At 72.5% G+C, this 56519-nt stretch carries 51 protein-coding genes, 1 pseudogene and 1 CRISPR repeat array (2 of these 53 only partly in view); of the genes and pseudogenes, 23 read left to right on the top strand and 29 right to left on the bottom strand.

Annotated features, from left to right (window positions below):
- Both OG245_RS21855 and OG245_RS21850 read right to left on the bottom strand, forming a co-directional pair.
- On the bottom strand, positions 1–673 hold the 5' portion of the coding sequence (locus tag OG245_RS21855) for an MFS transporter (protein ID WP_371625176.1). 650 nt of this gene lie to the left of the window's left edge; only the first 673 of its 1323 coding nucleotides appear in the window; it begins with the start codon at positions 671–673; the stop codon falls past the left edge of the window.
- Positions 674–970: 297 nt separating this feature from the next.
- Positions 971–2350, bottom strand: coding sequence for an MFS transporter (locus OG245_RS21850; protein ID WP_371625175.1), 1380 nt, complete (start codon positions 2348–2350; stop codon positions 971–973).
- Positions 2351–2423: 73 nt separating this feature from the next.
- On the opposite strand from OG245_RS21850, the gene OG245_RS21845 reads away from it, so the two are divergent.
- Positions 2424–3449, top strand: coding sequence for a GlxA family transcriptional regulator (locus OG245_RS21845; protein ID WP_371627946.1), 1026 nt, complete (start codon positions 2424–2426; stop codon positions 3447–3449).
- A gap of 10 nt (positions 3450–3459) precedes the next feature.
- Here OG245_RS21845 and OG245_RS21840 read toward each other — a convergent pair whose 3' ends face one another.
- From OG245_RS21840 to OG245_RS21830, 3 genes are all read right to left on the bottom strand, one after another.
- Entirely contained in the window at positions 3460–4509 is a 1050-nt protein-coding gene (locus tag OG245_RS21840; protein ID WP_371625174.1) for a Zn-dependent alcohol dehydrogenase, read from the bottom strand.
- Positions 4506–5630: an acyl-CoA dehydrogenase family protein gene (locus OG245_RS21835; RefSeq protein ID WP_371625173.1), complete on the bottom strand. Its 1125-nt coding sequence runs from the start codon at positions 5628–5630 to the stop codon at positions 4506–4508. Before OG245_RS21835 ends, OG245_RS21840 begins: the two co-directional genes overlap by 4 nt.
- Before the next feature lie 73 nt (positions 5631–5703).
- Positions 5704–6636 (bottom strand): SDR family oxidoreductase, encoded by a 933-nt coding sequence (locus tag OG245_RS21830; protein ID WP_371625172.1) that lies wholly within the window; start codon positions 6634–6636, stop codon positions 5704–5706.
- Positions 6637–6720: 84 nt separating this feature from the next.
- Between OG245_RS21830 and OG245_RS21825 the strand changes: the two genes are divergently transcribed.
- Positions 6721–7647: a cyclase family protein gene (locus OG245_RS21825; RefSeq protein WP_371625171.1), complete on the top strand. Its 927-nt coding sequence runs from the start codon at positions 6721–6723 to the stop codon at positions 7645–7647.
- Between the two features lie 102 nt (positions 7648–7749).
- Here OG245_RS21825 and OG245_RS21820 read toward each other — a convergent pair whose 3' ends face one another.
- The 4 genes from OG245_RS21820 to OG245_RS21805 all read right to left on the bottom strand — a co-directional run bounded on the left by OG245_RS21820 (position 7750) and on the right by OG245_RS21805 (position 12021).
- Entirely contained in the window at positions 7750–8247 is a 498-nt protein-coding gene (locus tag OG245_RS21820; protein WP_371625170.1) for an ATP-binding protein, read from the bottom strand.
- A gap of 407 nt (positions 8248–8654) precedes the next feature.
- Positions 8655–9653, bottom strand: a complete 999-nt coding sequence (locus OG245_RS21815; protein WP_371625169.1) for an acyl-CoA dehydrogenase family protein — start codon at positions 9651–9653, stop codon at positions 8655–8657.
- A gap of 7 nt (positions 9654–9660) precedes the next feature.
- Positions 9661–10815 (bottom strand): acyl-CoA dehydrogenase family protein, encoded by a 1155-nt coding sequence (locus OG245_RS21810; protein ID WP_371625168.1) that lies wholly within the window; start codon positions 10813–10815, stop codon positions 9661–9663.
- Between the two features lie 12 nt (positions 10816–10827).
- Positions 10828–12021 carry an amidohydrolase family protein gene (locus OG245_RS21805; RefSeq protein WP_371625167.1) on the bottom strand — a complete coding sequence of 398 codons (1194 nt, stop codon included), beginning with the start codon at positions 12019–12021 and terminating at the stop codon, positions 10828–10830.
- A 224-nt stretch (positions 12022–12245) separates the two neighbouring features.
- On the opposite strand from OG245_RS21805, the gene OG245_RS21800 reads away from it, so the two are divergent.
- A complete protein-coding gene (locus OG245_RS21800; protein ID WP_371625166.1) occupies positions 12246–13817 on the top strand; it encodes a class I adenylate-forming enzyme family protein in 1572 nt (523 codons plus the stop codon).
- Positions 13818–13911: 94 nt separating this feature from the next.
- Here OG245_RS21800 and OG245_RS21795 read toward each other — a convergent pair whose 3' ends face one another.
- Both OG245_RS21795 and OG245_RS21790 read right to left on the bottom strand, forming a co-directional pair.
- Positions 13912–14433, bottom strand: a complete 522-nt coding sequence (locus tag OG245_RS21795; protein ID WP_371625165.1) for an EF-hand domain-containing protein — start codon at positions 14431–14433, stop codon at positions 13912–13914.
- An 84-nt stretch (positions 14434–14517) separates the two neighbouring features.
- Positions 14518–14892, bottom strand: coding sequence for an STAS domain-containing protein (locus OG245_RS21790; RefSeq protein WP_097932294.1), 375 nt, complete (start codon positions 14890–14892; stop codon positions 14518–14520).
- A gap of 341 nt (positions 14893–15233) precedes the next feature.
- Between OG245_RS21790 and OG245_RS21785 the strand changes: the two genes are divergently transcribed.
- Positions 15234–15827, top strand: coding sequence for an RNA polymerase sigma factor (locus tag OG245_RS21785; protein ID WP_371625164.1), 594 nt, complete (start codon positions 15234–15236; stop codon positions 15825–15827).
- Positions 15824–17179: a maleylpyruvate isomerase N-terminal domain-containing protein gene (locus OG245_RS21780; RefSeq protein WP_371625163.1), complete on the top strand. Its 1356-nt coding sequence runs from the start codon at positions 15824–15826 to the stop codon at positions 17177–17179. Before OG245_RS21785 ends, OG245_RS21780 begins: the two co-directional genes overlap by 4 nt.
- A gap of 41 nt (positions 17180–17220) precedes the next feature.
- Here OG245_RS21780 and purU read toward each other — a convergent pair whose 3' ends face one another.
- Positions 17221–18117 (bottom strand): formyltetrahydrofolate deformylase, encoded by an 897-nt coding sequence (purU, locus tag OG245_RS21775; RefSeq protein ID WP_371625162.1) that lies wholly within the window; start codon positions 18115–18117, stop codon positions 17221–17223.
- A gap of 28 nt (positions 18118–18145) precedes the next feature.
- Positions 18146–18592, bottom strand: a complete 447-nt coding sequence (locus OG245_RS21770) for a hypothetical protein (protein WP_073740564.1) — start codon at positions 18590–18592, stop codon at positions 18146–18148.
- A 174-nt stretch (positions 18593–18766) separates the two neighbouring features.
- On the opposite strand from OG245_RS21770, the gene OG245_RS21765 reads away from it, so the two are divergent.
- Positions 18767–20038 carry an ABC transporter substrate-binding protein gene (locus OG245_RS21765; RefSeq protein WP_371625161.1) on the top strand — a complete coding sequence of 424 codons (1272 nt, stop codon included), beginning with the start codon at positions 18767–18769 and terminating at the stop codon, positions 20036–20038.
- Positions 20039–20317: 279 nt separating this feature from the next.
- On the opposite strand, the gene OG245_RS21760 is transcribed toward OG245_RS21765, so the two are convergent.
- Positions 20318–21973 (bottom strand): hypothetical protein, encoded by a 1656-nt coding sequence (locus OG245_RS21760; RefSeq protein ID WP_371625160.1) that lies wholly within the window; start codon positions 21971–21973, stop codon positions 20318–20320.
- Between the two features lie 188 nt (positions 21974–22161).
- On the bottom strand, positions 22162–23544 hold the full coding sequence (locus OG245_RS21755; protein WP_215109750.1) for a transcriptional regulator: 1383 nt from the start codon (positions 23542–23544) through the stop codon (positions 22162–22164).
- 290 nt (positions 23545–23834) lie between these two features.
- On the opposite strand from OG245_RS21755, the gene OG245_RS21750 reads away from it, so the two are divergent.
- The 3 genes from OG245_RS21750 (at position 23835) to OG245_RS21740 (ending at position 27079) form a co-directional block, all read left to right on the top strand.
- Positions 23835–24521, top strand: coding sequence for a bifunctional DNA primase/polymerase (locus OG245_RS21750; protein ID WP_371627945.1), 687 nt, complete (start codon positions 23835–23837; stop codon positions 24519–24521).
- A gap of 84 nt (positions 24522–24605) precedes the next feature.
- Positions 24606–25445, top strand: a complete 840-nt coding sequence (locus OG245_RS21745) for an ABC transporter ATP-binding protein (RefSeq protein WP_371625159.1) — start codon at positions 24606–24608, stop codon at positions 25443–25445.
- Positions 25442–27079, top strand: a complete 1638-nt coding sequence (locus tag OG245_RS21740; RefSeq protein ID WP_371625158.1) for a transporter — start codon at positions 25442–25444, stop codon at positions 27077–27079. The genes OG245_RS21745 and OG245_RS21740 overlap by 4 nt, the downstream gene beginning before the upstream one ends.
- A gap of 43 nt (positions 27080–27122) precedes the next feature.
- Here the strand turns inward: OG245_RS21740 and OG245_RS21735 are convergent, their stop codons facing one another.
- A complete protein-coding gene (locus tag OG245_RS21735; RefSeq protein ID WP_371625157.1) occupies positions 27123–28016 on the bottom strand; it encodes an alpha/beta fold hydrolase in 894 nt (297 codons plus the stop codon).
- 708 nt (positions 28017–28724) lie between these two features.
- Positions 28725–29417 (bottom strand): metal-dependent transcriptional regulator, encoded by a 693-nt coding sequence (locus tag OG245_RS21730; RefSeq protein WP_371625156.1) that lies wholly within the window; start codon positions 29415–29417, stop codon positions 28725–28727.
- A gap of 245 nt (positions 29418–29662) precedes the next feature.
- On the opposite strand from OG245_RS21730, the gene OG245_RS21725 reads away from it, so the two are divergent.
- Entirely contained in the window at positions 29663–30418 is a 756-nt protein-coding gene (locus OG245_RS21725) for an SIS domain-containing protein (protein WP_371625155.1), read from the top strand.
- Between the two features lie 166 nt (positions 30419–30584).
- Here OG245_RS21725 and OG245_RS21720 read toward each other — a convergent pair whose 3' ends face one another.
- Positions 30585–32003 (bottom strand): PAS domain-containing protein, encoded by a 1419-nt coding sequence (locus OG245_RS21720; protein ID WP_371625154.1) that lies wholly within the window; start codon positions 32001–32003, stop codon positions 30585–30587.
- Positions 32004–32395: 392 nt separating this feature from the next.
- On the opposite strand from OG245_RS21720, the gene OG245_RS21715 reads away from it, so the two are divergent.
- A complete protein-coding gene (locus OG245_RS21715) occupies positions 32396–33811 on the top strand; it encodes a phytase (protein WP_371625153.1) in 1416 nt (471 codons plus the stop codon).
- A 355-nt stretch (positions 33812–34166) separates the two neighbouring features.
- Here OG245_RS21715 and pdxH read toward each other — a convergent pair whose 3' ends face one another.
- The gene (gene pdxH, locus OG245_RS21710) at positions 34167–34808 is read right to left on the bottom strand and encodes a pyridoxamine 5'-phosphate oxidase (RefSeq protein WP_371625152.1); all 642 of its coding nucleotides are present in this window, start codon (positions 34806–34808) and stop codon (positions 34167–34169) included.
- Between the two features lie 418 nt (positions 34809–35226).
- On the opposite strand from pdxH, the gene OG245_RS21705 reads away from it, so the two are divergent.
- A complete protein-coding gene (locus OG245_RS21705) occupies positions 35227–36327 on the top strand; it encodes a citrate synthase 2 (protein WP_371625151.1) in 1101 nt (366 codons plus the stop codon).
- An 89-nt stretch (positions 36328–36416) separates the two neighbouring features.
- Entirely contained in the window at positions 36417–36953 is a 537-nt protein-coding gene (locus OG245_RS21700; RefSeq protein WP_371625150.1) for a VOC family protein, read from the top strand.
- 34 nt (positions 36954–36987) lie between these two features.
- Here the strand turns inward: OG245_RS21700 and OG245_RS21695 are convergent, their stop codons facing one another.
- Positions 36988–37656: a class I SAM-dependent methyltransferase gene (locus tag OG245_RS21695; RefSeq protein ID WP_371625149.1), complete on the bottom strand. Its 669-nt coding sequence runs from the start codon at positions 37654–37656 to the stop codon at positions 36988–36990.
- A gap of 118 nt (positions 37657–37774) precedes the next feature.
- Here OG245_RS21695 and OG245_RS21690 point away from each other — a divergent pair, with 118 nt between their 5' ends.
- Positions 37775–38467, top strand: a complete 693-nt coding sequence (locus OG245_RS21690) for a helix-turn-helix domain-containing protein (protein WP_371625148.1) — start codon at positions 37775–37777, stop codon at positions 38465–38467.
- 128 nt (positions 38468–38595) lie between these two features.
- Here OG245_RS21690 and OG245_RS21685 read toward each other — a convergent pair whose 3' ends face one another.
- Both OG245_RS21685 and OG245_RS21680 read right to left on the bottom strand, forming a co-directional pair.
- Complete coding sequence (locus OG245_RS21685) at positions 38596–39699, bottom strand: methyltransferase domain-containing protein (protein WP_371625147.1); 1104 nt, start codon at positions 39697–39699, stop codon at positions 38596–38598.
- Positions 39696–39827, bottom strand: coding sequence for a hypothetical protein (locus OG245_RS21680; RefSeq protein ID WP_371625146.1), 132 nt, complete (start codon positions 39825–39827; stop codon positions 39696–39698). Before OG245_RS21680 ends, OG245_RS21685 begins: the two co-directional genes overlap by 4 nt.
- A gap of 1060 nt (positions 39828–40887) precedes the next feature.
- On the opposite strand from OG245_RS21680, the gene OG245_RS21675 reads away from it, so the two are divergent.
- Entirely contained in the window at positions 40888–42009 is a 1122-nt protein-coding gene (locus OG245_RS21675; protein ID WP_371625145.1) for a transcriptional regulator, read from the top strand.
- Here the strand turns inward: OG245_RS21675 and OG245_RS21670 are convergent.
- The gene (locus OG245_RS21670; RefSeq protein WP_371625144.1) at positions 41990–42652 is read right to left on the bottom strand and encodes an HAD family hydrolase; all 663 of its coding nucleotides are present in this window, start codon (positions 42650–42652) and stop codon (positions 41990–41992) included. The two genes, OG245_RS21675 and OG245_RS21670, sit on opposite strands and share 20 nt — an antisense overlap.
- A 647-nt stretch (positions 42653–43299) precedes the next feature.
- Positions 43300–44791: direct repeats of the CRISPR family, unit length 29 nt; unit sequence GTGGTCCCCGCGCGTGCGGGGGTGGTCCC.
- A gap of 382 nt (positions 44792–45173) precedes the next feature.
- On the opposite strand from OG245_RS21670, the gene OG245_RS21665 reads away from it, so the two are divergent.
- The 4 genes and pseudogenes from OG245_RS21665 to OG245_RS21650 all read left to right on the top strand — a co-directional run bounded on the left by OG245_RS21665 (position 45174) and on the right by OG245_RS21650 (position 49753).
- Positions 45174–46340 (top strand): alanine--tRNA ligase-related protein, encoded by a 1167-nt coding sequence (locus OG245_RS21665; protein ID WP_371625143.1) that lies wholly within the window; start codon positions 45174–45176, stop codon positions 46338–46340.
- 133 nt (positions 46341–46473) lie between these two features.
- Positions 46474–47136 (top strand): DUF6461 domain-containing protein, encoded by a 663-nt coding sequence (locus OG245_RS21660; RefSeq protein ID WP_371625142.1) that lies wholly within the window; start codon positions 46474–46476, stop codon positions 47134–47136.
- A 730-nt stretch (positions 47137–47866) separates the two neighbouring features.
- A pseudogene (locus OG245_RS21655) lies at positions 47867–49015 on the top strand (MarR family transcriptional regulator).
- Between the two features lie 261 nt (positions 49016–49276).
- Positions 49277–49753, top strand: coding sequence for a hypothetical protein (locus OG245_RS21650; protein WP_371625141.1), 477 nt, complete (start codon positions 49277–49279; stop codon positions 49751–49753).
- A 14-nt stretch (positions 49754–49767) separates the two neighbouring features.
- On the opposite strand, the gene OG245_RS21645 is transcribed toward OG245_RS21650, so the two are convergent.
- From OG245_RS21645 to OG245_RS21635, 3 genes are all read right to left on the bottom strand, one after another.
- The gene (locus OG245_RS21645; RefSeq protein ID WP_371625140.1) at positions 49768–50355 is read right to left on the bottom strand and encodes a DinB family protein; all 588 of its coding nucleotides are present in this window, start codon (positions 50353–50355) and stop codon (positions 49768–49770) included.
- Positions 50356–50648: 293 nt separating this feature from the next.
- Positions 50649–51071 carry a hypothetical protein gene (locus tag OG245_RS21640; protein ID WP_371625139.1) on the bottom strand — a complete coding sequence of 141 codons (423 nt, stop codon included), beginning with the start codon at positions 51069–51071 and terminating at the stop codon, positions 50649–50651.
- A 266-nt stretch (positions 51072–51337) separates the two neighbouring features.
- On the bottom strand, positions 51338–51574 hold the full coding sequence (locus OG245_RS21635; protein WP_371625138.1) for a DUF6243 family protein: 237 nt from the start codon (positions 51572–51574) through the stop codon (positions 51338–51340).
- A gap of 205 nt (positions 51575–51779) precedes the next feature.
- Between OG245_RS21635 and OG245_RS21630 the strand changes: the two genes are divergently transcribed.
- The 4 genes from OG245_RS21630 to OG245_RS21615 all read left to right on the top strand — a co-directional run bounded on the left by OG245_RS21630 (position 51780) and on the right by OG245_RS21615 (position 54851).
- On the top strand, positions 51780–52199 hold the full coding sequence (locus tag OG245_RS21630) for a GNAT family N-acetyltransferase (protein WP_371625137.1): 420 nt from the start codon (positions 51780–51782) through the stop codon (positions 52197–52199).
- 119 nt (positions 52200–52318) lie between these two features.
- Positions 52319–52906: a dihydrofolate reductase family protein gene (locus OG245_RS21625; protein WP_371625136.1), complete on the top strand. Its 588-nt coding sequence runs from the start codon at positions 52319–52321 to the stop codon at positions 52904–52906.
- A 47-nt stretch (positions 52907–52953) separates the two neighbouring features.
- Entirely contained in the window at positions 52954–53337 is a 384-nt protein-coding gene (locus OG245_RS21620; protein ID WP_371625135.1) for a VOC family protein, read from the top strand.
- A 221-nt stretch (positions 53338–53558) separates the two neighbouring features.
- Complete coding sequence (locus OG245_RS21615) at positions 53559–54851, top strand: serine hydrolase domain-containing protein (RefSeq protein ID WP_371625134.1); 1293 nt, start codon at positions 53559–53561, stop codon at positions 54849–54851.
- Between the two features lie 51 nt (positions 54852–54902).
- On the opposite strand, the gene OG245_RS21610 is transcribed toward OG245_RS21615, so the two are convergent.
- The 3 genes in view from OG245_RS21610 to OG245_RS21600 are tightly spaced (each overlapping or abutting the next) and all read right to left on the bottom strand, a layout consistent with a single transcriptional unit that may run on beyond the window.
- Positions 54903–55511: a TetR/AcrR family transcriptional regulator gene (locus tag OG245_RS21610; RefSeq protein ID WP_371625133.1), complete on the bottom strand. Its 609-nt coding sequence runs from the start codon at positions 55509–55511 to the stop codon at positions 54903–54905.
- Positions 55499–56233 carry an enoyl-CoA hydratase family protein gene (locus OG245_RS21605; protein ID WP_371625132.1) on the bottom strand — a complete coding sequence of 245 codons (735 nt, stop codon included), beginning with the start codon at positions 56231–56233 and terminating at the stop codon, positions 55499–55501. Before OG245_RS21605 ends, OG245_RS21610 begins: the two co-directional genes overlap by 13 nt.
- Positions 56230–56519: the final stretch of a 4-coumarate--CoA ligase family protein gene (locus tag OG245_RS21600; RefSeq protein WP_371625131.1), read on the bottom strand. 1312 nt of this gene lie beyond the right edge of the window; 290 of the gene's 1602 nt are visible here — the last part of the coding sequence; its start codon lies beyond the right edge, outside the window; the stop codon is at positions 56230–56232. The genes OG245_RS21605 and OG245_RS21600 overlap by 4 nt, the downstream gene beginning before the upstream one ends.

The raw sequence follows: 56519 nt of genomic DNA, 5'->3' as shown, positions 1-56519 counted from the left end.
AGTCCCCGCCGTACGGGGCGAGCCCCACATCGGCCGGGTGGTCGCGCATCAGGAGCCAGACGAACGGGACGACGACGAGGGCGGCCAGGGCGACGGTGACCGAGGCGGGCCGCCAGCCGTGTTTGTCGACGATCCAGGCGCAGAGCGGGAGGAAGACGAGCTGCCCGGAGGCCCCCGCCGCGGTGAGGACGCCGGTGACCAGGCCCCGGCGGGTCACGAACCAGCGGTGGGTGACGGTCGCGGCGAACGCCATCGCCATGGACCCGGTGCCGAGGCCGACGAGGAGTCCCCAGTAGATCATCAGCTGCCAGGAGGCGGTCATCCAGACACTGGCGACCGCCCCGGCCGCCACCATGGTGAGCGCGATCGCCACGACCCGCCGGATGCCGAAGCGGTCCATGAGCGCGGCGGCGAACGGCGCGGTCAGCCCGTACAGCGCCATGTCGATGGAGACCGCGAGCCCGATCTCGCCCCGGGTCCAGCCGAACTCGGCGTGGAGCGGGTTGATGAGCAGTCCGGGCAGGGAGTTGAACGCCGCACCGCCGATGATCGTCACGAAGGTGACGGCGGCGACGAGCCACGCCCGGTGGACGCGGGGGACGCGGGGTCCCCGACGCGCCTTACGGGGCGGCCGCCGGTCGTCCAGGGCTGCGCTGTCGAGGGTCTCGGTCACGTGGACCAGCTTCTTGGTCCGCGCCCTTCGTCACGAGTGGCCTGAGGGACACGGTTCGCAGGAATCGGGCCATGGCCCGGCGCGCGGAGGGCCGGAGCCCCGCCCGTGGCATCGCCGTCGTCGGTCGGCGGGGCCGGGGGGAGGGGGCTGCCGGGCCCCGGCGTGGACGGACCTGACGACGGCCGCCACCGCCGCGACCGCGCGACCCCCAGCGCCGCGACCGCGCGGCCCCCACCGACGCGACGGCGCGGCCCCCGGCGGCGCGAACCGTGTGCGCCGGGGGCCGCGCCGATGGCTTCATCCGAGCCCGATCCTCCTGAGCTGCCGGATCGGCCGGGCCACCAGCAGCACCGCCACCACCCCCATGTTGATCACGGCCGCCGCCACCAGCAGTTCGGGCGCCCCGACCGCCTCGGCCACCGGGCCCGCCAGCGCGCGGCCCGCCGCGACCATCAGGAGCGAGCCCGCCACGTCGTAGGCGTGCAGCCGGTTCAGGGCCTCCGGCGGGACGTGCGTCTGGACCGTCGTGGACCACATCACCAGCCAGAACGCGGCCGACCCGCCCGCCAGCAACTGCCCCGCCGCCAGCACCGGCAGCGGCATTCCGAGCGCCAGCACCAGCAGGCTCACCGCCACCAGCGGCAGCGCCACCGCCCCGGCCGCCAGCGGATGCGAGGGGCGCAGCCGCAGGGCGAGGAGGCCGCCGACGACGCTGCCCGCCCCGTTGACCGCCATCAGCATCCCGTACGCCCCCGAGCCGTGCGCCTCGGTGACCAGGACGGCGGTCAGCGGGAGCATCGGGCCGAGGACCGCGAAGCCGTACACCGTCCAGACCGCGATCACTCCCCACAGCCAGGACCGGGCCCGGAACTCCCGCCACCCGTCGACCAGTTCCGCGGCGAACGTGCCGCGCGCCGCGTCGTCGTGCGGGGCCGGGGCCAGTCGCATCAGGAAGAGGCAGGCCCCGGAGACCGCGAAGGTCGCCGCGTTCGCCGCGTAGACGGCCCCGGCGCTGGCGAGTCCGACGAGCGCCCCGGCGAAGGCGGGCCCGGCCATGGTCATCAGCGCCTCGGCCACCCGCAGGACGGCGTTGGCCCGCTGGACGTCGGTGGAGACGCGCGGCACGGTCGAGGCGACGCCGGGCTGGAAGAGCGCCGCGCCGACGCCGGCCACCGAGCTGAGGACGTACACCGCCCACAGCGGCGGGTTGCCCGTCGCGAAGGTCACGGCCAGCACGGAGGCGCCGATCAGCCGCAGGACGTCGGCGATGATCATCATGCGGCGCGGGGTGAACCGGTCGGCGAGCACCCCGCCGAACAGCACGAACACCGCCAGCGGCCCCATCCAGGCGGCGAGCGCGAAGCCGACCGAGGAGGCGGGCCGCCCCGCGCCCAGCAACCCGGCGGTCAGGGCCACCGGGATCATGCCGTCGCCGAAGAGCGCGACCGTACGGGCCACGAAGAAGTAGCGGAAGTTGCGGTTCCAGAGCCGCGCGGGGCCGGAGCCGGAACCGAAGGAGGACCCTGCGCCCAGGCCCGTCCCGGTGGGGCCGCCCGGTCCGCCGGGATCGAGCGGGGGCAGCGTCGGGAGCGGGTTCGGGTCCGGGAGCGGGTTCGGGGTCGTTCGGGTGTCGCGCGCGGCGTCGGGAAGGGACGCGCGCTCTGTCGGCTTCTCCATCACGTCGCTAACCTGTACCAGCTTGTGGTCTATACCACTACAGCAATTTCCTGTGATCTTCGAGGAGGCCGTCGTGCAGCACCGCGTCGTCGTTCTGGCCCTCGACGGGCTGCTCCCCTTCGAGCTGGGCATTCCGCAGCGGATCTTCGGCCGCAGCCTCGGCACGGAGGCGGGAGGGAAGAGCGGGAAGCTGTACGACGTGGTGACCTGCTCGGTCCGTCCGCCGGGCCCGGTCCGGACCGACGCGGACTTCTCCATCCTCGTGGAGCACGGCCCGGAGGCGCTCGCCACCGCCGACACGGTGGTCATCCCCGCCTCCTACGAGCTGGGACCGGTCTTCGAGGAGGGCCGGCTGACCGAGGAGCTGGCCGCCGCGCTCGCCCTGGTCCGGCCCGGCACCCGGATGGTCTCCATCTGCACCGGCGGTTACGTCCTGGCGGCGGCCGGCTACCTCGACGGCCGCCCCGCCACCACGCACTGGTCGTCCGCCGAGCACTTCCAGCGGACCTTCCCGCAGGTCCGCGTCGACCCGGACGTCCTGTTCATCGACGACGGCGACGTCCTCACCTCCGCCGGGGTCGCCGCCGGGATCGACCTCTGCCTGCACCTGGTGCGCCGCGACCACGGGACGGCCGTCGCGAACGAGATCGCGCGCCGCACCGTCGTGCCCCCGCACCGGGACGGCGGGCAGGCCCAGTACATCCACCGCCCCGTCCCCGAGCCGCAGTTCGCGACCACCACCGGCGCCCGGGCCTGGGCGCTGGCCCGTCTCGACCGGCCGATCCTGCTGCGGGACATGGCGGAGCAGGACGCGATGAGCGTACGGACGTTCACGCGCCGCTTCCGCGAGGAGGTCGGGATCAGCCCCGGCCAGTGGCTCACCCAGCAGCGGGTGGAGCGGGCCCGGCACCTGCTGGAGTCGACGGACCTGTCCATCGACCAGGTGGCCCGCGACGCGGGCTTCGGCACGGCGACCTCGCTGCGCCAGCACCTCCAGGCGGCGCTGGGCGTGCCGCCGACGGTCTACCGGCGTACGTTCCGTTCCTCGGCGGACCCCGCGCCCCGGGGCCCGCGCACCCCGGTCCGGGGGCGCCCGTAGGAGGCGCGGGTCAGAAGACCAGGACCCCCCGGGCCACCCGCCCGTGGTGCGCGTCGTCGGCCGCCTTGGCGAAGTCCTCCACCGGGTACGTCTCGGTGACCAGTTCGTCCAGCAGCAGCCGGCCCTCCCGGTAGAGGTCCGCGTACAGGGCGATGTCGCGCTGCGGCCGTGAGGAGCCGTAGCGGCAGCCGAGGATCGACTTGTCCAGGTACATCGAGGAGACCAGGAACGACGCCTCGGCGCTCGCCGCTGGTACGCCCAGCAGCACGGCCTGTCCGTGCCGGTCGAGGAGGTCGATCGCCTGGCGGATCAGCTCCGTGCGGCCGACGCACTCGAAGGCGTGGTCGGCCCCGTCGGGCAGGATGTCGCGCACGCCCTCCGCGCCGGTCAGGAAGTGCGTGGCGCCGAACCGCCGGGCCACCGCCTCCTTCGCCGGGTTGCTGTCGACGGCGACGACGGTGAGCGCGCCGGCCAGCCGGGCCCCCTGGAGCACGTTGAGTCCGATGCCGCCGGTGCCGATGACGACGACGGTGTCGCCCAGGCCGACCTTCGCCCGGTTCAGGACGGCCCCGACGCCGGTCAGGACCCCGCAGCCGATCAGGGCCGCCGAGGTGAGGGGCAGGTCGTCCGGGATCTTCACCGCCTGGACGGCCCGCACCACCGTGCGTTCCGCGAAGGCGGAGTTGGAGGCGAACTGGAACAGCGGCTCTCCGCCCCGCGAGAACGGCCGCCCCGGCCGCCCGATGGCCTTCCGGCACATGGTCGGCCTCCCCCGGTCGCACTGGGCGCAGGCCCCGCAGTTGGCGAGGGTGGAGAGCGCCACGTGATCACCGGGCCGCACGTGGCCGACGCCGGGCCCGACCGCTTCGACGACGCCCGCGCCCTCGTGGCCGAGCACGACGGGGACCGGGAAGGGGATCGTGCCGTCGATCACCGACAGATCGCTGTGGCAGAGTCCGGCGGCGGCGACCGCCACCAGCACCTCCCCGGGGCCCGGGTCCCGTATCTCCAGGTCGTCCACGACCTCGGTCCGTGTGCCGTCGAAGACGACGCCTCTCATCTGGGCTCCCTCGGTAGGCCGAGCACCCGCTCGGCGATGATGTTCCGCTGGATCTCGTCGGAGCCGCCGTAGACGGTGTCGGCCCGGCTGAAGAGGAACAGGTGCTGTGCGTCGTCCAGTTCGTACGGCCGGTGCTCCGACCAGGGCTCGGGTCCGACGGCCCCCGCCTCGCCCGCGACCCGCACGGCCAGTTCGCCGAGCCGCTGGTGCCAGCCGCCCCACAGCAGCTTCGCCACGCTGGGCGCGCCCGGGTCGCCGGTGGAGCCGAGGGTGCGCAGGGCGTGCCGGCGCATGGTGTCCAGCTCCGCCCACTGCCTGACCAGCAGGGCCCTGATGACCGGGTCCTCGGCGGCCCCGCTCGCCACGGCGGCGGCGACCACCCGGTCCAGCTCCTCGGCGAACCCGATCTGCTGGGCGAGGGTGGAGACCCCGCGCTCCAGGGCGAGGAGGCCCATGGCGACCTGCCAGCCGTTGCCCTCGCCCCCGACGACCTCGGCGGCCCGCGCCCCGTCGAGGAACACCTCGTTGAACTCGCTGGTCCCGGTCAGCTGCCGGATCGGCCGCACCTCGATCCGGCCCGGCTGGTCCATCTCCACCAGCAGGAACGACAGCCCGTGGTGGCGGGTGGAGCCGGGGTCGGTGCGGGCGAGGACGAAGCACCAGTCGGCGTCCAGGGCGAGCGAGGTCCAGATCTTCTGCCCGGTCACGGCGTAACCGCCCGCCCCGTCCGGCACGGCGGCGGTCCGCACCCCGGCGAGGTCGGAGCCCGCACCCGGTTCGCTGTACCCCTGGCACCACAGCGTCTCGCCCCGGGCCACGGACGGCAGATGGCGCCGCTTCTGCTCCTCGGTGCCGTACGTGATCAGCGTCGGGGCGAGGAGGTTCTCCCCGATGTGGCCGATCCGGGCGGGGGCCGCGGAGCGGGCGTACTCCTCGGCCCAGACGACCTGCTGGGCGAGGGTCGCACGGCGGTTGCCGTAGCTCTCGCCGTCCTCACCGGGCCAGCCGATCCCGATCCACCCGGCGCGCCCGAGCTCGCGTTCCCAGGCGCGGGGGTCGGGGGCGGGGGTGTCGGCGAGGCGGCTGTGCAGCCAGGTGCGCACCTCGGTACGGAAGTCCATGCTGCCTCCTGTCGTCCCGGGGGCTCCGCCCCCGGACCCCTGCTCCTCGATCACCGGAGGGGCTTGGATGCGATCAATCGCCGGAGGGGCCGGGGGCGTTCGGGCGGTCGCCCGACTTGGCCGCCGCCGCCATCTCCTCCAGCCGCGCCAGCATCGGCATCGGGTCCGCGCCCACCGTCCCCGGCAGGAAGTCCGCGATCCGTTCCGGGGTCCAGGGCCCCTCCCCGTACGCCGCCCGCAGTTCCCTCGGCTGGGCCCAGACCGCGATCTTCGGGCCCGCGATCGTGTACACCTGCCCGGTGATCCGCTCCGCCCGCGCCCGCTCGCTGAGCAGGTAGACCACCAGGGCCGCCACGTCCTCCGGCTCCCCGATCTCCTTCAGCTCCATCGGCACCCCGGCCGACATCCGGGTCCGGGCGACCGGCGCGACCGCGTTCGCCGTGACGCCGTACCTGTGCAGGCCCAGCGCCGCGCTGCGCACCAGCGAGATGATCCCGCCCTTCGCCGCGCTGTAGTTGGCCTGGGCGACGCTGCCCTGGTGGTTGCCGCTGGTGAAGCCGATCAGCGTGCCCCCGCCCTCCTGCTTCCGCATCACCGCCGAGGCGGCCCGGAAGACCGTGAACGTGCCCTTGAGGTGGGTGGCGAGGACCGGGTCCCACTCCTCCTCGGACATGTTGAACAGCATCCGCTCACGGAGGATCCCGGCCACGCAGACCACCCCGTCGAGCCGGCCGTACTCCGCCAGCGCGGTGTCCACGATCCGCTGCCCGCCCGCCATCGTGGAGATGTCGTCGGCGACCGCGACCGCCTCGCCGCCCGCCGCCCCGATCTCCTTGACGACGGACCGGGCGATCTCGCTGGTCGGTTCGGAGCCCTCGACGGAGACGCCGTAGTCGTTGACGACGACCCGCGCCCCCTCCGCCGCGGCGGCGAGCGCGACGGCCCGCCCGATGCCCCGGCCGGCCCCCGTCACGGCGACCACCCTGCCTGCCAAGAAGTTCCCCATGCCCGGCCCCTTCCCGCGGTTTCTGACGGACCGTTAGATTTTACGGGCAGTCGGATGCCCCGGCACAAGACCCAGGAGGTCCCCATGTCCCTGCCGGCCGAGTTCCACGAGATCGCGAAGCGCGTGAACAACTGGGGCCGCTGGGGCGGGGCCGACGAGATCGGGACGCTCAACCTGATCACCGACGCCGTCGTGCGCGAGGCCGTCGCCACCGTCCGCACCGGCCGCCGAATACCGCTCGCGCTGCCGCTCCACCGGGACGGGGTGCAGAGCGGGCTCATCCCGGGCCGGATCAATCCGCTGCACACGATGGTCCAGATCAACCAGGAGATCTTCGGCCCCGACACGGTCGCCACCAGCGACGACGCCGTCACGATGGGGCTCCAGGCCTCGACCCACTGGGACGCCCTGACCCATGTCTCGCACAGCGGGAAGGTCTACAACGGCCGCCCGGCGGACACGATCACCGCCCACGGCGGGGCGCGGTTCTCCTCGATCGCCGCCGTGGAGCACCTCGTCTCGCGCGGGGTGCTGCTGGACGTGGCCCGCGCCCGGGGGGTGGACCGGCTGCCCGGCGACCACGCCGTGACGCCGGACGACCTGGCCGCGGCGGAGGACTTCGGCGGCGTACGCGTACGGGCCGGGGACATCGTGCTCGTACGGACCGGGCAGGTGCGCCTCGCGCTGGCCGGGGACCGGCAGGCCTACGGCTATCCGTCGCCGGGGCTCTCGGTGCGCACGCCCGAGTGGTTCCACGCGCGGGACGTCGCGGCGGTAGCCAACGACACCCTGACCTTCGAGGTCTTCCCGCCGGAGATCGAGGACCTGTGGATGCCGGTGCACGCGCTGCACCTGGTCGAGATGGGCATGCTCCAGGGCCAGAACTGGAACCTGGAGGCGCTGTCCGCGGCCTGCGCGGAAGAGGGCCGGCACGCCTTCCTGCTCACGGCGTCGCCGGAGCCGTTCGCCGGGGCCACCGGCTCGCCGGTCGCCCCGGTGGCGATCCTGTGAACGGCCTCCGCGCAAGGGAGGAGGAGCAAGCCGTGGGAGAAGGAGAAGAAGAGGAAGCAGGGGAAGCAGGAGTGGAAAGGGTGGAAGGGGAGGGAGCCGGGCTCAGGCCAGGTTGGTGAAGACGCAGGAGGGCGGTTCGCACACCTCGCCTCCCTGTCCGACGACCGGGTGCGGCTCCGACAGCCGCACCGGGCCGCCCCGGTCGACCTCGCACCAGATCTGCTTCCCGGCGCCCTCCGGCAGCCAGCCCCAGCGGTCCGCGAGGCCGTCCACCAGCTCCAGCCCCCGGCCGCCCGTCTCGTCGCCCTCCGCGTGCCGCTGGAGCGGCGGGCGGTCGCTGGCGTCCGCGACCTCGACCCGGACGGTCCCGGCCGCGCCGGGCGCCCCGGTCCCGCCGAAGAGCATCCGCAGCACCGCGGGACAGCCCGTGTGGACGACGGCGTTGGTGACCAGCTCCGAGATCAGCAGGATGAGCGTCTCGGCGAGCGGCTCGTCATCCCCTATCCCGGAACCGACCAGGCGCGACCGCGCCCATCTACGGGCCCGCCCCACCTCCGCGGGATCCGGACCGACCTCCAGCTGAACCTGAAGCACCTGCACCGCTCACACCATCCGAACCGGCGGACACATCGCCTCGCGCCTCCTCAGGGTCACGGAACGTGATTCCCTTACGCGACAGCATGGTTGACGTACAGTCACCGCAACAAGCGCTTCGGGCATATTCCAGCGCGAAGGAGTACGCGTGGTGCATACTGTGCGACGCACGCTGCGGGGAGTCGAACAGGAGCGCGCAGAGACCGCGAGAAACGCTCTTCGGGCAGGCCCGGCACATCTCCGGCGAGAGCCCTCGCACCGGACCGGAGCCGCCGCACAGGCCGCCCCCGGATCGCCCGGTTCCAGAACCACTCGCATCCCACGGAGCGTACCCGAGCCGGACACCGACTCCACCCGGTGACGAATCACGCAAAGGACACAAGCCGGTATCGGCGCCCCACGGCTGCGCTGCGTCACCCTCCGGCCCCGGCTTCCGGGCCTCCTCCGCCGGGCCCCGCCGAGCTGCCGGAACGCGGCCGCGCGGCCCCCAGACCGGCGGCCAGGAGCTCCTCCGCACCGGCCGCGGTGAGGCGGGCCGCCGCCCGGAGCCAGGCCCGTTTCAGGTGGAGGTGAACATCTGCCTCCCAGGTGAAGCCCATCCCGCCGTGGATCTGGAGGCAGTCGCGCGCGTTGCGTACGGCCGCCTCGTCGGCGAGCAGTTTCGCCGCCGCGATCTCCACCGGGTCGCCGGTCACGGCGGCCGCGTACACGGCGGCGCGGGCCGGCTCGGTGCGGGCGAGCATGTCGGCGCAGAGATGTTTGACCGCCTGGAACGATCCGATGGGCGATCCGAACTGCTGTCGGTCCCCGGCGTGTTGAACGGCGGTCTCGGTGGTGCGCGCAGCGCTGCCGAGTTGTTCGGCAGCAGTGAGAAGCGCCCCCTCGTAGGGGAATGCGCCGGAGTACGCCTCCGTGGCCGCCGTACGCCCCGCCACCACCCGGTGCAGCGGAGTGAGCGGGTCCACCGACCGGACGGGCTCGGCGGCGGCGGCGAAGGCGCGCAGCGGCTCCCCGGCGAGGACTTCCGCGCCCACCAGCACCGCGTCCGCCTCCGCCAGATGCGCCACCGGCAGGTCCCCGTCCACGGCGGTCACCACCGCCTCGCCCTCGGCGGCGCCCTCCACCAGGCCCGCCGCGAGGTGCGTGGCGACGAGCGGGCCCGGGAGCAGCGCCCGGCCCGCCTCCTCGAAGAGCAGCACCGCCTCGGGCAGCCCGAGGCCCACGCCGCCCGCCTCCTCCGGCAGCCGGAGCGCGAAGAAGCCGGCCGCGCCCAGCTCCCGCCAGAGCGAGCGGTCCAGGGTCCCGCCGCGCTCGACCGCCGCCCGCATCCGGTCCCGGTCGAACACCGCGTCGAGCAGGTCGCGCATACCGGACCGCAGGGCCCGCTGGTCGTCCGAGAGCTGGAAGTCCACGGTGGCCTCAGCGCCCCTTCGGCAGGCCGAGGATGCGCTCGGCGACGATGTTCCGCTGGATCTGGGAGGTGCCCGCGGCGATCGTGTACGAGAGGGACGAGAGCCGGTCCAGGACCCACTCCCGGTCGACGTCGAACGCGTCGGCCCCCAGCACCTCCGCCGCCGCCTCGTACAGCTCCTGGCGGGCCCCGGAGTAGCGCAGCTTGAAGACGGAGCCGCCGGTGCCGGGGACCCCGCCCGTACGCTCCGACTCCGCGACGTTCCACTGGGTGAGCCGCCACAGGGCCCGGAACTCGGCGTTGAGCCTGCCGAGCCGCCGGCGCAGCACCGGGTCGTCCCAGCGCCCGTTGCGCCGGGCCTCGTCGGCGAGGGCGTCCAGGGTGCGGCGGCAGGCGACGACCTCGCCGACGAAGGCCGTGCCGCGCTCGAAGGAGAGGGTGACCATGGTGACCCGCCAGCCGTCGTTCTCCGCGCCCACACGACAGGAGACCGGCACCCTGACCTCGTCGAGGAACATCTCGGCGAACTCCGTGGACCCGGCCAGGGTCCGCAGCGGCCGGACCGTGACGCCGGGGGCGTCCATCGGCATCGCGAGCCAGCTGATCCCCCGGTGCTTCGGCGCGTCCGGATCGGTGCGCACCAGCAGCTCGCACCAGTCGGCGACCTCGGCGTGCGAGGTCCAGATCTTGGCTCCGCTGACCACGTAGGCGTCGCCGTCGCGCACGGCCCGGGTGCGCAGGGCGGCCAGGTCGGAGCCCGCGTCCGGCTCGCTGAAGCCCTGGCACCAGACCTCGTCGCCGCGCAGCACCGGGGGCAGCCAGCGGGCCCGCTGCCCGGCCGTGCCCTCGGCGGCGATCGTCGGCCCGGCGTGCAGCAGCCCGACGAAGTTCGCCCCGACGTAGGGCGCGCCGGCCCGCTCCGTCTCCTCCAGGTAGATCAGGTGCTGGGTCGGGGTGGCGCCCCGCCCGCCCGCGTCCACCGGCCAGTGCAGGCCCGCGTACCCGGCGTCGTACAGCATCCGCTGCCAGGTGGTGTCGTACGCCCGGCGCGCGGGCCAGTCGTCGGGCGAGGGCTTCGGGGGCAGGCCGGGGAGGGCGCCGGCCAGCCACTCCCGCAGCCGCCGCCGGAACTCCTCCTCCGCCTCCGTGTACGCGAGATCCACCGCCGTCCCCGCCTACTTGTCCAGGTCCAGGCCGAGCATCCGGATCGCGTTTCCGCGCATCAGTTTGTAGACGGTCTCCTCGTCCAGTCCCTTGACGTGGTCGAGGGCGACCTCCTTGGTGTGCGGGAAGGTCGAGTCCACGTGCGGGTAGTCGGTCTCGAAGGTGGCGTTGTCGCGGCCGACGACGTCGAGGGCGGAGATGCCGTGCTTGTCGCGGAAGAAGCAGCAGAACATCTGCCGGTAGTAGTACGTGGACGGCGGCTCGGGGATCAGATCGCGCACCCCGCCCCAGGCCCGGTGCTCCTCCCAGACGTCGTCGGCGCGCTCCAGGGCGTACGGGATCCACCCCATCTGCCCCTCGCTGTACGCCAGTTTCAGCGTCGGGAACTTCACCAGGACCCCGCTGAAGAGGAAGTCCATCATCGAGGCCATCGCGTTGTTGAAGGAGAGCGAGGCCTGCACGGCGGGCGGCGCGTCCGGGGAGGCGGCGGGCATCTGGGAGCTGGAGCCGATGTGCATGTTGACGACCGTGCCGGTCTCCTGGCAGACGGCGAAGAACGGGTCCCAGTACCCGGAGTGGATGGAGGGGAGCCCCAGGTAGGTGGGGATCTCGGAGAAGGTGACCGCGCGGACGCCGCGGGCCGCGTTCCGCCGGATCTCCGCGACGGCGAGGCCGACGTCCCAGAGCGGGATGATGCAGAGCGGGATCAGCCGGCCGCCGCTGTCGCCGCACCACTCCTCGACCATCCAGTCGTTGTAGGCGCGCACGCAGGCGAGGGCGACCTCCTTGTCGTGCGCCTCGGCGAAGGTCTGTCCGCAGAAGCGCGGGAAGGTCGGGAAGCAGAGGGAGGCCTCGACGTGGTTGAGGTCCATGTCCTTGAGGCGTTCGGCCGGGTCCCAGCAGCCGGGCCGCATCTCGGCCCGGGTGATGCCCTCCAGGGTCATGTCGTCGCGGTCGAAGCCGACGGCGGCGATGTTCCGCTTGTACGGGAACTTCAGGTCCTCGTAGATCCACCAGTCCGTCGGCGGCCCGTCCGGGTCCATCGTGATGACGTACTTCCCTCCCGTGTACGCCAGTTCCCCGATGCCCGCGGTGAGCGGCTGCGGCCCGCGCTCGCGGTACTTCGCGGGCAGCCAGGTGGAGAAGAGGTGCGCGGGCTCGATCACATGGTCGTCGACGCTGACGATCCGAGGCAGTTCCGTCATGGTGTCGTCCCCTCCGGCGCCCCCGGCGAGGTCCCGGGTGCGGGCATGTTCCGATGACTTTCCGATTGCTTTCCGATGACTTGCGATGACCCTCCGACGGTTTTCTGATGACCCGTCAGATGCGTCTGCGGCACTCAGGCTAGCCCCGCACCCCTGGACCGACAAGGCACGGAGCCCTACGCTCTCCGCATTATCTGACTGGCCGTCAGTTCGGAGGGACCGCTGTGACCGCCGTGAACGACGTGACCGCATCCGCCCACGCCCTGGGCGCCTCCCGCACCTTCTGGGAGCTGATCGAGCGCCGCGCCGCCCGCACCCCCGACCGCCCGGTCCTGCTCCAGGAGGACCGGAGCCTGACCTTCGGCGAGCTGCGGGACCGCGCCGAGCGGGTCGCCGCGGGACTGTACGGGATGGGCGTGCGGGCGGGCAGCGTGGTGGCCTGGCAGCTGCCGACCCGGCTGGAGACGGCCGTGCTCTCCTTCGCCCTGACCCGGCTCGGGGCCGTACAGACGCCGGTCATCCCGTTCTACCGGGACCGCGAGGTGCGGTTCGCGCTGCGGGAGTCGGGGGCCGCGTTCTTCGCCGTGCCGGGCGTGTGGCGCGGCTTCGACCACACGGCGATGGCCGAGCGGATCGCCGGGGAACTCCCCGACCCGCCCCAGGTCTTCGAGGCGTACGACGCCCTCCCCGACGGCGACCCGGCGGTCCTGCCGCCCCCGCCGGAACCGGCCTCGGGCGAGGAGGTCCGCTGGATCTACTGGACCTCCGGCACCACCTCCGACCCCAAGGGCGTCCTGCACACCGACCGTTCCCTGATCGCGGGCGGCTCCTGTCTCGCCCACGCGCTGAAGCTCTCCGCACGGGACGTGGGCTCGATGGCGTTCCCGTACGCCCATGTCGCCGGGCCCGACTACACGGTGATGCTGCTGCTGTACGGGTTCCCCGCGGTGATGTTCGAGCAGTTCGCGCTGCCGGACGCGCTGGCGGAGTACCGGCGGCACGGGGTGACCGTGGCGGGCGGGTCGACGGCGTTCTACGCGATGTTCCTGGCCGAGCAGCGCAAGGACCCCGGCCGGCCCGTCGTCCCCACGCTCCGCCTCCTCGCGGGCGGCGGGGCGCCGAAGCCCCCGGAGCTCTACCACGCGGTGGTGGGGGAGATGAAGGTCCGGCTCACCCACGGCTACGGCATGACCGAGGTCCCGATGATCACCATGGGCGCCCCGGACGACACGGCGGAGAACCTGGCCCTGACCGAGGGGCGGCCGCCCGAGGGCATGGAGATCCGGATCGCCGACGAACACGGCGAGCCGCTCCCGTACGGCGCCGAGGGCGAGGTGCGGCTGCGCGGGGAGGCGGTCTGCCGGGGCTATCTGGACGCCGGGGCCTCCGCCGCGGCCTTCGACGCCGAGGGGTTCCTGATCACCGGGGACCTGGGGCGGCTCCAGGAGAGCGGGCACCTCACGCTCACCGGCCGGCTGAAGGACATCATCATCCGCAAGGGCGAGAACATCTCCGCCAAGGAGATCGAGGACCTGCTCCACACGCACCCCGCCGTCGCCGACGCGGCGGTCATCGGACTGCCCGACCCGGAGCGCGGCGAACGTGTCTGCGCGGTGGTGGAACAGCCGCCCGGCGCCCCGCCCCTGACCCTGGCCGGGCTCTCCGCCCACCTGCGGGAGGCGGGCCTGTCGGTCCACAAGGTGCCCGAGCAGTTGGAGGTGCTCGACGCGCTGCCCCGCAACGAGACGCTGCGCAAGGTGCTCAAGTACCGGCTGCGGGAACGGTTCGGCGGGTGAGCCGGGCGGTGACCGGGCGTCGCGGCTGCCACAGACGACACGGGGCGGGAGGCGTTACGGGGACGGCGCGCCGTCCCCGTAACGCCCGGGGTTCCTACGCGTCGGGCTCGATCACCGTGAAGTACACGGCGAACGCCGCCACCACATCGCTCTCCGCCACCAGTCCGTCCCGGTCCGTGTCCAGGCTCTGGGCGGCGATGCTCGCGATCTCTTCACTGGCCCCGAGGACCCGGAGCGCCCGCTCCACGTCCCCGACCGCCGCCCTGCCGTCGTTCCCGCTGTCCGCGACCGCGATGGTCGCCCGCAGGAACGGCCGGGCGATCTCGGCGAACCGTCCTGGATTGTCCCGGAGCCGCTTCACCGCCCCGCCCACGAACTCCTCACGGGTGACCCGCTGGTCCCCGTCCACATCGGCGATCCCCGCCATGCCCTGCCAGAAGGCCTCGGCACCGGTGTAGAGCGCCTGGCCCTTGTCGCAGCGGGCCGTCGTACCGAACTCGGTGAGCAGACGGGCCGCTGCGGCGTTGAAATCGGCACGATCGATATAGCCGTTGCCGTCCTGGTCGAAGGCGGCGAATCGGTGCGCGATCTTTCGCTCGTACTCTGCGCTGTCCATGCGGGGAGCGTACGACGCCCGGAGCGCCCACGTGTCACCGAGCAGCGCTTCCTCTGTGACAACCTCGCATCGGGAACCGCCGTTTCAGGCGCTCAGCGGCCTGCACTCCTCGTCGGTGGCGGACCGCGCGTCGGCGTAGACGTCGAACAGCCGGCGCACCCCGAGCGCCCCGAGCACCTTGTTGACGTGCGAACCGTCCTCCGCGCCCCGGGCCGGGAGAATCAGCCGCAGGCGGCCTCCGCAGGACTTCATCAGCCGGCGCGAGGCGATCAGCACACCGACGCCGCTGGAGTCGCAGAAGAACACCTCGGACAGGTCGAGCACCACGTCGTGCTGCCCCTCGGCCACCGCCTCGTGGACGGACTGGCGCACGACGGGTGAGGTCACCAGATCGAGTTCGCCGCTCATGCGCAGCACGGTCCAGGAGCCCTGCTCCGCCTCGTCCACCTTCAGCGTCACGCGACTGGACCTCTCGTTCCGGGGCTCCCGGCAATCCGGAAGTTTCCGTTCCTCCTCGCGGCTGCCCAACCGCACTCCCATGAAACACCGACGCGCCGGGCGGCGCCCGGAGATTTCCGGTGGAAAGGAGTACTTCGGGTCGTTTCCGCTGCTCAGAGCGGACGGGGAGGCATTCGGGCCGAAAATCGACTACCGTCGTCGGCCACGCACGGCGGGAAGGACGCGGGAAGAGAGTTGCCGCAAAGGTGCGTGCGCCGCACGCCCGGCGGACTACATTCGGTCCTCACGGGCACAGGGTGGATCACGGAGCTGGGTGGACAGGGCCGGGGGCTGGGGGGTTCATGGCGAAGGAGACAGCACCCCGCTGGGACCGCAGGATGCAGCAGAGGCTGGCCCGCGGCGAGGCGGCGGCGCTCGGCGAGCTCTACGACCGGTTCGCGGCACTCGTCCACAGCCAGGCGTACCGGATGCTCGACGACGAGGACGCCGCCGACCTGGTGACCCGCGAGGTCTTCGCCCAGGCCTGGGAGAACCCCGAGGCGTACGACCCGAAGCAGGGTTCGATGCGTTCCTGGATCGCCAAGCTCACCCACAGCCGGTCCGTCCAGCGGCTGCGCCGCGCGGCGGCCTTCTCGTACGCGGCGGAGCACGGCGAGGACGCGGCGCCCGACCCGGAGGAGGTGGAGCGGCGGGTGCGCTGCGCCACGGCCGCCGCCCGCGCCGACTACATCGTCTCCTCGATGCCCGCACCGCTGCGGCAGGCCCTGAAGCTGGCGTACATCCACCGCCGGGACTACCGGCAGACCGCCGCCGACCTCGGGGTCACCGAGGACGAGGCGCGCCGCCGGCTCCGGCTGGGGCTCCAACTGCTCTCGACGGCGAACGCCCGCCCGCTCGACGGGGCCTCGCCACCCGGTTACGGACGGGTCCGGTGAGCGGCGACGGACGCGAGAGCGAGGGAGACGAGGAGGAGGTGCGCGGCGCCCGCCGGATACCGGGCCCGCGCGGGGCGGCGGACGATCTCGACCTGGAGTCCGTGCTGCGGCCTCCGCTGCCGCCGCCCGGACCGGCCGCACCCGATGAGACCGTGCCGGAGCAGCCCGCACCGCCCGAACCGGAGCGGCCCGCCCCGGAAGAGGCCACGCCGGGTCGGGCCGCCCCGGAGCCGCTCATGACCTCCGCCCCGGACCTCCCGCACCAGGTCCTCAAGGCCCTCCTCGGCGCGTGGGCGCTGTCCGCCTGTTCGGCCGGGGAGACCGCCGCCGTGGAGGACCACCTGACCGTGTGCGCCCCGTGCGCGGACGAGGCGCTGCGGCTGCGGGACGCGGTGGGGCTGCTGCACACCGACGGCTCCCTGGATCTCGACCCGACCCTGCGGTCCCGGGTGATGGACGGCTGTCTGAGCCGCCGCCCGGCCCGGATCCCGGTGCCGGAGTGGGCCGCCCCGTACGACGCCGAGACCGCCCGGATCGACGCGCTGCTCCGCGACATCGGGGACTCCGAGTGGCACGCGCCGGTGCGCCTCCAGTGGTTCGAGGAGGAGCGCGAGATCAGCCGCAGGACCACGGTCGCCGGCGTGATCGGCCATCTGATGGCGGTCGACGGGCTGCTGTCCGCCGCGCTCGGCCTCGACGACCCGCTCGGCGGCGGCGGGGCGCCGCTGGACCCCACCGAGCGCACCGAGGCGTACTGGTCCGCGACCCGGCCGCCACCCACGCGGGCCGTCCGCGAGCCCTGGCGGGCCCAGAGCCACGAGCTGATCCGCACGGCGTCCTTCGCCGGACGGAACGTCGCCGAGGCCTCCGTCTCCTACGGCACCTTCGCGCTGCCGCTCCAGGACGCACTGCTGGAGCGCGCCTTCGAGTGCTGGGTGCACGGCGGGGACATCGCCGACGCCGTCGACTACCCGTACCAGGCCCCGTCGGCGGCCCATCTGCACCGCATGATCGACCTGGCGGCCCGGATGCTTCCGGCCGCCGTGGCGGGACGCCGCCGCGCCGGGCTGGCCGGACCGGCGAAGGACCTCGTCGCGGCCGGTGCGCCGGGCCGCTCGGTCCATCTGGAGATCGAGGGCAACGGCGGGGGCGACTGGTACATAGCGCTGGACTCGCCCGCCGCCGTCGGGTCGCCGGAGCGCGTGGTGGCGCAGGTGGCCCTGGACGGGGTCGAGTTCTGCCGGCTCGTCGCGGGCCGCATCTCGCCGGTGGAAGCGGCGGCGGGCCAGGAGGGCGACCGCGAGGCCATCCGCGACGTACTGTTCGCGACGGCCTCGCTCAGCAGGCTGTAGGACCCGCCGGGCGACGCCCGCCGGCAGCTTGACGACGGGACCTAGGCGAAGATCACCGTGCGGCGGCCGTTGAGCAGGATGCGCCGCTCCGCGTGCCACTTCACCGCGCGCGCCAGCGCCTGGCACTCCACGTCCCGGCCGATGGCGACCAGCTGGTCGGGCGTCACGCCGTGGCCGACGCGCTCGACCTCCTGCTCGATGATCGGGCCCTCGTCGAGGTCGGCGGTGACGTAGTGCGCGGTCGCGCCGATCAGCTTCACCCCGCGCGCGTGCGCCTGGTGGTAGGGCTTGGCGCCCTTGAAGCTCGGCAGGAACGAGTGGTGGATGTTGATGATCCGGCCGCTCAGCTGCTTGCAGAGGTCGTCGGAGAGGACCTGCATGTAGCGGGCCAGGACGACCAGCTCGACGTCCTCCTCGCGGACCAGCTCCAGCAGCCTCGCCTCGGCCTCCGCCTTGGTGTCCTTCGTCACCGGGAGGTGCCGGAAGGGGATGCCGTACGAGGCGACGAGCTCGGCGAAGTCCGTGTGGTTGGAGACGACGGCCGCGATCTCGACCGGCAGCGCCCCGGTGCGGGAGCGGAACAGCAGGTCGTTGAGGCAGTGGCCGAACTTGCTGACCATCAGCACGATCCGCATGCGCTCCGCGGACCGGTGGATCTGCCACTCCATCCGGAAGGCCTCCCCGATCGCGGCGAAGCTGGCGCGCAGCTTGTCCACCGTCACGGTGGCGTCCGCCGAGAAGTGGACGCGCATGAAGAACAGGCCCGTGTCGTGGTCCCCGAACTGCTGACTGTCCTCGATGTTGCAGCCGGTCATGAAGAGATAGCTCGACACGGCGTGCACGATGCCCTGTTTGTCGGGGCAGGAGAGCGTGAGGACGTACTGCTCGGTCGCGGCGGCGTCCGAGGCGGCGGAGAGGGCGGGCTGCGGCGCGGTCATCCCCGTAGGGTGCCACACCCGCCCGGCGTCAGGCGGCCCTGGTCATGATGCGGATGACGTCCAGCGAGCGCGGCGGTATGTCCGGATCCTCCGCGTCGTTGGTGGCGAGCATCACATGGGCCTCGCGGGCCGCGTGGACGGCCTCGGGCCAGCCGTGGTGCTCCAGATAGGCGGAGACGGGGGCGTCCGCGCCGACCTGGTGCATGATCCGCAGCACCCGCAGGGCGGCGGCGTCCACGGCGGCGGCCTCGGCGGAGTCCCTGAAGATGGTGCCGACGTACTTCTCGGCGGACCAGTTGTCGAGCCAGGTGTCCTCGACCAGGCGGTACACGGCGTCGGTGACGTCCCCGTACCCTTCCCGGCCGGCGAGCCAGCACTCGTGGTGGAAGGCGGGGTCGGAGAGCATGTGCAGCGCCGAGCGCACGTTGGTGCGCCAGCGCCACCACGGCATGTCAGTGAGCGGCATGCCGCCCATGGTGGAGGAGCGACGGCCGCGACGGGAAGAGTTCTCCGAACCTTGCTGCACGGTCGTCGATCGTACGTTCCTTCACCGCTCCCCCGCACGGGCCCCCGCAATTCACCTGGACGTCACCGTGCGTTGAGAACCGCACACCGCGCCGTTACCCGGGGCCCGAAAGAGTCCTGGTCCATGACCGGACGGCGACGCCCCACCTTTCCCCGCCCCTTCCCGGGCGTCATCAGCGCGGCGGCGGCGGGGGCGGTGCTGCTGTCCGGCTGTGGCGCGCTCCCTGGGGCTTCGGGGGGGTCCAGGGAGCCCGTCACCGTGATGACCTGGGCGCCCGACAGGTCGGAGGACATCAACGCGGTGAAGATGGCCGGGGTGCCCGCGATGGCGCAGACGTACGCCCGCTGGGTCAACGACACCGGCGGCATCGACGGGCGCGAGCTGAAGGTGGTCGTCTGCGACGAGTCCGACACCCCGATCGGCGCCGAGCGGTGCGCGCGGGAGGCCGTCGGGAAGAAGGTGGCCGCCGTCGTCGGCTCGTACAGCCGCCACGGCCAGAGCTTCATGCCGGCGCTGGAGGCGGGCGGCGTCCCGTACATCGGCGGCTACGGCGCCTCCACCGAGGAGTTCAGCAGCTATCTCTCGTACCCCGTCAACGGCGGCCAGCCGGCGCTGCTGGCCGGTCACGGACGGCAGTTGGGCCGCAGCTGCGAGCGGGTCTCGCTGGTGCGGCCCGACTCGATCGGCGGCGACGGCATGCCGCCGCTCCTGAACAACGGGCTGATGGCCGCCGACCGGCCCGCCTCCACCGACATCCTGGCCCCGGTGGACGCCACGTCCTACGACGAGCAGGCCGCGCAGGCGCTGGAGCGGTCGGGCGGCGGCTGTGTGACGGCGGTGCTCGGCACCCGCACGGAGACGTTCTTCGACTCCTTCCGCCGCCTGGAGCCGGACGGCGAGCAGGTCAGGATCTCCTCCGTGCTGGGCAGCGTCAGCCAGCCGCTCATCGACCGCACGGGCGGTCCGAACAGCCCCTTCGAGGGCGCCTACGTCACGGGCTGGTACCCGGACGCGAGGAACGCGCGCTGGAAGGAGATGCGCGAGGTGATCGGGAAGTACGCCTTCGGTGACAACCGCATCGACCCGGACGACACCGCCGTGCAGACGACGTGGATCGCGTACACGGCGCTGCGGGCGGCGGTCCGGGCGATCGACGACGAGGAGGTCACGTCGGGCCGGGTCGTGGCCGCCCTCAACCGGGGCGTCGAGGTCGACACCGGCGGTCTGACCCCGACGCTCCGCTGGCGCTTCAAGGACCTGGTGGGCACGTTGAGCTATCCGCGCATCGTCAACACGAAGGTGACGTTCCAGGTGGTCCGCGATGGCCGGCTCACCGCCCAGAAGAAGGGCTTCGTGGACGTCTCGGAGGCCCTGACGGACGCCCCGCGCGGCTAGGGCGTGTTTCGAAAGTAGCGCCGTCCGCCCGGAGGGCGGGCTCGGCGGCGTCTGGTGCGTGCGATCGCAAGGCGGAGGGTCGCCCCGATACTGGACGTATCGGGGCGATCCCGACAACGCGGCGAGGGATGGGGCCTCCCCTGCTCGAGCGAAGCCAAGAGCTCGGGGAAGTGCCAGACGCCGCCGAGCAGGCGCGACTTTCGAAACACGCCCTGGGGTCTTTCGTCCGGACACGGCTGTGGCCGGGGCGGACGCCCCGGCCACAGCCGTGTCCGGGCCTCAGAGCTCGGTGTACGCGTGCTTGGTGAGGCCGTGCTTCGCCGCGATCGTGTTCCAGAGCTTGGACGCCTCGCGCTTGGCCTGGGTGGCCACCCCGCTCTGCTGGTTGCCCTTGGCCGTCTCGCTCGTCGACCGGGCCTGGCCGCCCTTGCAGACGGACTTGTTCTTCTTGGCCTGTCGCGCCCAGGTCGCGTAGTGGTCGTCGGCCGCCGCCGAGGCCTTCCACGCCCGGTTCAGCGAGGCGGTCAGCTCCGCGTTCTGCGGGAGCTTGTCCACCGTCAGCCCTTCGAGCCGGGTCACCAGGTCGCGGCGCTGCTGGGCGGCGCCCTTCAGATCCGTGTCGGCCTGGTCCAGATCCTTGCAGGACTTGATCTTCTCGACCGCGCTGATCACCGCGGCCCTGCTGTTGTTGCTGTCGGCCAGCAGCTTGTCCAGCGCCTCGGCCTGCGGCTTCGCCGGGTCGGGCGGCGCGGCCTCGGTGGTCGGGTCCGCGACCGGTGAACTCTGCGCGGCGACCGGCTGCTTGTCGTCCCCGCCGGAGTCGTCGCCACTCATCAGCGCGCCCGCGCCGAGCCCGATGACGGCACAGCCCACGACGACCGCGGCGATCAGCGGAACGTGCGCGGACCGCCGTCGCGGGGCGTCGCCGCCGCGCTGCGGGACCGGACCGTCCTGCTCCGCACGGCCCTGGAAGCCCTGGAGGCCGGGCTGGTGGCCCCCGGGCGCCTGCGGCGGCAGCGCAGCGCCCTGGGGCTGCTGCCGGGGCGGGTGGCCCTGCTGCTGGTACGGGGACGGGGGCTGCTGCTGGTACGGCGGCGGGGGCTGCTGCCCCGCGTCGAACTGCGGCATCTGCTGCGTGGCGCCCGCGGGTTCCTCGGAACGGAACAGGTTGTCGAACTCCGCGGGCGGCTGCCGGTCCCCCGGCGCGCCCGGCCTGATCCCGTACGGGGCGCCTCCGGGCACCGGGGGTATGTACTGGGTCGCGTCGGCGTCCCCGCCGCCCTGCGGGGGCCCCACGGGGCCTGGGCCGCCCGGGACGGGCGCGATGTACTGCGTGGCGTCCGCGTCACCGCCGGGAGCACCCTGACCGCCGTGACCGCCCTGCACACCCTGACCGCCCGGCCCGGCCTCGGGCGGCAACGGCTGTGCGTACGGCTGACGTTGGGGTGGTTGGTGCGGCTGATGCGTCTGGTGTTGCTGCGGCTGATGTTGCTGCTGCTGGGGGTAGTGCGGCTGGTACGCACCGGGCTGCTGTGACGGGTGCTGCGGCTGCTGTGGCTGCTGCTGGTAGGGGTTGGGGAGCTGCTGAGGCTGCTGGTACGCAGCGGGCTGCTGTGGCTGCTGCGCGGGCGGCAGCGGCTGCTGCTGATACGCCCCGGCCTGCTGGTACGCCTCCGGGCCCGGCGGCTGCTGCGCGGGCGGCAGCGGCTGCGCGGGCGGGTAGCCGTAGCCCTCCTGCGGCTGCTGCGGTCCCGGCGGCCCCCACTGCCGGCCCCACGGCTGCCCGCCCGCGGGCGCCGCCTGCTCGCCCTGCTGCCCGCCCTGCCCGGCCCCGGGCGTCCAGGGGGCTCCGCCGTCGGCAGGCAGCACGACACCCTCGTGCGCGGGTCGTGCGGCGGGGAGCTCGTGCTCGCCGCCCTGTCCGCTCTGCGTCACCAGGACTCCTACGTGTGAACCTACGGAACCGTCGGCTCACGCTATCGGGTGGTCACCCGCCTCCGCCAAGCGCGTCGTGCCCCTCACGACCCCTTCACAGGGTGGGTAACGCCCGACGGCTCCGCGACGCTGTTAACGGGCCGGACCGCCCCGAACACGGCCCGGACCGCATCGGCGACCACGCGTCCTCAAGCCGCCTGGAGCTCCAGCCGCTCGCCGAACTCCCGCACCGCGGGCTCCTCGCCGTAGGGCGTGAGCCGCTGCTGGAGGTCGTCGAGATACTCGGCGCCCCGGCTGGAGCGCACCGTCGACAGCAGCTCCATCGCCCGGGTGCCCGTGTGGCACGCCCGCTCCACCTCCCGCTGCTGCACCTGGGCCGAGGCCAGCAGCACCAGGGCGATGCCCCGGCGCCTGGCCCGGGTCTCCGGCAGCGCGGCCAGCGCCTCCTTGGCCCGCCGGGCCGCCTGCTCCGGCTGCCCCAGGTCGCGGTGGCAGTGGGCCAGTTCGTCCGCGAGGTAGCCCGCGTCGAAGTGCGCGATCCAGACCGGGTCGTCGCCGGACTCCGGGCCCGCCTGCTCCAGCGCGGCGACCGCCCGCCCCGACACCGCGTGGCAGGTCCTGGCGTCCCCGAGCAGCGCGTGCCCCCGGGCCTCCGCCGCGTAGAACATCGCCTGGGCGCGGGGGGTGACCTGCCCCCGGGCGCCTTCCTGCGCGGCGCGGGCCAGTTGGGCGATCTCGCGGGGATTGCCGAGCTGGGCGGCGAGATGGCTCATCGACGCGGCGAGCACATAGCCGCCGTACGCCCGGTCGCCCGCCGCCTGCGCGAGCCGCAGCGCCTGGATGTAGTAGCGCTGGGCGAGGCCGGGCTGGCCGGTGTCGACCGCCATGTAGCCGCCGAGCTCCGCGAGCCGGGCCACCGCGCCGAACAGCTGCCGCCCCACCTGTTCGCGGTACGCCCCCGAAAGCAGTCCGGAGACCACGCTGTTGAGGTAGTGCACGAGCACCGGCCGCACATGGCCGCTGCCGAAGCGGTGGTCGAGATCGGTCAGCGCGGCGGTCATCGCCCGCACCGCCTCGACGTCGGACATCCCGACCCGGGCCCCGGCCGTCCGCTCGACCTGGGCGTCCGGGCCCGAGATCAGCCAGTCCCGGCTGGGCTCGACCAGCGCGGACGCGGCGACCGCCGACCCGGTGAGCAGATCGCGGCGGCCCACGTCGCTGCGCCACAGCTCGCAGACCTGCTCGACGGCCCCGGCGACGGTCGGCGCGTACTGGAGGCCGACACCGGAGGCCAGGTTCTTGCCGTTGGCCATGCCGATCTCGTCGATCGTGACCGTACGGCCGAGCTTGCGGCCGAGCGCCTCGGCGATGATGCCCGGGGCCCGGCCCCGGGGCTGCTGCCCCCGCAGCCAACGGGCCACGGAGGTCTTGTCGTAGCGCAGATCGAGGCCCCGCTCGGCCCCGACCATGTTCACGCGGCGCGCGAGGCCCGCGTTGGAACAGGCGGCTTCCTGGATGAGCGTCTGGAGCCGTTCGTTGGGCTGGCGGGCTACGAGAGGCCTTGCAGCCATATGTCCCCCTGAAATATCGGTTATGCGCAGTGATCGGTGGAAGGGATCACTGCCCGTCACATACTCAAGAAATGCGCATATTCCATCGGCATTCGGTACGGGCGTGGCGCGTTGCACCGTCGCGGAGGTCCGGGAGCGGCCCCGGGCGGCGGTCCTGGAGGTGGTTACCCGCCCTTCGGTGCGACACCTCATGCGCGCCCCCGCTCGTGCACCGATGCGCCCCGCGTGCGGGATCGATGCGCCGGGCCCCGGTTCAGGGGAGGCCGTAACCCCAGGTGACGGCGGGAGTTGTGCTGGGCGTGGAAGAGCCCATCGGAGTCACGGAAGCCGCACAGGTCCCTCAGCAGCGGGGCGAGCATCTGCTCGACGCCGCGGTGCGGTATGCGGAAGAGCGTCATTGGGACGTGTTCCCCGGCACCTGGCTGGAGGCGGTGGACGGCGGGGAGCGGTGTTCGTGCGGCGACGCCGGCTGCGCCCTGCCCGGAGCCCACGCGGACCGGCCCGACTGGGCGGGCCAGGCGACCGGCAGCGGGGCCGCCGCCCGGCGCATGTGGAGCAGGCAGCCCCGCGCCTCGGTGCTGCTGCCCGCCGGCCGGGCCTTCGACGCGCTGGAGGTTCCGGAGGCCGCGGGGTTCCTGGCGCTGGCCCGGATGGAGCGGATGGACCTGACGCTGGGCCCGGTGACCCGCACGCCCGACCGCCGGATGCTGTTCTTCACGCTGCCGGGTGCCGCCGCCAAGGCGTCCGAGCTGGTGCGCGGGCTCGGCTGGAACGCCGAGGCGATCGATCTGACCGCACTCGGCGAGGGCCACTACGTCGCCGCGCCGCCCACCCGGGTCGGCGCCCGGGGGGCCGTGCAGTGGGCCCGGAGGCCCACCCACGCCAACCGCTGGCTGCCCGATGTCGAGGAGCTGATCAGCCCGCTCGCGTACGCCTGCGCACGGGAGGCGGCCGACGCCCGGACGCGCGTTCCGTAGAGCACCCGGACGGCGTCTCCCGAGGCTCCGGTCGGCCCTTTCGTAGGGTGGTCCCCATCTATGGGGATATCGAAAGGCTGTGCCATGCCGGACCGGGCGGATGCACGTACCAAGACAGACGCGGCGACGGACACGGGAGCGGGCGGTGCGCGGGAGGCGCGGCCCGCCGTCCGCGTCCAGGGGCTGTGGAAGCGGTTCGGGGACCAGGTCGCCGTCGCGGGGATCGATCTGGAGCTGCCCGCGGGGAAGTTCGTCGGCCTGGTGGGGCCCAACGGGGCGGGCAAGACGACGACGCTCTCGATGGTCACCGGGCTGCTGCGGCCCGACATGGGGAAGATCGAGGTCGCGGGCCACGACGTGTGGACGGACCCGGTCGAGGTGAAGTCCCGGATCGGGGTGCTGCCCGAGGGGCTGCGGCTGTTCGAGCGGCTCTCCGGGCGTGAACTGCTCGCCTACAACGGGCGGTTGCGCGGCCTGCCGGGGGACGAGGTGGACAAGCGGGCCACCCAGTTGCTGGACGTGCTGGATCTCGCGGGCTCGCAGCACAAGCTGGTCGTGGACTACTCGACCGGCATGCGGAAGAAGATCGGACTCGCGGCGGCCCTGCTCCACAACCCCGAAGTGCTCTTCCTGGACGAACCGTTCGAGGGCGTCGACCCGGTCTCGGCGCAGACGATCCGGGGGGTGCTGGAGCGCTACACCCGGTCCGGGGCGACCGTGGTCTTCTCCAGCCATGTGATGGAGCTGGTCGAGTCGCTGTGCGACTGGGTCGCCGTGATGGCGGCGGGCCGGATCAAGGCGCAGGGCACGCTGGCCGAGGTCCGCGGCGACGCCCCCTCGTTGCAGAGCGCCTTCCTCGAACTGGTCGGCGCGGGCGGCCGGGACGCCGGCGACTCCCTCGACTGGCTGGGCGGTTCCCGATGAGCGTGCTGGACGCCCCGGTCACCTCGGCCGCCCCGACGGCGCCGACGACGGGTCTGACCCCGATCTTCGCCCGCCTCAAGCTGACGCTGCTGCGCAACGGGCTGCGGCAGTCCTCCGGGCGCAGGGCGGCGTTCATCGTCTCCCTGGTCTTCACGCTGCTGCTCGCCGCGGGTCAGGTGCTCGGCCTGGTGCTGCTGCGCGGCAACGAGCACGCGGGCACCGTCGTGGTGCTGCTCACGGGTGTCGTGGCGCTCGGCTGGGCGGTGCTGCCGCTGTTCTTCCCCAGCGGTGACGACACCCTCGACCCGACCCGGCTGGTGATGCTTCCGCTGCGGCCCGAGCCGCTGATCCGGGCCCTGCTGGTGTCCTCGCTGATCGGCATCGGCCCGCTGTTCACCCTCTGTCTGGTGGTCGGTTCGGTCATCGCGCTGGCGCACGGGGCGGCGGGCGTGCTGTTCGCGGTGCTCGCGGTCCCGCTGACGATGCTGCTCTGCGTGGCCCTGGCCCGGGCGATGGCCACGGCCAACGTCCGGCTGCTGAACTCCCGCAAGGGCCGCGACCTCGCGGTGCTCAGCGGGCTGGTGATCGCGGTGGGCATCCAGTTCGTCAACTTCGGGGCGCAGCGGCTCGGCCAGGCCGGCGGGCTGTCCACGCTGGAACCGGCGGGCGACGTGGTCCGCTGGCTGCCCGGCGCCTCCGCCGTGGCGTCGGTGGACGCGGCCTCGGACGGTGCGTACGGGGTCGCGGTCGCCCAGCTCCTGATCACGGTGGCGGCCCTGGCGGCGCTGATGTGGATGTGGCGGCGGACCCTGGTGAGGCTGATGACCTCGCCGGACGGTTCGACCCTGGCGGCGGCGGAGCCGGCCCGCGAGGAGTCCGGCCGGGGCGGTCTGTCGGCGCTCCTGCCGGAGGGCCGCACGGCGACGGTGATGCAGCGCGGCCTGCGGTACGTGGCCCGGGACCCGAAGACCAAGGCGGCCTGGGTGACGGCGCTGGCGGTCGGGGCGATCGTCCCGCTGCTCAACGCGGTCCAGGGCACCGGCTCGGTCTACTTCGCGTGCTTCGCCGCCGGGATGCTCGGCATGCAGATGTACAACCAGTTCGGCCAGGACACCTCGGCCTTCTGGATGGTGGCGCTGACGATCTCCTCGCCCCGGGACGCGTACGTCGAACTGCGGGCGCGGGCGTTCGTCCTGCTGCTGCTCACCCTGCCGTTCACGCTGATCGTGTGTGCGGTGACGGCCGCGGTGATCGGTGACTGGCAGGCGCTGCCGGGGGCGCTCGGCCTGTCGTTCGCGCTGCTGGGCTCGATGCTGGCGACGGGCGCGGTGGCCTCGGCGCTGTTCCCGTACTCGATTCCGCAGGAGGGCGCGTTCAAGAACGTGGTGCCGGGGCAGGGCGGCCTGGCCTGGATCTCGATCCTCGGCGGCATGGTGGCCGCCGCGCTGCTGGCCGCGCCGGTGATCGCGCCGACCGTCTGGATGCACGTCACGGACCACCACGACGCGCTGTGGCTCCTGGTGCCGGGCGGGCTCGCGTACGGGGCGCTCGTCGGGTGGGCGGGGCTGCGGATCGCCGCGCGGCGCACGGCGGCCCGGCTGCCGGAGATCCTGACGGCGGTCAGCAAGGGCTGAGGGCCGGGGGCCGGCGGCTGGAGGGGGCGGGGCCCGCCGCGGACTACGGGGAGACCGGTTCGCGGTCGTCCCGGTTGTCCTCGGCGAGCTGTTCCAGGAACGGCTCGACCGCGGCCCGCCAGCCGTCCGGCTGGTCGTAGTGGACGAGGTGGCCCGCGTCCGCCACTTCCGCGTACTGGCCGCGGGGCAGGACCCGGACCATCTCCTGGGCCTCCGCGCGGCCCAGCTCCCCGTCGAGTCCGCGCAGCACCAGCGCGGGGCACTGGACCTGGGCCAGCTCCTCCCAGTGGGCGTCGAAGACCCAGGTGGCGCGGGTGCGGAGCATCTGGTGGCGGGAGAAGACGGGGCGCCAGCCGTCTTCCCGCTCGGCCATCACCTCCGCGTAGAACTCGCCGCGCGAGGGGTTCGGCCGCTCCACCCAGGGGTCGTCCTCGCCGAACCACTTCCGTACGTCGGCGAGGGTGGCGAAGGGCAGCGGCCAGGCGTCGAACCAGTCGCTCCACTCGCGCTGGGAGGCCGCCCCGAGGGCGGAGGCCCGCATGTCGCAGACGACGAGGGCGCGGACGAGGTCGGGGCGCTTGGCGGCGAGCTGCCAGCCGGTGAGCGCTCCCATGGCATGGCCGACGACGGTGACGGGGCCGAGCCCGAGCTGTTCGATCGCGGCCTCGGCGTCGGAGACGTAGGCGTCGCGGGTGTACGGGCCGTCGGTGGGCTTGTCGCTGCGGCCGTGGCCCCGCTGGTCGAGGCCGACCGCGCGGTGCCGTTCGGCCAGCCAGCGGGCGGTCGGGGCCCAGTGCGAGGCCCGGCCCATCAGTCCGTGCAGCAGTAAGACCCCGGGAGCGCTGTCCGCTTCCGCGCGCCCCTTGGGCGGATCGGCGAACTCCCATGCCGCGAGGCGTACGCCGTCGGCTCCGGTCACATCGATGCGCCGCACCATAGTCCTGGCACCCCCTTCTGGTCCTCGATCACCGTGTGGTCGCACCCCGTCAGGCTATCGAACTCTTATTCGAAAATAAGGCTCCGCCTCCCAAGACCCCACGTTCGAGTGACACCGGTCAAGGATTGATGCCGATCGGCCTGGGGAGATCTTCAGCGGGAGGCGGGCCGCTCGGGGACAGGGGCCCGCGGGAACTGACCTTGAGAGCTCGGGGCTCCAGGTCAGCACAGGGGAGGAACGGCCCCGGTGTCTTCGGACGCCGGGGCCGCCCCCTGTCGGGGGACGGCCTCCGGGCGACTCCCGGCGGACCGGGACCGGAGCCGGAGCCGGAGCCGGAGCCGGAGCCGGAGCCGGAGCCGGAGCCGCGACAACGATGGCAGACCGCGGCGCGCACGGCCCCGCACCGGCCGGGATCACGGCATGGAGAAGCACGCCGGGCACCGTGCGGTGCGCGTGATGGAACGACGGGCGCATTCCCTGCTCCCTCCCCGACCGTGCCGGCCGGAGCCGGCCGACACCCTCAGGTCCTCTGCCTGGCCTCAGCCTGGCAGAGGACGCGTCCGGCCGCTGCCATTCCGGACGGAAATCGGCGAGCGCACATCACGGTTGTGTTGCGCGGCCGACGCACCGCCGGCCACCGGGCCGACGCCGGACGACGAACGCCCCCGCACCGGGCGGTGAACGCGTCGGCGGCGGGCGGCGACCCGGTCAGCGCTTGGCGACGAAGACGTGCGAGGCGACCTCGGAGTCGAGCTCGGCCGCCTCCCCGCTGGAGCCGACCAGCACCCCGCCGGGCGACTCGGTCACGCTGACGACGGACCCGGGCTGCACCCCGGCCCTGCGCAGCGTGTACATCAGCTGGGCGTCGGTCTGGATCGGCTCCCCGATCCGCCGCACCACCACGGTCTTGCCCTCGGCGCCCGGGTCCAGCTCGGCCAGGCTCACCATGGAGGCGTCCAGGAACGATTCGGCCCCGGCCTTCTCGCCCAGCTCCTCCAGTCCCGGGATGGGATTCCCGTACGGCGACTCCGTCGGGTGGCGCAGCAGCTCCAGCACCCGCCGCTCCACCGCCTCGCTCATCACGTGCTCCCAGCGGCAGGCCTCGGCGTGGACCTGCTCCCACTCCAGGCCGATGACGTCCACGAGCAGACACTCGGCGAGCCGGTGCTTGCGCATGACGCGGGTGGCGAGGCGGCGGCCCTCCTCGGTCAGCTCCAGATGGCGGTCCCCCGCGACCTGGACCAGTCCGTCGCGCTCCATGCGGGCCACCGTCTGGCTGACGGTCGGACCGCTCTGGTCCAGCCGTTCGGCGATACGGGCGCGCATGGGGACCACGCCTTCCTCTTCCAGTTCGAGGATGGTGCGGAGATACATCTCCGTGGTGTCGATCAGTCCGGACATACGTGCCCCTCGATGCTGTGACTAGAAAACGTCGTGCGATGGCCCTGCACCAATTCTGACGCATAGCGCCGACAACCGTGCCGCCCCGGTGGAAGACCGGTGGAAGTGCGTACGGCCGGGGCCACGAGGCGCTATTGACAGTCCACTGGTCCAGACCGCAACGTGATCGGCGGCACCGGCATTCCCGCACCGCGGGACATCTGCCGCACCACCCGTCCCCCTTCCCCGCCGAAAGGGCTCTCCCGATGAGCGACAGCAAGCTGGCCGGTCAGTTCTTCGATGCGGCCATCGGCCTGCTGACGCGGGTGCGGGACGAGGAGGCGGAAAGCATCGCCGCCGCCGGCGCGGCCGTCGCGGACACCGTCGAGTCCGGCGGCAGGCTCTTCGCCTTCGGTGCGGGCCATTCCTCGCTGGCCGCCCAGGACGTCGTCTACCGCGCGGGCGGCCTGGCGCTGATGAACCTGCTCACCGTGCCCGGCGTGGTCGGTGTGGACGTCATGCCCGCCACGCTCGGCTCGGCGCTGGAGCGGGTGGACGGGCTCGCCTCGGCCGTCCTGGACTCCAGCCCCGCCACCGCCGGGGACCTCCTGGTGATCGTCTCGCTGTCCGGGCGCAACGCCCTGCCCGTCGAGATGGCGCAGAACGCCCGCGCCCTCGGGCTGAAGGTCATCGGCCTCACCTCGGTCGCGTACGCGGAGGGCACCCGCTCCCGGCACGCGTCGGGCGGCTTCCTGCGCGACCACTGCGACATCGTCCTGGACAGCAAGATCGCGATCGGCGACGCGGAGCTGACGGCTCCCGGCGTCGACGCCCCCTTCGCCCCCGCCTCGACCGTGGTGACCAGCGCGATCATGCAGGCGATGCTGGCCGCCGCCGTCGAGCAGCTGGTGGCCCGGGGCGTCGAGCCGCCGATGCTGCGTTCGGGCAACGTCGACGGCGGCCACGAGTGGAACGGCCGGGTCATGACGGAGTACCGGGACCGCATCTTCTACCGCCACTGAGCTCCCGGGTACGGCCCTGAGCGCCCGTACCCCGCAGCGAACTACCGGAAGCAGACCGCCGGAAGCAGACCGCCTGGAGCAGACCGCCCTGCCAGGGCGGGCAAGCGCGGGTGAGTCGCGGCAGGCCCGGGTGATGAGGCCCGGGTGAGGCGCGGCGGGAGCCCTGCTACGCCCCCGCCGTCACCTGCGCCAGGTCGACCGCGCCCGCGACCCGGGCCGCGACCGTCTCCGCGTACGCCGCGTCCGTACGTTCGAACGCGGACCGGTTCGCCGCGCGGAGGAACGTCAGCACACCCAGCGTCCGGCCCCGGCTCCGGAGCACCGCGCAGAGGGCGTGCGCCGCGTCCCGGGGCCAGCGCCGTTCCGCGGCCCAGGACGGTGCGGCGTCCCCGCCGCCCGCGCTCGTACGGACGGTGCCGGTGCGCTCGACGGACCGGAGCGCCGGGTGGCCGGGGCCGTAGCGGGCCGGGATGGCGCCGCCGGACACCGGGAGGCAGGGGCCGGGAGCGTCGGAGGGGGTGGCGGCCGTGCGCACCAGGCGCTCGCCCGCCACCAGGTCGACCAGGACGTGGTCGGCGAACCCGGCGAGCGCGAAGTCCAGCAGGGAGGTCGCCGCCTCCATCGGGTCCTCGCACTCGGAGGCCGTACGGGCGGCCCGGTGCAGCTGGCTCGTCCGGAACCGCAGCCGGTCGGCCTCCTGCTCCGCGAGCCGGTCGGCGGTGACGTCCCGGAACAGCCATCCCACCCCGAGCGGAACCGGCTCCTCCGTCAGCGGCGAGGCCAGCCGCAGGAATCCGCTGCGCCAGCACCGGCGGCGTTCGCCCTCCGCCGTCCGCAGGGTCACCCACACCTCGGCCGGGGCGCTCGGGGCGCCTTCGGCGAGCACATGGTGCAGGGCCGCCTCCAGCTCCTCGACGCCCTGGACCACCAGTTCGCCGAGCGGACGGCCGAGGAGGGCGGTGCGGCCCCCGCCGAGCGCGCGGGCCGCGTACGCGTTGACGACCGTCGGGCGCAGGTCGACGTCGACGAGGACCACGCCCCAGGACGCGTCCTCCAGCAGTGCCTCGCTCAGCGCGATGGCCCGCTCCAGGTCGATCTGGGCGTGCACCTCGCTGAACGCGCAGTAGACCCCGGCGGGCTTCCCGTCCGCGCCGCGCACCCCGGCGGACTGGGTCCGCACGAGCACCCGGCCGCCGTCCTTGCGCAGCAGGGCGAACTCGTGCACCTGCCGCCCCGGCGCGTCCATGGCCGACATCAGCCGCGCCCGCACCTCTTCCGCGTCGGCCCGGCGCACCGCCCAGCCCGCGAAACCGGCCCGTCCCACGGCCTCGCGCGCCGTCCAGCCGAGGACGCGTTCGGCCTCGCGGTTCCAGTGGGTGACCGTGCCGTCCGCGTCGAACGCGCAGAGCGCCGCGTCCATGCCGTCGAGCAGCGCGGCCAGCAGTTCGGACCCGGGAGGCTCACCGGGGGTCCCGCCCTCGCCGGCCGGCGGCCCGGGGTCGGCGGAGCACCCCGGGGGCCCGCCGCCGGAATCCTCGTCCGGCCCGAGCTCGTCGGTGGTCCCGCTGCTCCTGGAAGCACCCACTCCGCACCCCCCGCAGAACGTGTCCGCCGTTTCCCCACGCGTCGCCGCGTGTATTGCCGCACGTCAGACCATTCAACTCGAACGTGACCCAGCACACATCAACTTCACCGAAATCATTTCTCCCACCGGTCGGTTCCGCGTCACCCCCACCATCGCTTTCACGCCACACCGCAACAGCGCCCGGAGGCCGTCGCCCCCTCCGTCGCGGGGAGTTCACCGGCGGCACGGCCCTGCGTGACGACGACGTCACCCGGAGTCCACCGGGCACGCCCAGCCTTGGGTCGCCCTCGCACACGCCTTCGTTCCGAACGCTCCTGCGCCCGCACCTCCGTCTGCTCCTCCACCCTCTCCACCGCCCGCTCCTCCGCCCCTCGACCGCAAGGAGCTCCTCCGTGACGCCCTTCCGCACCGCACGTCCGACGGCGGCCACCCTCGCCGTATGCGCCGCGCTCGCGACACTCGTCGCCGCCGCCCCGGCGCCCGCCGCACCTGCCGCGCCCGCCGCCCGGCAGGACGGCTCCCGGCCGCTCCCGGCCGTCACCCCGCGCGCCGAGACCGCCACGCTGTACGACGACGAGCAGGGCGGAAACGCCAACGCGGACGACCCCGCGATCTGGCGCAATCCCGCCGCCCCGGACGACACCCTGGTGATCGCCACCGCCAAGGAGGGCGGGCTGCGGGTCTACGGTCTGGACGCCCGCCTGGTGCAGTCGCTGCCCGCCCCCGCCGCGCCCGGCCCCGACGACGCCCCGGGCCGCTTCAACAACGTCGACCTGGTGCACGGACTGCGGCTGTCCCCGGGCGGGACGGCCGACCTGGCCGTCACCTCCGACCGGGGCCACGACCGGCTGCGTATCCACCGCATCGACCCGTCCCGGCCGGGCGGCCCGCTGAGAGACGTCACCGACCCGGCCGCGCCCCGGGTGTTCTCCGCCGACCAGGACGAGGTCAACGAGCAGACGACGGCGTACGGCCTGGCCACCTGGACGGACCGCCGCAGCGGCCGTTCGTACGCCCTGGTCAGCCGGCGCAACCGCACGTCGGTCGCGCTGCTGGAGCTGCTCCCGACCCGGTCCGGCACCGTGACGTACCGCAAGGTCCGGAGCCTCGACCTGCCCTCCGCGTTCCGGCTGCCCGACGGCACGTCCTGGACGCCCTGCGGCGAGCCGGGCGAACTGCCCCAGGTCGAGGGGATGGTGGTCGACCCGGCGGACGGCACGCTCTACGCCGGCCAGGAGGACGTGGGCATCTGGCGGATGCCCGCCGACCTGCGGGGGAAGCCGGTGCTGGTGGACAGGGTCCGTGAGTACGGCGTGCCGGGGACGTACGACGAGGAGAGCGAGGAGTGCGCCCCCGGGAAGGACCCGGGCTTCGGCGGCACCCGTGTCTCGGCCGACGTGGAAGGGCTGACCCTGCTCCCCGGGCGGAACGGCGACCGTTATCTGCTGGCCTCCAGCCAGGGCGACGACACCTTCGCCGCGTACGCCCGCCGGGCCGGCCGCGGGAACGGGACCGGCCGCGGGAACGGCGCTGTTCCCGTTCCCGTGTACGCGGGCGGCTTCCGCGTGACGGCGGCCTCGGAGACGCTGGACGGGTCCGAGGTCTGTGACGGCGCGGCGGTGCTGAACGAGCCGCTCGGCAGCCGGTACCCGGGCGGCCTGCTCGTCGTCCAGGACGGCAACGCCACCCCCGCGCAGGACGGACGGGAGGCCACCGGCTTCAAGTTCGTCGATCTGAGGAAGGTGCGGGGCGCGCTGGGCCTCACGAACGACGGTGGAAAGATCGGCACGGAAAAGGTCACCGAATAAATCGGTTGAACCGCGATCCGGGGCGCTTCTAGGCTGTGGGCACACAGGAAAGGAGGTGTTCCGGAAGTGATTTCTTCTCGGACTCGTGAGGTGACTGCGGGCTGACGCCCGTCGTCGCACTCTTTCTGCAGTGCAGGCCGGACGCCGGCCAATTCCCAGCAGTCACCGACCCGCAGGCTCGCCGGTAAGTCCGGCCGGCTCCTCTGTGCACGGAGGAACCCGAGCCTGCGGGTTTCTGCGTTTTCCGGCCCCCGCAGGCCCTCACCGAGTCCCGCAGACCCTCGCCGAGTCCCGCAGGCCCGCAGGTCCACAGGCCCCCAGCCTCCGCGGCCCTCACGGAGTGCGGATCAGCGGATCACGGGCAGAGCCGCTCCACCCGCCACTTCCCGACGCCCGGCTCGTCGCCCTCCCTCACGTACCGCAGCCGGTCGTGCAGCCGGTTCTCGTGCCCCTGCCAGAACTCGATGGTCTCGGGCACCACCCGGAAGCCTCCCCAGTGCGGCGGGGCCGGGACCTTCTCGCCCTCGGGGTAGCGGGCGGCCAGCTCCTCGTACCGCCGGATCAGCTCCTCGCGGGAGTCGACGACCGTGGACTGGGCGCTGGCCCACGCGCCGAGCTGGGAGCCGTGCGGGCGGGTGCGGAAGTAGCCCACGGTCTCCTCGCGGGAGGTGCGCAGGGCGGTGCCGGTGACGATGACCTGGCGGGCCATCGGGTGCCAGGGGAACAGCAGCGAGACGTACGGGTTGGCGGCCAGCTCGCGGCCCTTGCGGGAGTCGTAGTTCGTGAAGAAGACGAAGCCCCGGTCGTCGTACTGCTTGAGCAGCACGGTGCGCGAGGACGGGCGGCCGTCTGGAGCGGCGGTGGAGACGATCATCGCGTTGGGCTCGTGCAGCACCCCGCCGACGGCGACCTGGCGGAACCAGCGGGCGAACTGGTCCATCGGATCGGGGCTGAGGTCGCGCTCGGTGAAGTCCTCCGAGCGGTACTGCTCGCGCATCGCCGCCGGATCGGTGGTGGAATCGGTAGGGGAGGGCTTACGGGAGGGCCCGGCGGAGGGCCTGGCGGAAGGAGCCTGATGATGGGCGGCGTGATCCGGTGCGGGCACAGCATGATCCGGATTCGGCACGGAGTGATCTGGTGTGGTCACGGGCCCATCCTGCCGCAGCGGCCCAGTGTGCCCGGCGGGGAGGGCCCGTAACCACGCGCCGTCGAAATGGACCCCTGTGCCGGATGTCACGCTTCCCCGCTCCGTGGGAACCCGCCAATATCTTGGGACAGGCCCCTGTGTCCTGGGGAGTCCTTCGCACAGCAGCGGCCTTTGCACACAGCGGCCTTGACGCACGTGCTCCGCGTACGCCAGGGCCGCCCGACCACAGCACGCCGCCCGCCGCCCGCCGAACTGAGGGAGCCGCCTGATGTCCGACTTCGTACCCGGTCTTGAGGGAGTCGTCGCGTTCGAAACGGAGATCGCCGAACCGGACAAGGAAGGCGGTTCGCTCCGTTACCGCGGGGTCGACATCGAGGATCTCGTCGGCCACGTCTCGTTCGGAAACGTGTGGGGCCTGCTGGTGGACGGGGCGTTCAACCCCGGGCTGCCGCCCGCCGAGCCGTTCCCGATCCCCGTGCACTCCGGTGACATCCGGGTCGACGTGCAGTCGGCCCTGGCGATGCTGGCGCCCGTCTGGGGCCTGAAACCGCTGCTGGACATCGACGAGGCGACCGCCCGCGACGACCTGGCGCGAGCGGCCGTGATGGCGCTGTCCTACGTCGCCCAGTCGGCGCGCGGCCAGGGGCGGCCGATGGTGCCGCAGAGCGAGATCGACAAGGCGCAGTCGGTGGTGGAGCGGTTCATGATCCGCTGGCGCGGCGAGCCGGACCCGAAGCACGTGAAGGCGGTCGACGCGTACTGGACGTCGGCGGCCGAGCACGGCATGAACGCGTCGACGTTCACGGCCCGGGTCATCGCCTCGACGGGCGCGGACGTCGCGGCCGCCCTGTCCGGCGCGGTGGGCGCGATGTCGGGCCCGCTGCACGGCGGCGCCCCGTCCCGGGTCCTCGGCATGATCGAGGAGATCGAGCGTACGGGCGACGCGAGCGCGTACGTGAAGCAGGCACTGGACCGGGGCGAACGCCTGATGGGCTTCGGCCACCGCGTCTACCGCGCCGAGGACCCCCGCGCCCGCGTCCTGCGCCGCACGGCCCGCGAGCTGGCCGCCCCGCGCTTCGAGGTGGCGGAGGCGCTGGAGAAGGCGGCGCTGGAGGAGCTGCACGCGCGGCGTCCGGACCGCGTCCTGGCGACGAACGTGGAGTTCTGGGCGGCGATCGTGCTGGACTTCGCGGAGGTCCCGGCGCACATGTTCACGTCGATGTTCACCTGTGCCCGTACGGCGGGCTGGTCGGCGCACATCCTGGAGCAGAAGCGCACGGGCCGCCTGGTGCGCCCCTCGGCGACGTACATCGGCCCGGGGACGCGGGACCCGCGCGAGATCGACGGGTACGACGACATCGTGCGATGAGCCGGTCGGGGCAGTGTCGGGGCCCGGCCGGTGAGCGCGACGCCACGGGGTAGGCGCATCGGCACACCTTCGGCACGAGGAGGCCCACCGTGACCACGCCCCGCCCGACCCTGACCCTGTCCAGCACGGTGCTCGACGCCCCGGACCCGGCGGAACTGGCGGACTTCTACCGCCGGCTCCTCGGGTGGGAGCCGGTGCAGAAGGAGCCCGGCTGGGTCAAGCTCCTCCCGCCCGGCGGCGGCTCGGGCCTGGGGTTCCAGACCGCGGAGCCGTATGTCCCCCCGGTCTGGCCCGCGTCCCCCGGCGACCAGCTGATGATGCTGCACCTGGACTTCGAGGTGACCGACCTGGAGTCGGGCGTGGCCCACGCGGTGGCGGAGGGCGCGACACCCGCGGAGTTCCAGCCGCAGCCCGACGTACGGGTGATGTTCGACCCGGTGGGCCACCCGTTCTGCCTGTTCGTGAGCGACAAGGTGCCGGGCGAGCCTCCGGCGATCAGCCCCGAGTGGGTGGCGGAGCAGACCCGGGAGATCGCCGGGCAGGACCGGGTGACGGCCCAGGACGCGGTGGCCTCCCCCGACCCGCGCGGGCCGGCCCGCCAGGCGGAGCCGGACACGTCGGCGTAGCGGACGGGGCCGGTCGTGGTCCCGGCGGGCGGCTTCAGTCGCGGTCGCGACGGACGGCGATGACGTTGTCGGTCACGGTGGCGGTCTCACCGCCCGGTCCGGTGGCGGTCCGCCGGGGCGCGTGGCACCGCTCGGTCCGCCATGCGTCGTCGAGCCGCAGGGACGCGAGTACGTCGTCGGGGGCGGGGAAGCGTACGTCCTCGTGGCCGTCCCGCCAGGACCAGGGGGCGAGCGAGGCGTGCTCGACCAGCACGAGCAGGCCGCCGGGGGCGACGGCCTCGGCGGCGCGCCGGAGCACCTGCTCGCGGGGGATCTCCACAGGGGTGTGGAAATAGCTGGCGGTCACGAGACCGAAGGTCCCGTCGGGGAAGGACCGGGCCAGGTCGTGCCGGCTCGGGTGGACGCGGTCGGCGAGCCCGGCCGCGGCGGCTCCGGCGGCGACCCGGCCCAGGGCGGTGGACGAGACGTCGACGGCGGTCACGTCCCAGCCGAGCGAGGCGAGCCAGAGCGCGTCGCCGCCGTGCCCGCAGCCCAGGTCCAGCGCCCGCCCGCCGTCGCCCGGTGCGGGGGCCAGGGCGGTGACGACCTCGGAGAGCACGGCGTTGGGGCGGGTGCCCCACTGCGCGTCGACGCCGGCGTAGTGGTTCTCCCAGAAGGCGGCGGAGTCGGTGGCGCCGGTGGCACCGGTGGTGTCGCTGCTCATCGCTGTTCCCTTTCATGCCCGTGGAGGCCGCTCCGGACGAGCCGCCCACTGGACAGGAAGGTGCGCTGCGGCCTGCCTCTCTTGCAAGCTCCCATGCCGTTTCGGCAACCTGGCAGACATGGCACCCGGCGAAGGCACAGCAGACACGGAAGACACGGCGGACACAGCAGGACGGACACCCAAGGGCGCCAGGAAGCCCAAGGACGACGTCCTGGCCGCGGTGGGTCCCCGCCTCCGCGAACTGCGGCGCAGGCACGGGATGACGCTCGCCGAGCTGGCCGAGCGGACCGGGATCAACGAGAGCACCCTGTCCCGCTTGGAGGGCGGCACGCGCAGGCCCACGCTGGAGTTGCTGCTGCCGCTGGCGGAGGTCCACGCGGTACCGCTGGACGAACTGGTGGGCGCACCCCGCACGGGCGACCCGCGCATCCACCTCCGCCCGGTCACCCGCGACGGCCTCACCTACGTACCGCTCAGCCGCCCCGGCGGCGTCCAGGCCCACAAGCTGCTGATCCCGCCGGGCCCGGACACCGAACCGACCCTGCGGACCCACGAGGGCTTCGAGTGGCTGTACGTACTGACCGGACGGCTACGCCTGATCCTGGGCGAACGCACCCTGGTCCTGAAGCCGGGCGAGGCGGCCGAGTTCGACACCCACGTGCCGCACTGGCTGGGCCCCGACGACGACCGGACGGTCGAACTCCTCGTCCTCTTCGGCCACCAGGGCGAACGGGCCCACCTGAGGGCCCACCAGGGACCGGCGCGGGGATCGGCCGGACCTGTCCCGGATGGGAGCGCCTCGGGACAATGAGGGCTGGGGCGGTGGCGGATCCGCCCCACGGGCCGTGCGAACATGCCGGTCGGCATAACGTCTGCGCCCGCCAAGTCGGCTATTGCAGGCACAGGCCCGCCCGTCCACAGCCCGATCCCGTACGCGGACTACACCCGGCTGGGCCGGATGACGTCGCGTGGGTCGCGGAGCCATACCCGCTGGCCCCGGTCGGTCACGGTCAGTCCGAACTGCCCGGCGTCGGGCCGTCCCACCGCCTCGTACTCCCACCACGCTTGCTCGATCTCCTCCCAGAGGAACCCGGGCCCGTACTGCCACACCTCCTCCCCCGAAGCGGCCATCGCTCCGGCCCCGTTCTCCCGGGTCACCCACACCTGAACACCCTGGTCGGTGCTCTGGTGGATGAGCCGCACACCTGGCAGCCGGGCCCCGGCGAACAGGGCGAACCCGAGATCGAGGAGCCGTGCGGGATCCAGCCCCGCCGCACGGGCCCGCCCCTTGCCCTGTACGTCATGGAGGTCGGGCAGACGGTGGGCCCGCATCGGCATGTAGGTGGCCCCACCACAGAACGGGCCGGCCGCCGTGCCGTCACCCAGGACACGCAGCTGGACCAGCGCACCGGACCAGAACTCCCGGGCCAGCGGAGCAACGACGACCCCACCGGGCCTCATCTGCCGCAGCAACGCGTACGGGACATACCGCAACGCGCACGTCGCGATCAGCCGGTCCACCAAACCCAGCCCCGGCCAGGGCTCCTCGCCGTCCCCGACCTTCAGGTGCGGCCGGTAGCCGGACTGGGCCAGGGCGTCGGCCGCCTGCCGGGCCACGACCGGGTCCAGTTCCACACTGTGGACCAGATCGTCCCCGAGCCGCTCACACAGCAACGCGGACACATACCCGGTGCCCGTCCCGATCTCCAGCACCCGCTGACCGTCCTCGACTTGGAGGAGCGTGAGCATCCGGGCGACCATCGAAGGCATCGAGTTCGACGACGTAGCAACACCCGGGCCACCTTCGACTCCGTCGTCGAGCTGGGTGATGACCGGCTCGTCGCTGTTCACCAACGTCAGCCACGCATCACTCCCCACCACCGGCTCGCACCGGTCGGGGAGTTGCCGCCAGACGTCCGTCGGAACGAACCGGCTGCGCGGCACGGCCTCGAACACCCGCCGCCACCGGGCAGTGAGCAGCCCACGATCAGCCAACTCCCTCACCAGGCACGGGTAGGTGGACGCCTGGGGTGCGGTGCTCACGGCTGCGGGTAGCACTGAGGGCCACTGCCGTCCGGAGACGGCTTCGGCTCCGACGGCGGCGTCCACGGCTTGTCCGAGGGCTGCCCGCCGTGCTTGCCGGCCTCGGCCCGTGCGGGGATGGTGGTCATCGTGCGTCTCCTCTGTTCAGCGGAACGGTTCGATTGACGGGTTGGCGGTGAAGCCGGTAGATCCCGTACGGCGGGAACAGGTCGACGCGGCGCGGACGACCGCTCTCGGCACACGACCGGCAGAGAAGATCCCTGGCACGCACGGTGCACCGGGCGGCAATCACCGGGTACCGACGACATCCCTCACAGATACGCACGTCCGGAGCCGACCGGACGGCACTCACCCGGCTTCCCGCAGAGCTGGGGCCGCCGCATGACACGGGCAGACACAGTCCAGCCGCAGGCAGAGAGCATGCACACCGGCCAGGTTCGTCCCCCGCACACTCCGGCACACGACGCCGTACGAGCCGTCCGCTCCCGCCGACAACCCGTCCAAGACGACGCCTGTACCTCCGGTCGCGTCGGTGACGGTGATCGGATCACCGCGCCACAGCAACGTCACCCCATGCTCCGGACAGCACGCACCCGACTCGTCCTCAACCGGAAAGTCATGCGCGTCACCTTCCGCGAAACACCTCATCCGCGCCGCACCTCCCGCCAAGCACGCCCCAGGTCGACTGCGGTGAGGCAGGCGGTTCCGGCCCGGCAAGCGGCGCAGGTCGTGGTGTGGCCAAGAAGTATCCGGTAGGCGGCGTCCGGCGCGACTGCCTGCTGGGTCAGCGTGATCAAGGCGGGAACCTTCCGTTCTGATGGACGAGGAGGTGAAAGTCCGACCGGCTCGCTCGCAAGCGCGTTTCTCCCTGCGTTGCTTGGCTGACCGCGCGGCGCTCATGGATCTCCTCGGTGAGCGATTTCTGACGAGGAATCCAGGGGGGACTCGCAAGAGACCTCTTTCGAGGGCTTTCACGGGACTCTTTGAGGCATCAAAGAGGACTTCTCTGTCACCATTCGACTGATCGCAACGATCGAAGAGGGCCTGCTGCCACAATCGGCACCATCACCTTGGAGGTGCACGGTGCCCCAAACACCCATCAACACCCGTCTTCGGTCGGCTCGCGTAGCCGCCGGGTATCACTCACAACAGGCACTCGCCGAAGCCCTCGGCGTGGGTGTTCGGCAGGTGAGGCGCTGGGAGTCCTCGACGCCGCCATGGCCCCACCCTGACCTGCAGTCCGCGCTCACCCGCTTGCTGGGCCAGACCATGGAAGGGCTCGGATTCACCGCTCCGCCGGGAAGGGAGAGCGGCGGGCAGGGCTTCCCATCGGCATGGGCCACCACCGGGAAGGGCCTGGCCACCGTGCCTGCTCAGTCGGCAGCCACCATCCAGCCGGCTTCGGTCGGCGGCAACTTCGCCGCCGTGACCCGCGCGCATCGAAGTCTCTACTGGTCCGTCTCCCCTGCCGCCCTCTACCCGACAGTGATCGCTCACGCGGAACTCGGGTGCGTCCTGCTGGCAGAGACGGCCGGTCGGACTCGGCAGTCCGTGGCTTCCTCGTTGTCGGAAACGTGGCTGCTCGCAGGGCGCATTCAGTTCTTCGACGTCAGAGAGTCCGACGAAGCGGACGAGACATGGCTACGTGGTCTACAAGCTGCCAGGGAAGCCGAGGATCACCTTCTCGGCGCGGCGACACTCGCGCACATGGCCTTCGTACCAGGCTGGAAGGGGCTGCGAGACGCTGCCGCGCAACGCATGGTCGCTGCGAGGACCTATGCCCGCCGAGGCGACTCCCCGGGCCTGTTCTTGGCGTGGCTCGATGCGGTGGAAGCCGAGTGTGAGACCCGGGCAGGCAACACCCGCACAGCTCTCAACCTCATCGGTCACGGCGAGGGCGTGCTCACAGCAGGCGACGAGCGCCCGATGCCGGAATGGTTCGACTGGTTCAGCGCCCCGCGGCTGGCCGCGTTCAAGGGCAATACGCAGCTACGGGCAGGGCATCTGCCACAGGCCCGGGCCACCCTGTCCGCTGCCCTGGACCAGCTGCCTCAGGCGGAGGAGAAGCAGCGATCCGTCGTCCTCGCCGATCTCGCCGCGGTCGAGGCGGCAGCGGGCGCCCCCGTCGAGGCCTGTCAGTACGCGGTCCGCGCGCTCGACCAGCTGAAGCGCACCTGGTACGCGACCGGCATGGACAGGGTGCGCGAGGCGCGGCAAGCCTTGGTTGCCCACCAACACGAACAGTGCGTGAGGGATCTGGACGAACGGTTATACGACTGGTCGACGACCGTCAGCGCGCTCGCGCGTTGAACTGTTCGATCAGCGGCGACAGTTCGACAAGGCTCTCCACCCGGAAGGTGGGAAGCCTCCTCGCTTCTTCCGTCTCCCACTGAATCGTGCCCCACGGGCCTCGGTGCACAAGTGCGGTGCGCATGCCCGCCGTAACGGCCGGGCGCAGGTCGTTGTCGACGCGATCGCCGACGTAGAGGATCTCGTCGGGCGCGGCCGGGACGACTTCGGCGACGCGTACAAAGAACTCGGGGTCAGGCTTCGACGCACCCCAGTCGTCGGACGTGCCGATCAGATCGACATCCTGGGAGAACAGGCCCCGGAGAATGCCACCCGCCCGTACCGTCTGATTACCGGCGATTCCGAGCCACAGGCCATCCGCACGCAAGGCCGCCAGGGATTCACGTACGTCGGGGTACAGATCCGACTCCTCGAAGTGCTCGGGCTGCCCGGCGGCTGCCCGGGCAGCCCGCTCGGCGTAGAGATCGAATCCAGGACGGAAGACCTGAAACGTCTCGCGGTAGTCCCTGCCCTGAGCGATCACAGCTCCGAACTGCGCGGCAAAAGTATGGCGAGGAACCCCGAGCCAGTCAGCCCAAGTGCCGTACTCACGGGTCTCGTCGACCAGGCACTCACCGACATCGAACACGACTGCACGAATCATGCTGCGATCGTAGGCGCCGACCCAATGATCGCGAGATCAAAGGGGCCTCCCGCACCCGCAGGCCGGGCACCTCTGCTACGCCTTACGAAGCTCGGAGCCCGAATCCTGAGTTTCGCGCTCCGGGCCCCGCGCTCCGGGCCCCGCGCTCCGGGCCCGGGCTGCGGGCCCGGGCTGCGGGCCCGGGCTGCGGGCCCGGGCTGCGGGCTGCGGGCTGCGGGCTGCGGGCTGCGGGCTGCGGGCTGCGGGCTGCGGGCTGCGGGGCGATGGGATCACTCGTCCGGGTGTACCGGGATGAGGTCCGGCCCGGAGGCAGCCCGTCCCCGAAACGGCACCACCGCCGCTGGGTCCCGACCGAAGAACCGCCCCACCCGCACCGGAGGACACCTGCCCGGAACAGGCCCCCGAACCCACCGCCGTACCGCGCCAACGCACCTCGGCTACGCACCGGTCGAGGAGTCCGTGCCGCCCTCACCGCCCGCCTTGGAATCCCAAGAGGCCGCCTCCTGCCGCCCGGAAAGGGCAGAATCACTCCCGACAAACTCAGAGCTTCGAGCAGGCCTAAGCACCAACCAGAGGTTGGTATGTGCTTTTCTCGGGAAGTTGCCAAAAAGCACTACTTGCCCGCGTAAACCCGCAGGTCACGGACTGTGGTCCCCGCGCGTGCGGGGGTGGTCCCCTCTCCCAGCAGGACGTCATCGGCCGCACCGGGTGGTCCCCGCGCGTGCGGGGGTGGTCCCACGGTCCCGGCCTGGATATATCCAGATGACCTGTGGTCCCCGCGCGTGCGGGGGTGGTCCCTGTGCCGTGCGACCGTCGAGGCGCACCAGCAGGTGGTCCCCGCGCGTGCGGGGGTGGTCCCAGTAGGGTGTCGCAGTGACGCCCCAGCCCGCTGTGGTCCCCGCGCGTGCGGGGGTGGTCCCTCCCACTTGATCGAGACCGGACCCCGGTTCTCGTGGTCCCCGCGCGTGCGGGGGTGGTCCCAAGTTTCTTTCCGTACACGGCGTTCGTATCTAGTGGTCCCCGCGCGTGCGGGGGTGGTCCCTGCACGGCGTCGCCCTGGTGGAACTCGAACGGGTGGTCCCCGCGCGTGCGGGGGTGGTCCCCCGGCGCTCACGGCACTGTGCGGCCCGAAGCTGTGGTCCCCGCGCGTGCGGGGGTGGTTCCGCCATCCCCCGGGCGCTGTACGTGACCTGGCAGTGGTCCCCGCGCGTGCGGGGGTGGTCCCCCGTAGTCATACGGAAGAACTCCGGAATCCGGGTGGTCCCCGCGCGTGCGGGGGTGGTCCCGCGCTGGGCTGGATGGCGAACCCCAAGGTGGCGTGGTCCCCGCGCGTGCGGGGGTGGTCCCCGAAGAACCGCTGTACGAACGCCCGGACTTCCGTGGTCCCCGCGCGTGCGGGGGTGGTCCCTACAACGCGCCGTCGCCCTCGAACCCGACGGGTGGTCCCCGCGCGTGCGGGGGTGGTCCCTCGGTGGCTCGGACACGCTGCGCGGGATGCTCGTGGTCCCCGCGCGTGCGGGGGTGGTCCCGAGGATGTTTTCGGGGGCGCGGGTTCGATCCTGTGGTCCCCGCGCGTGCGGGGGTGGTCCCTGGAGCTCTGCCACCACCACGGCATCCCTCACGTGGTCCCCGCGCGTGCGGGGGTGGTCCCGAGCGCACGCGCACCGGGGCCGGCCCCCGCGTGTGGTCCCCGCGCGTGCGGGGGTGGTCCCGCGTTTTTCGGCGGCACAATGGAGCGCGCCCAGTGGTCCCCGCGCGTGCGGGGGTGGTCCTTCGGCAGCCGACTATCAGGCGATCCTCGACGGGTGGTCCCCGCGCGTGCGGGGGTGGTCCCACCTGGCGCTACCTGGCCGGGAGGTGCGAGCAGTGGTCCCCGCGCGTGCGGGGGTGGTCCCAGTTCCCCTTCCCGCTCCTGGCCCTCGGCCTGGTGGTCCTCGCGCGTGCGAGGGTGGTCCCACGGCTGTCCTTCGGGAGGGGCGGCGCCCCGGGTGGTCCCCGCGCGTGCGGGGGTGGTTCCAAGCCCGGAACGTGGCGCGCGTGGGGTTGCCTGTGGTCCCCGCGCGTGCGGGGGTGGCCCCGGGTTCGTGGTCCCGTAGTCCGCGGCGACCCAGTGGTCCCCGCGCCGTGCGGGGGGAGGCCCCACGTCCGTAGTGCTCCGGAAGGCGATCGCAGATTCGCCTCGCCGGTCGGCCCCGCCGCCAGGCCGACCCCGGCGACGGATGGTGGGGCGGCGGGACGCGAGCCCCGTCGTCGAGACGCGTGGCGGCGGGGCGTAGGGCCGGGAAATCCGCGTGCTCCGGCGGCGGAGCCGCGTTATCGTCGTCCGTATGAACGTCACCGGCCCACGCACCACCGCGACCGCGCGAGCGACCAGCTCGCCGGTTGCCGCCGCCTGACCTTCTCTCCCCCGGCGACCGGAAACGGTCCGTCGGCAGTGCTGTGGAGCCTCTGGCCCCGGCCGGGTGATCGAACGGTCCCGTTCTCCGGCGCCTTCCCGTCGTCACGCGAAGGAGCCACCCCCATGCGTACGGACCAACTGGTCAGCACGTTCGTCGAGTACTACGAGGAGCGCGGCCATCGCCGCATCACCGGCTCGACCCTGCTGCCGCCCGACGGCGACCCCGTGCTCTTCACCACCTCCGGCATGCACCCGCTCACGCCGTACCTGGAGGGCCGGCCCCACCCGCTGGGCCGACGGCTGGTGAACGTGCAGCGCTGCCTGCGCACCACGGACCTGGACGAGGTCGGGGACGCCACCCACCTGACGGTCTTCGAGATGCTCGGTACCTGGTCGCTGGGCGACTACGAGGGCCCGCTCAGCCTCGACTGGGGGTACGGGCTCCTCACCGAGGGCCTGGGCATCGATCCCGGCCTGCTGTACGCCACCGCCTTCGCCGGTGACGGACGGAGAGGGCCGGACACCGCCTCTGTCGACCTGTGGCAGGGCCTCGGCGTCCCCGTGGAACTCACCGTGGAAGACAACTGGTGGCCCAACGACTCGGTCGGCCCCTGCGGCCCCGACTCGGAGATCTTCCTGTGGACCGGCGACGGCCCGCCGCGGTCGACGCCCACCCTCGACGACCGCTGGGTCGAGGTGTGGAACCACGTCACGATGACCCACCGCCGGCTCGACGACGGCTCCCTCGTCCCCCTCCCGCAGCGCAACGTCGACACCGGCCTCGGCCTGGAACGGCTGGCCTCGCTGCTCCAGGGCAAGTCGTCCGTCTTCGCATGCGATGTCTTCGACCCGTGGCGCCACCTGGTGCCCGCCCTGTGGCCGCTGGACGAAGCTTCGCTGCGCCTGGTCTGCGACCACCTGCGCTCGGCCGTCGTGGTACTCGGCGACGGCGTACGCCCGGCCAACACGGGGCGGGGCTACGTGCTGCGCCGCCTGGTGCGACGGGTACTCACCGTGCTGTGGCTCGACGATCCCTCGCGCAGCGTCGGCGACCTGCCGCAGGAACTGGTCGAGCACACAGGGGACCACTTCCGGCAGGACATGCGCCCGGGCGATGTGCTCCGGACGCTGGTCGAAGAAGAGCACCGGTTCCGCCGCCTCCTGGAGCGCGGCCGAGGAGTGCTCGCCAAACCCCGGTTCCAAGGCACCCTGACCGAGGAGGACTTCCACTACCTCCACGACACCCATGGGCTTCCCCGCGAGCTGGTGGAGAGCCTGCGTCAGGAGTGAGGAGTGAAGCGCATCGCCACCGCCACCACTGCCAGCCTGCGCCACGTGGAGCATGGTTCGACCGGCATACTGCGGGGTCCCGGAAGGCTCGCCCCTGCCGGACGACGTCAGGTGCGGAGGACGGAGGCAGACCATGGGAGCAGACGCGGACGTGGGTTCGCTGGACTGGGCGAAGGCCTGGATGTGCGCTACTTTCACCCGCGGTCTCGGCCCCGAGGAGGTGTTCGCCCGCTACGGCGCCGATCCGGAGCGGGCGCGCCTGCTCGACTGGGACGCGGCCTCGGATCTGCCCTCGGGCGCATCGGACCACGGGGCGGTCTCGCTGCTACGGGCCGGCAGGATCGGCGCATGGGCCTTCTGCGTCGAGGAGGAAGGCTCCATCGGCTGCCGGGAAGAATCGCTCGCGGAGCTGTCCAGGGGGACTGAGACGTACAGCGTGGCGACCACCGAGGGAATCGACGTCTTCCAGCACTGGCGCGACGGTGAGTGCGTCGAGTATTTCGAACCCGGCATGGAGCACAGCCGGTCCGAACCGCTCGGCCCGTGGTGGGGTCGGGTGGAACAGGCGCTCGCCGCACACGAAAGCGAGGGCTCTGGGGTGGCCCCGGTGGTGGCCCTCGTACTCGACCACCTCGGCATCGCCCTGGACGACGCGATCCTCGCCGGGCCCTGGCCCAGCCTGGCGCTCGCCGAGGACGACACACCAGCGGCACCGCCGGGCCCTGCCTACGCGGGCGAGGGACCGGTTCCGTCCGGGACCGTCCTGGATCTCGGCCCTTCAAGTGGGCAGTCCTGAACGGCAGAATCGTCGTTCGCCCCCCTGAGCCACGATCTGCGCCCGGCCAACGCCACGCCCTGCCGGGCCGGATGACCTCTCCCGGATCCCGGAGCCGTACCTGCTGACCGCGGCCGGTCACGGTCCACCCGAACATACAAGCAGCGGAACACCGTCGCGCGCCGCATCAACAAGATCGAGTAGTGGCGCGGGCCGGGGCCACTCGCTACGACGAGACCGCCACCGTCCACCTTGCTGCACTGCACTCGCCCAAGCCCTCGATTCGGCGCGCTCCGGCCAGAAGCTCGGGTCCCGAACCCTGAGCTTCGGGCTTCGGGCTTCGGGCTTCGGGCTTCGGGCTTCGGAGGGATCGGGCTTCGGGCGGATCGGGTCACTCTTCCGGGGGTACGTGCGCTGGCCCCCGGCCCGAAGCTCGGGTGCCCGGACTCGGGGGTCGGGATGCGGGACCCGGGGTTCGAGCGCCTTCTTTAACCGGCGGGCAGAAGAAGGGGGTTAGGGAAAACCTCCCCTCCCTCCCCACCGCGTAACGGTCAGTAAGTATGACTAATCGTGACAGCTTGCGGCGCAGCGTCACGACTGCTTACGGTGCGAGAACCAAACGACCCCGACCGGTGTTGCCACACCAGGCCGGGGTCTCACCGCAAGATCGATACCCTAGAAAGACGATCCCGTGGCTACCCAGCACCCTAGCTCCGCCCTGTACGCCCCCGCACGCTCCGCCGCGTACCCGATGGCCAAGCCCGGCTACGGCAAACGCTCCGCCCCGGATCAACTTCCGCGTGCACGAGGCGACTTCGCTCTCCTGCCGACCCGCGAGCGGTACGTCGCCGGGTTCGTCGACCACCTCCCCGAGGGCGCCGCGATGAGCGTGAAGACCCTCGCCAAGCAACTCCCGCTCTACGGACAGCAGGCCATCTCCACCGCGCTGACCGCCCTGTCCGTCGCCGGGCATTAACGCCGCGTCCGGTGTGCTGCCGGCGCGGGCGAGGAGACCCGCTGGGTCTTCCGCACGTTCTGGTCACGCACGGCACGCGACAACGAGTGGTGGAACACCTACCTCGCCACCGAGAAGGCCACCCTGGCCGCAGCCCCAGCCCCAGTCCCAGCCCCCGTAACAGTGGCGGCCGTTCCCGACGCAGCACCGCCGCCGCTCCGGGTTCCGGCCGAGGGCCCGCCGCCTTCCGCACCGCCGGAGGGGTCCCGAGAAGACGCCGTCCAGGAGTCGCCGGAGCCACCTCGCGCGGACGCCGCCCCGGGGGCCCCGGAGTCTGCGGAGGCCCCGGCCCCTACCTCCGTACCGCACCAGCGCACCCCGGCCGAATCTGCGAACACCGCATCCGCGCCGGGCCCGGCCCAGAGCGCTGCTCCGGCGACGACGTCAATCCGCCCCACGACGCCGACGGCACCGGCACCTCTCTGCTCCCCCGCCTACCTCGCCCTGGCCCGGCTCGGCCGTACGGATCACCGCCTGGGGCTGTCCGCCGACGACTGTGCCGCGCTGGAGGCGCAGGCCGCGGAATGGCTCGCACGGGGTGTGACCGTCGACTACCTGACCGCCGCCCTCACCGCGGGGCTCCCCGCCACGGTCGACAACCCCCTCGGCTTCGTCCGCCGCCGCCTCGCCGACAAGATCCCGGCCCGGCTTCCCGCCGAGCAGGCCCCGCCCGGCGCCCCCGCCCGCCGCGTCCTGATGGAGTGCACCGACTGCGGCGCCCCCGGACGGCCCGAGGCCCTTCCGGACGGGCTCTGCCGCCCCTGCCGCGAGGCCCACCAACCCGGGTCCGCCGAGTTCCCGGCCCGGTGCGCCGAGGTTCCGGCCGACGCCCGCGACATCGGGGCGTACGTCGCCGGCCTCCGTGACCTGCTCAAGGCCCCCTGAGGACCGTTGACACGATCGTGATCGGCGCTTCGTCCGGCAGTCCACCAGCGCCGGGCACTGTTCACGAGTCTCACGATCAGGCACACACTCCGTACGATGGAACGACGGGGCTCGACGGGGCTCGACGGGGCTCGACGGGGCTCGACGGGGCTCGACGGCGGACGCTGACCCGAGCCGGCTGTGAAGCCGTACCGGTCCGGTGGTCGAGCGGCCTGGAGTGAGCCCCTCGACGACTCGGGCAGGGTCACACGGGGGTACACCATGGAAATCACCGTCCAGTGGATACGGACGTCCTGGACGAAGGAGTCCCGGGGAGGGCAGGCTGCCTCACGCAGGAACGCGGCCCCGATCGGCTTCGCCCTCCCGCCTGCCGGGACCACCGCCTCCGCACACGTGATTCGTATGCATGAGCGTGACGGCTTTGAGCCCGTTCGCATCCAGGAAGACCTGCGCAACGTCGATGTCCAGCTTCGGGAAGCCGACGGACGACTGCGGGTCTTCCCCCGAGTCCAGCCCCTGTTCGCTCTGCCGCCCCGCCCGCGACGGCCCCCGGCAGTGCGGCTCGCCGCCGGCCAGTGGGTGCGCTGGCAACTCAACTACCGCTTCAGCAGTGCCCTGGGGATCCGGGGCTGGTCGTACTGGCTGGACACGTTCAACATCGCCTACGGGCCGGTGGAGCCTGAAGTGTTCCTGTCCGCGCCCACCGTATTCATCGACGAGCAAGGACCGCTCCGCTAGCGATTCCGAAGTGATCAGTGGGCCTCGATCCGCGCGGCAGCCCGGGCGACCCGCTCGATCTTCGCGCGGTAGGCCGCACGGGCTTCCTCGTCGATCGGCTGCTCGTGTTCGGCGCGCACCCCGGTTCGGCCGTCGACGCCCTCGCGCAGGATATCGGCGTGACCGGCATGCCGGTTGGCCTCTCCGAGAACATGGACCATGACGGCGAACAGGTTCGTCCTGTGGTGAGGCTCCGGCCACCACGGCACGTGGCCGGGGGCGTCGAGCGGAAGCTCGTCGATCGTCGCGTCCGCGTGTTCCCACGTGCGCCGGCAGAACCCGATGATCTGGTCGCGGGTCTCGTCCTCGGCCGCCCACTGATCGCTGCCGTCGTGGTCCTCCCACCGGGAAAGCGGTTCCGGGAAGGGGCGGTCGAAGACCTCGCCGAAGTACCTCGCCTCGACGGTGGCCATGTGTTTGACCAGGCCGAGAAGGTTGGTCCCGGTCACTGTCAGAGGCCGGCGGGCGTCGTGCTCGGACAAGCCGTCGAGCTTCCAGAGCAGCGCCTCGCGGTCCCGTCGCAGTCTCACGTGCAGGTTGTCCTTGGCGAATTCGTCGATCATGCGGCATGAGCCTGCCATGGGCTGCCCGTGGTCTCAAGATCCCGTAAGTGGCCCGCCCGCTATCGGCAGTTGGGCCCGCAGGTGACTGCCCTCCGCCCGCACCGGCGACCAGCGCCTCGGAACAGGCGGCGCCCTCGCCCCGGCGGGCGGCGCGGTGGTGCTGACCGCCGGCCGGATTCTCACCTGGCGACCGCCCGCCTCGACGACGTGGCGCTGACCTGGTCGGCGGCTGCTCCCCCGGCGCCGAGGTCCGGAGCATTCCCCGTGGCTCCCCGGACCTGGTCCGGGCCGGCTCACAGCCGCTTGAGCCCCATGTACTGGAGGACGGCGAAGCCACCGACCGTCAGGCTCTGCAGCACGATCCAGACCGTGCCGACGCCGGTCGGAGACAGTACGCCGGAGATCGCCACCGCCAGGCTGAGCACCACCCACAGCAGGTTCGCCACGATGACCGCCACCAGTCCCGTGCGGCTGACCTCCTTCCGCGTCCCGATGGCGAGCACTCCCAGCCCGTAGAGGAGCAGGAACACTCCGACCGGGTACTGAACTGCCGTCGTGACGCCGAAGAACGAGTCGAGAACCGTGGCGAGTGCCAGGTACGCGATGCCGTTGAGACCGGTGACCACCGCGTCCAGCTTGAGCGCCAGTCTCGCGAAGCCGTCGGATCCCGTCGCCCTCGCGTAGGAGGTAACCCCGTCGTACTGCGTCGAAGTCATGGTCGTCTTCCTCTCGTGCGCCAGGGAATTGCCCGGATACCGAAGCGGCCCCTTCGTGGGGCCTCCGAACAATGCCGAAGGTAGGCGGCACTCACGGAGGGCATCAATTACCTCCGAGGTAATCAGCTGTCTCCTCCGGTCGACTGCCTCGGATCAGCTGGCGCGCTCCGCGCGAGCACAAGCGCGGCCACCGCGGATCATCGGTCGGCGAGGACAGACGATCACACGGTGGCCGGGGAGGAATACGGGGATGCGGAGGCTCTGCGTCAGCTCTGCGCGGCGTCGTCGCCCGCCTGTGCGGTGTCGTCGCCCTGCTGCCCGGCACCCTCGGCCGTGCCGGTCTTCTCACGCATCTTGCGCACCAGCTCCGCCTTCTGGTCGGCCGCGCTCCGGCGGTCGAGGTTGCGGTGCGGGCCGTTGTTCTGCCGTTCGGCGCGGGACAGCTTCTTGCGCTGGCCGCCGCCCTGGCCCACGGGGTTGTTGATGTTCTTGCTCACGGTCACGGGCTCTCCCGGTAAGGGTGTGAAGTGATCTACGGATTCACCGGTGGGGGACGGGCGGCGACGTCGGCAGGACGTCAGCGGCGGCCCATCACGCGCTCACTCGTAAATCGGCGTCTGGAATGACGAAGACGTTACCCGGTTCCGCCGACCCCCGCACACCACCCTTTCCGGGTGGCGGCTGCCGGACTCACCTAGCATGTAATGCATGCAGATGAATGATGACCCTTACGAACTGTCCGTCGAGCTGCCTGCCGTCGAGACCTACCTGCGGCTACGACCTGCGGCGGGACTGAGTGCGATGCCCCCCGAGGCCGCGGCATTGGGCTTGCCGAACACCTGGCACGCGGTTCAGGTCCGCCACGGCGGTGAGCCGGTCGGTATGGGGCGGGTGATCGGCGACGGCGGTTGCTTCTTCCAGGTCGTCGACATCTGCGTCCTCCCCGAGCATCAGGGGCGCGGCCTCGGGAAGCGCATCATGGCCGAGCTGGTCGGCGAACTGGAGCGCCGGGCCCCGGCCGGCGCCTATGTCTCCCTCATCGCCGACGGCGACGCCCGGCATCTCTACAGGAAGTTCGGCTTCCGCGAGACCGCACCGGCCTCGGTGGGCATGCACCGCACGGTGTGAAGAAAGCGGTGACCCGCGCCGCCGTGACCGATGAGTCCCGCTCCCGCGTGCGGTCACCATCGATGCAACCAACCGCACAGGACAGCCTGCAGGACAACCGCACAGACAGGGAACAGCACATGGGTCAGCTGGTCGTGGTCAACTTCGTCTCCTTGGACGGTGTCATGCAGTCGGTCCTCTCGGCCGACGAGGACCGGGCCGGTGGGTTCGATCAGGGCGGCTGGGTGCTGCCGTACGTCGACGAGGTGGTCGAGCGGTTCATGAGCGAGGCCACGGCCGGTGCCGGCGCCCTCCTCCTGGGGCGCAGGACCTACGAGATCTTCGCCGCCACCTGGCCTTACGCCGACCTGAGCGACCCCGCTGTGGCCGCGATGAACGCGATGCCCAAGTACGTCGCATCCCGCACGCTCAAGGAGCTGGGCTGGGCGAACTCCGTCCTCCTCGGGGCCGATCCGGTGGAGGAGATCGGCCGGATCACGGCCGCGTCCGGGAGCGAGACGGTGGTGCTGGGCAGCGGAGAGCTGCTCGCGACCCTGATCGAGCACGATCTCGTCGACGAGTACCGGCTGCTCGTCTTCCCTCTCGTCCTGGGCGGTGGCAAGCGGCTCTTCGCCGACAGCGGGAGCCCTCGTCGCCTGGCGCTCACCGCCACGCGGGCGACACCGTCCGGCGTCCTCATCAACACCTACCGCCGCCCCGAGGAATGAGCGCAGGTCGGTGGCGTTCGGCGGCAGGATCAGGAAGGCTGGGGCGCATGGTTTCGGTGGTACAGAACATGGCGATCGACTGTGCGGATGCCTACGAGCTCGCACGGTTCTGGAGCGGTGTGACAGGTCGTCCGCTGCACCCGGAGGACAGGCCGGGTGTCCGGGAGGCTCAAGTGCTGCTGGCGGAGGGCCCGGTACTGCACTTCAATCAGGTGCCCGAGGCCAAGACGGTCAAGAACCGGCTCCATCTGTGCCTGCGCCCGGAGACCTCGCGCGATCAGGAGGTGGAGCGGCTGCTGGACCTCGGCGCCACGTTCGTCGCCGATCACCGGGAGCCCGATGGTGCGGGCTGGGCGATCCTCGCCGATCCCGAGGGCAACGAGTTCTGCGTCCTGCGGAGCGAGTCCGACCGGGCCGCCATGAATTCCTGACGCTCACGCCGCCCGGCACCGCTTGACGCCGCCTGACGCCGCCTGACGCCGTTCCCAACGGTCCACCGGCCCTACGGGCCCGTAGGCCCTGTGCCGCGCGGCTCCGAACGAGTGGACTTCGCAGGGCGCGGCCGGGATGCGGTACGGAGTCCGGAGGGCGGGTGGTGTCGTTGCCGTCGCTCCGCTCCCCTCCCTTCCCTCCCGGTCCGGAAGAGGCCCCCATGCGACGCTCCCCCACCCGACGTCTGTACGCCGCGATGCTGCTCGTGGCGTCCGTACTGGCCCCGATGGCCGTGGCCCCCGCCCCGGCGGCCCACGCCGCAGGCCTCGACCGGCACCATCAGCACCACGGGAACGACGGGCACGGCGGACACGACCGGCACGGTGAGGACGACTGTCCGCCCGGCGGCCTCGGTCCCGAGCTGACCGCCAAGCTGGACAGGGCCATCGAGGACGTCCGCGAGCAGGCCGGCATTCCCGGTGTGGTCGTCGGGCTGTGGATGCCGGGGAAGGGGAGTTACGTCCACGCGGGCGGCGTCGCCGACACGGTCACCCGTGAGCCGATGTCGGCCGACACCCGGATCCGGATCGGCAGTGAGACCAAGACGTTCACGGTCACCGCGCTCCTCCAACTCGTCGACGACAAGCTCGTCGAGCTGGACGACCCGATCTCCCGTTACGTCTCCGGCGTGCGCAACGGCGACCGGATCACGCTGCGCCAGCTCGCCGGGATGCGCAGCGGCCTGTTCCCGTACACCGCCGACGCGGACTTCGTGCACGACCTGCTGAGCGACCCGTACCGCTCGTTCACCCCGCGGGGCGTGCTCGCGTACGGCATGAAGCACAAGAACACCTTCGAGCCGGACGCGGAGTTCCAGTACTCCAACTCCAACCTCGTGCTGCTCGGCCTGGTGATCGAGAAGGTCACCGGTCAGAAGCTCCGCCAGGTCATCCACGAGCGGGTGCTCCGGCCCGCCCGCCTGCACGACACGCTCTTCCCGACCGGGGCCGAGTTCCCCGAGCCGCACGCCCGCGGCTACACCGACCAGACGCTGAGCGGCGCGACCGAGGACGCCACGGACTGGAATCCCTCCTGGGCGTGGGCGGCGGGCGCGATGATCTCCGATCTGCACGACCTGCGCCGCTGGGCCGAGGTCGTCGCCACCGGCGAACTGCTGAGCCCCGCGACCCAGGCGCAGCGGCTCAGGACCCGGCCGACCGGATTCCCCGGGCTCAGCTACGGCCTCGGCATCTTCGACGCCGACGGGTGGATCGGGCACAACGGTTCCCTGCCGGGGTACGAGACCGTGACCGTCTACCTGCCTTCGCAGAAGGCCACCATGGTCATCATGATCAACACGGACTCCCTCAGCGACGGTCAGGAGCCGTCCACCCTGCTCGCCCGCGCGGTCACGCGGATCGCCACCCCGGACAACGTCTACGACGGCAACGCCTCCCAGAGGCCGACCACCCCCGCCGCCTCGGCCGCTCCCGCCGCCCCGGCCACTTCCTGAGGCCACCCCGGCCACTCCCCGAGGCCGCCCCGCAGCCCCGTCCGGGGGCTCTCACCCCAGCCCCTCCTCCACCAGCGCCGCCCACTGCGCCACCACCCGCGCCCGCCGGGCGGTGTCGTCGGTGAGGAGGTTGGCGAGGCCGAGGCCGCGGGCCATGTCCAGGAGGCCCTGGACCGTCTCGCGGGCTCCGGGGCGGGATTCGTCGGCGCCCAGGAGTTCGACGGCGATCCGGTGGGTCTCGCGGCCCACCCGCGCCTCCAGTTCCGTCACGCGCGGGCGGAGCTGGGCCTCGTTGGAGGCGGCGACCCAGAGCTGGAGCGCGGCCCGGAACAGGGGGCCGGTGTAGAGGTCGACCAGGGCCGCGACCACCTCGGCGCGGCCCTGGCCGGGGAGCGCGCGCAGGGCGGCGGAGCGTTCCTCGGCGACGTACTCCACCGCCCCCGTGAACAGGTCCTCGCGGGTCGGGAAGTGGTGCTGGGCCGCGCCGCGCGAGACGCCGGCGCGCTCGGCGACGACGGCAACGGTGGAGCCCGCCCAGCCGTGTTCGGCCAGGCAGGCCACCGCCGCCTCCAGGAGCCGCTGCCGTGTCGCCCGGCTGCGGTCCTGCTTCGGCGCGTGAGCAGCCTTGGAAGGGGAGGAGGAGGTCGTCACCGCACCCATGCCGGGTCCCGTCGTTCGAGGAAGGCCGTCATCCCCTCCCTCGCCTCGTCGGAGGCGAACAACGCGGCGGATCGGGCGACGAGGTCTTCGGCGTACTGGTCGAAGCTCCTCAGCACCGTAGCCGTGACCAGCTCCTTCGATGCGGCCAGCCCCTGCGGTGAAGCCCGGCGCAGCCCGTCCAGGACGGGGACGAGTGCTTCGTCGACGTCCTCGGCGGCCACCGTGACCAGCGAGATCCTGGCCGCCTCGACCGCGTCGAAGTGCTCCCCGGTCAGGTAGTAGCGGTTCGCCGCCGTGCGGTCCAGGCGGGGGAGCAGGGTGAGGGAGATGACCGCCGGGGCCAGGCCGAGGCGGGACTCCGTCAGGGCGTACGTCGAGGCCGGGCCCGCCACCGCGATGTCGCACGCCGCCAGGAGGCCCAGGCCGCCCGCCCGGACATGGCCCGTCACCCGGGCCACGACCGGCTTCGGCAGCGCCACGATCTCCCGCATCAGGCCCACGAACGCCTCCGGGTCCGGCGGCGCCTTCAGGTCCGCCCCGGCGCAGAACGTCGTGCCGGTGTGGGTGAGCAGCACCGCCCGTACGGTGTCGTCCGCCGCGCACGCCGCCAGTGCCGCGCGGAGTTCGCCCACCAGGGAGGCGGAGAGCGCGTTGCGGTTCGCCGGGGAGTCCAGCGTCAGCGTCGTCACTCCCCGGTCCGCCGTCCGTCCGATCAGGGTCACTTCTCCTCCGGGGTTCGCGCGGGGTCCGTCTTCTGCCGGTCGCGCAGCTCGCGCCTCAGGATCTTGCCGGACGCCGCCCGGGGCACCGCCTCGACGAACTCGGCCTGCCGCACCTTCTTGTACGGGGAGACGCGCTCGGCGACGTACGCCATGACGGCGTCGGCGGTGAGGTCCCCCGCACCCGGGCCGCGGACCAGGAACGCCTTCGGGACCTCGTTGCCCTCCGCGTCGTACACCCCGATCACCGCCGCGTCCGCGAGGTGCTCGTGGGTCAGGAGGAGGGCCT

Source organism: Streptomyces sp. NBC_01116, assembly GCF_041435495.1.
Classification (GTDB): domain Bacteria; phylum Actinomycetota; class Actinomycetes; order Streptomycetales; family Streptomycetaceae; genus Streptomyces.
This window is presented reverse-complemented; position numbering and strand designations above follow the sequence as displayed.

Excerpts from the sequence above, each read along its gene's own strand:
- OG245_RS21785 (WP_371625164.1), top strand. The coding sequence starts at position 15,234 with ATGGCGAAGGAGACAGCACCCCGCTGGGACCGCAGGATGCAGCAGAGG.
- OG245_RS21650 (WP_371625141.1), top strand. The coding sequence starts at position 49,277 with ATGGAAATCACCGTCCAGTGGATACGGACGTCCTGGACGAAGGAGTCC.
- OG245_RS21640 (WP_371625139.1), bottom strand. The coding sequence starts at position 51,071 with ATGACTTCGACGCAGTACGACGGGGTTACCTCCTACGCGAGGGCGACG.
- OG245_RS21690 (WP_371625148.1), top strand. The coding sequence starts at position 37,775 with ATGGCACCCGGCGAAGGCACAGCAGACACGGAAGACACGGCGGACACA.
- purU (WP_371625162.1), bottom strand. The coding sequence starts at position 18,117 with ATGACCGCGCCGCAGCCCGCCCTCTCCGCCGCCTCGGACGCCGCCGCG.
- OG245_RS21765 (WP_371625161.1), top strand. The coding sequence starts at position 18,767 with ATGACCGGACGGCGACGCCCCACCTTTCCCCGCCCCTTCCCGGGCGTC.
- OG245_RS21730 (WP_371625156.1), bottom strand. The coding sequence starts at position 29,417 with ATGTCCGGACTGATCGACACCACGGAGATGTATCTCCGCACCATCCTC.
- OG245_RS21610 (WP_371625133.1), bottom strand. The coding sequence starts at position 55,511 with ATGGGTGCGGTGACGACCTCCTCCTCCCCTTCCAAGGCTGCTCACGCG.
- OG245_RS21695 (WP_371625149.1), bottom strand. The coding sequence starts at position 37,656 with ATGAGCAGCGACACCACCGGTGCCACCGGCGCCACCGACTCCGCCGCC.
- OG245_RS21670 (WP_371625144.1), bottom strand. The coding sequence starts at position 42,652 with ATGATTCGTGCAGTCGTGTTCGATGTCGGTGAGTGCCTGGTCGACGAG.
- OG245_RS21620 (WP_371625135.1), top strand. The coding sequence starts at position 52,954 with ATGGTTTCGGTGGTACAGAACATGGCGATCGACTGTGCGGATGCCTAC.
- OG245_RS21840 (WP_371625174.1), bottom strand. The coding sequence starts at position 4,509 with ATGAGAGGCGTCGTCTTCGACGGCACACGGACCGAGGTCGTGGACGAC.
- OG245_RS21725 (WP_371625155.1), top strand. The coding sequence starts at position 29,663 with ATGAGCGACAGCAAGCTGGCCGGTCAGTTCTTCGATGCGGCCATCGGC.
- OG245_RS21660 (WP_371625142.1), top strand. The coding sequence starts at position 46,474 with ATGGGAGCAGACGCGGACGTGGGTTCGCTGGACTGGGCGAAGGCCTGG.
- OG245_RS21795 (WP_371625165.1), bottom strand. The coding sequence starts at position 14,433 with ATGGACAGCGCAGAGTACGAGCGAAAGATCGCGCACCGATTCGCCGCC.
- OG245_RS21835 (WP_371625173.1), bottom strand. The coding sequence starts at position 5,630 with ATGGACTTCCGTACCGAGGTGCGCACCTGGCTGCACAGCCGCCTCGCC.
- OG245_RS21645 (WP_371625140.1), bottom strand. The coding sequence starts at position 50,355 with ATGATCGACGAATTCGCCAAGGACAACCTGCACGTGAGACTGCGACGG.
- pdxH (WP_371625152.1), bottom strand. The coding sequence starts at position 34,808 with ATGCGCGAGCAGTACCGCTCGGAGGACTTCACCGAGCGCGACCTCAGC.
- OG245_RS21825 (WP_371625171.1), top strand. The coding sequence starts at position 6,721 with ATGTCCCTGCCGGCCGAGTTCCACGAGATCGCGAAGCGCGTGAACAAC.
- OG245_RS21745 (WP_371625159.1), top strand. The coding sequence starts at position 24,606 with ATGCCGGACCGGGCGGATGCACGTACCAAGACAGACGCGGCGACGGAC.
- OG245_RS21680 (WP_371625146.1), bottom strand. The coding sequence starts at position 39,827 with ATGACCACCATCCCCGCACGGGCCGAGGCCGGCAAGCACGGCGGGCAG.
- OG245_RS21630 (WP_371625137.1), top strand. The coding sequence starts at position 51,780 with ATGCAGATGAATGATGACCCTTACGAACTGTCCGTCGAGCTGCCTGCC.
- OG245_RS21805 (WP_371625167.1), bottom strand. The coding sequence starts at position 12,021 with ATGACGGAACTGCCTCGGATCGTCAGCGTCGACGACCATGTGATCGAG.
- OG245_RS21735 (WP_371625157.1), bottom strand. The coding sequence starts at position 28,016 with ATGGTGCGGCGCATCGATGTGACCGGAGCCGACGGCGTACGCCTCGCG.
- OG245_RS21830 (WP_371625172.1), bottom strand. The coding sequence starts at position 6,636 with ATGGGGAACTTCTTGGCAGGCAGGGTGGTCGCCGTGACGGGGGCCGGC.
- OG245_RS21850 (WP_371625175.1), bottom strand. The coding sequence starts at position 2,350 with ATGGAGAAGCCGACAGAGCGCGCGTCCCTTCCCGACGCCGCGCGCGAC.
- OG245_RS21705 (WP_371625151.1), top strand. The coding sequence starts at position 35,227 with ATGTCCGACTTCGTACCCGGTCTTGAGGGAGTCGTCGCGTTCGAAACG.
- OG245_RS21740 (WP_371625158.1), top strand. The coding sequence starts at position 25,442 with ATGAGCGTGCTGGACGCCCCGGTCACCTCGGCCGCCCCGACGGCGCCG.
- OG245_RS21665 (WP_371625143.1), top strand. The coding sequence starts at position 45,174 with ATGCGTACGGACCAACTGGTCAGCACGTTCGTCGAGTACTACGAGGAG.
- OG245_RS21755 (WP_215109750.1), bottom strand. The coding sequence starts at position 23,544 with ATGGCTGCAAGGCCTCTCGTAGCCCGCCAGCCCAACGAACGGCTCCAG.
- OG245_RS21770 (WP_073740564.1), bottom strand. The coding sequence starts at position 18,592 with ATGGGCGGCATGCCGCTCACTGACATGCCGTGGTGGCGCTGGCGCACC.
- OG245_RS21615 (WP_371625134.1), top strand. The coding sequence starts at position 53,559 with ATGCGACGCTCCCCCACCCGACGTCTGTACGCCGCGATGCTGCTCGTG.
- OG245_RS21625 (WP_371625136.1), top strand. The coding sequence starts at position 52,319 with ATGGGTCAGCTGGTCGTGGTCAACTTCGTCTCCTTGGACGGTGTCATG.